Source organism: Nonomuraea typhae, assembly GCF_009760925.1.
GTDB classification, from domain to species: Bacteria; Actinomycetota; Actinomycetes; order Streptosporangiales; family Streptosporangiaceae; genus Nonomuraea; species Nonomuraea typhae.
Genome location: NZ_VRLV01000016.1, coordinates 1 through 53,129, shown reverse-complemented (window position 1 = coordinate 53,129; position 53,129 = coordinate 1). Strand labels below are relative to the sequence as shown.

The window sequence follows — 53,129 nt, the reverse complement described above, 5'->3', positions numbered from 1 at the left end:
AGCCCGAGGATTCGCGACAAGGCCAGCCGTAGCGGCGGGTAGGGCATGCACTTGCCGCTTTCGATCTTGGAGATGTGGCTCTGCGAGACCTGCACGCCTTCGGCGGCGATGGCTTCGGCCAGGTCAGCCTGGGTCCATCCGCGCTTCAGCCGTTGTTCTCGGATAGGTGTTGCGCGCTTGGGCATGACTTGAAGATAACCGTACATACCTAAGGTTGCAAGAGGTTACGACAAGCTAGGTAAGGCTGACATGGCAACTTGACTACAGACTCCACATACAGGTTTCTTGCATCCTCAGTTATGCTGCGCTGGATACACCAAAGGGAGAGAGCCGAGATGCAGCCGCACGCGCAGCTCGACGAGGCCATGAATCAGCGACGCCTCGAACTACGCCTCACCTGGAAGCAGGTGGCCGAACGCGCAAGAGTCTCCACCGAGTCCCTCTCTGCGATCAGGCGCGGCCGATACCGGCCTGCGGAGCTCACAGCACGAGGGATCGAAGATGCCCTTCAATGGGAGTGGGGAAAGGTCTACGAGATCCTTGGCGAAAGCCCGCAAGCCGCAGAGGATCCACCGGCGACAGAGCCGGACACCGAGGAGCGTTCGGCTGCCACGCCGGCACTAGAGGCGATCCTTGCTGCCATCCAGCAGGACCTTGCCAACCTTCGAGGCGAAGTGCGCCAGCTTAGGGAGGAGGTTGCAGCCGATAAGGACGCGGAGCCCGACAACGGGCACAACGACCTCAAAACGGGCTAATGGCGCCATTGCGGCATAACAGTTTTAACCAAATGCAAAGAGTCACGAATGGATCACAGACGTCATAAAGCTCTGGACTGACCAGCGTTGACAGACGTCCTATGTAACCCCGACACCCCAGGCGAGGGAGACCCAGCAAGGTCCAGCTCCGTACCACTAGGAGGTGGCCGTGGTGGCATCCCCCACTAATGGCACAACCGAAACCACCCTCATCAACCGTGTACGACGGACAGCGCTCAGTCTCGTACACCGAGTCAAGCGCGACGAAGAACTCGTGGCCGAGATCCACGAGCACTACGAACAGCGCAACAAGGACGACGCAGCAAGAATCGTGGGGGCTGCGTCGCCCGGCCCTGATCCAACCGGGTACAGGGAGAGCGCACCCGATGAGTTCCGCGAGGTGCTCCGGCGCACCAAGGGGGAACAGCACCACCTGCCCGTCCACGTGGACGGCAACGTCATCCAGCTTGTCCTCAACTCACGCGGCACGGATGACCCTGCCAATGAGGACGATCTGTGGCGATGGGTGGTCAGGCGCGTCAGGCAGAGCATCAAGCCGGGGGAAGCAGCATGAGCGATGACGAAAACAAAGACAGCGACAACATCGACCGATTCCCCGACCACGAAGACATGCCCGAAGAGATCGCAGCCATCGGCATCCCCGAAGGCGACAAAGGCGAGCTCCACATCATCATCAACAAGAAGGAAGGACACCGGCGAAGCGCCTACCGTTTCCTGCGGCCGGGCGTCCTCATCCCCGCAATCCTCAGCGCCGCAGTTGAGCCGATCGTTCGTCGCATCCGAGAGCATCAGATGGCCGCCGCCGTTGCCGGGACCGCCGTCGCGTCCACGGCCGCGGTAATCGGTATCGGCGCCGTGCTCGAACGCCACGGCGAGCCTCTGGCCCTGCCGACCCCGCCCGCCCTCGCCATCACGATGCCACCCCAGACCGTCACTGCCACCATCTCCACACCGACCAGGACACGGATCACGACTAGGCCAGCCCGCACGCGGCCCCTTGCGCTCGTGCCCGTGCAGTCTTCACAGCCGCCAGCGCAGGAATCTTCGGCGCCGGCGACGAGCAGGACGTTAGCCCCGACTCGCTCGAACCTGCCTCCGACTCGCGACTCGTCCCCCACCGAGCCGCGCGTCGAGAGCGACGGCAGACCCAATCCGCCGCCGTCTCCTCCACCCAGCGCCTCAGCACTGAGTCCAGCGCCGGACCCAACCCGTCCGTCGGCATCGAGCCCCGCGGCGGCGGTGGATGCGCCAGACTGCGCAATCCAGGTAGACCTCAACCCTCTGCTGGAGGTCTGCCTGCTCTCCTGATCCCCCCGACACCGAGGACGTCCCATGGGCTGGTCCGAGAAACGAGGCAATTTCTGGCGTGCCCGCTGGCGCGATCCCAGCGGGAAGACGCAAGGCATGTCCGGCTTTCTGACCGAGAAAGCTGCTGACAAGTACTGGCAGGACATGGAGTCCGACGTCCGGAACAACCGATACGTGGACCCCAAGGCCGGAATGATCCTCTTCGAGGAGTACGCGAACCTCTGGTACGCATCCCTCGACCTTGAACCAACCACCATGACGAACTACCGCTACTACCTGGAGCACCACATCCTGCCGTTCTTCTCGGGGCGAAGCCTTGCGGCAATAGCCCAATCCCGCGAGGAGATCGACGGGTGGGAGCGGGACCTGATGCGGGTGGACGGTTACGCCGCCCGCACCGCCAGAGACGCCCGGGTGACGCTGGCCACGTGCCTCGGTGCGGCGATCCCGCACCGGATCCAGTTCAACCCAGCTGTCAAGGAGAAGGCGCGGGGCAGGCGCGGGCTTCGACGCGTGGAGCAGATCCGGGCACAGCAGAAGACTAAGGATGTTCTTACACCGCTTGAGGTCGTCCTCTTCGGTGAGCGCGTGGCGGCGCTCACCGGCCAGGATGACGACCTAGTCCGGGAGTTGCTGTACGCCTTTAGCGCGGTGCGTTGGGGAGAGGCGCTTGCCCTCGGACCCAGATATCTTACCGAGGACGGCCGCTTGAACATCGAGGAGAAGCTGTACGAGCTGAGCGGCCACTTCTACCGGGGCATCCCCAAGGACGGCTCGATACGGAAAATCGACCTACCGCCGCTGCTCCTCGGCCTTCTCGCTGAGCTTAAGCCTCGCCGATGTACATGCAAGAAGCGGCTACCAAGGCCAGGCGACCCCGCCTGGTGTCAGGGCGGCGAGTACCTCTTTCTTGGGCCCTACAACGGGCACCCTCGACGTTCGAACTTTGGCCGGGCGGCTATCCGCCCGGCCGCCGACGGCTGGTTCCCGGAGGAGGGCGGCAAGAATCCACGGCCCAGGATGCCCGTGATGGTGGACCTGTCCCAAGGGTGGCCCGGGGTACCGGTTGTCCCCTGGCCCGCCGTAGAGGATGGGCTGCCATGGGTGCCCCCTCGCCTTGCGGAACGCAGCCGAGGCCGTAAGACTCTGCCGGCTGACACGCCGCTCGCCGTCTGGCTGCCCTTCCGCAAGATCGAAGAGGAGTCCAAAGGCACCAAGGTATCGACCCACCTACTCCGGCACACGGCCTCGACATGGAATGCCGAGGACAGGATCCCGGACATCATGCGAGACGAGCGTATGGGGCACAGGAGCGCCGACGAGGGCCGGGCCCAGGCAGAGATGCGTGATCATTACACGCACGCCACCGAGCTCATGCGGGCTGATGTCGTCCAGACCCTGCAGCAGCGCCTGGAGACGGCGCTGATGCAACGAGCAGAATTGGAGCGGCTCTGGGCGGAGGAAGGCATCCCGCGACGCTCCACCGTCCCTCTCATGAACAAACTCCTGGAGCCGTTCCGGGCGGCGACTCTCACCTCGGTTTCGACGCCGTTGATTCCGCGGCTCGGTGGCAGGCGATCCCTGAGGCGCGCAAGCGGAAGGGCTAGCAATGCGGGGTAAGCCGATCTTTACTTCTGGCGGTGCCGCACACCCATTCCAAGATCGCGGCTCCCATTTTGCTCCCAGAATCAGACATTCCAGACAGCGAAAGAGGCCGCCTCCCGACCGGGAAACGGCCTCCGACCTGCTGGTGGGCGATACTGGGATCGAACCAGTGACCTCTTCGGTGTGAACGAAGCGCTCTCCCGCTGAGCTAATCGCCCGCCCGTCGGCCCCTCGCGGTGCCGACGGGGAAAACCATACCGCACTTCCCGACCACCTGGCGAAGCGATAGCGTCGGCCACGCGGATTCGGGGGAAACGCGGTGGTTGCCCGTCGTCGTGGTGGCTCGTTGGCATACCATCGTCGTGTTCCGGAAGGCGGTGATCGTGATCTTTCGCCCGATAGATGCCGAGGGCGCGCCGAGATGGGCTCTACAGCTCGCAAAACCCTCGCAAACATAGCCCGGTTGGTACCGTTTAGCCTGGTAGATGCCTAAATGTCCTGCTGTGATGTGCGTTACAGAAGGCCTCAGGAGCGGAATCTTTCCTACAGGTTTCTTCGTTCCGCGTCATAGCTCAGGACGAAGTCCGTCAGAGCAGTAAGCCCCGAAGAGGGGACCCTACGACGAAAAAGGTTTGGCTGACGATGAACAGCACCACCGTCTCTGCCGAGCTTGGCCTTCGGCTTGTGGTCCCCGACCGTACGACCGTCCCCCTGCTCGCCGGACTGAGCTACACAGCCGACGATCCGTATGCCATCCGCATGGCCTTCCACGTAGGGAACGACGAACCGGTCGAGTGGATCTTCGCCCGCGAACTCCTGACCGTAGGCATCGTGAGGCGTGTCGGCGACGGCGACGTGCAGGTCTGGCCTGCCCGCGCCGACGGCGAGCGCACGCTCCACATCAGCCTGACGTCACCGTTCGGGCAGGCGCTCTTCGAAGTCCCGCTGGCACCTCTCACCGAGTTCCTGCACCGCACCTACGAGAAGGTGCCCGCAGGCCGGGAGACCGATTTCATGGACCTCGACGCCGAGCTCACCAACATGCTCTGGCCGTCCTGACCTCCACCCTGCACACCGACTCCGCCCTCGACACCGACACCTTCGCCACCGGCGCCGCACTCCCCCACCTCGCGGTCTCGCCGCCTTCTCTGAGCGCCCGCCCCGCCGCAGCTCCGGGCCCGGGTCGCAACCTCTCCCTGTCGCTTGTACGGCTCGCGCCGTTCGCACGACGCGGGCCGTACCAGCGTGACCGGAAGTCGCCGGCGTGACAGGATGACAAGCGCCGTGCACCTTTTCGACCTGGACCTCAGCGAACCGGCCACCCGCCAGCACGTGGTGCGATGCCGGGCATGCCGCCACGTCCTGCGCAATCCCGAGTCCCGCTGGGCGAGAATTGGCCCAGAATGTGCGGAACGCTTGGGTTTGACCAGACGGAAGCCGGTGCGCATCCGGGCGGCCGCCAATCGGTGGGCGTGCGACGGCCAGCTCGATCTCCTCGCTCAGAGGCAGGACAACCAGTCCCGATAGCTCGAGTTGTACGAGCACGAGTCGACCAGCCTGCCGCTGCGGTTCCTGACGTAGGCGGTGTCCTTGTCGTTGTTCCACACGTAGGCACGGCGGCCCCAGTACACCGTGCCGGCGCCCGAGTCCCCCTGGCCGGTGCGCAGGGTCAGCGTCCTGCCGGGCCGGAGCGTCTGGCCGGGCTCGAAGGTGTAGCGGTAGCCGGTCTTGTCGGCGATGCTCCAGCCTTCCAGGTCGACGGCGGCCCGTGTGGTGTTCCTGATCACGACGTACTCGCCGTTGAGCGAGGCGTTGCCGCGCCGGTCCGTTCCCGGCGAGTCGTAGAAGATCTTCGCGAGCTGGATCGCCGGGGCGGCCGCCTGGGCGGGCGCCGCGATGACGCCCAGGGTCAGGGCGCAGGCGAGTAACAGGGCGTTGGAACGATTCAATGAAGGCCCCTCCACAAGAGTTGGGACTTAGGAGACGCCCTGGGCCCGAGAGGAGTTGGCCCCCGAAACTGGCCGGATGCGGTCACGGACGCAGGCGGGCCACCGAGGGGTCGAGGGTGCCGCCGAGCAGCTGAACGGTCCGGCGCAGCTCGGCCTCGAAGATGTGCAGGACCCGGTCCACGCCCGCCTCGCCGCCGGCCATCAGCCCGTACAGGTAGGCGCGGCCGACGAAGCAGGCCCGCGCCCCCAGGGCGACCGCGGCCGCGACGTCGGCTCCGCTGCGGACGCCGCCGTCGAGGTAGACCTCTGTCCGGTCGCCGACCTCGGCCACCACCTCGGGAAGCAGTTCCAGGGGCGTGGTCGCGCGGTCGAGCTGGCGCCCTCCGTGGTTGGAGACCACGATGCCGTCGACGCCGGCCTCCACCAGCTTCACCGCGTCGTCCACCCGCTGCACGCCCTTGACGAGCAGCCGGCCGTTCCAGATCGAGCGCATCCACTCCAGGTCGGAGAAGGTCACGCCGGGGTCGAACATGCGGCCCGTGATGCCGGCCAGATCGCTGCCGCCCATGGAGGCGAAGGTCAGCGGCTCGCTGGTCAGGAAGTCGAACCACCAGGCGGGATGCCGGGCCGCCTGAAGGGCGCTGCGCCAGCGCAGCCTGGGCGGCAGCGTCATGCCGTGCCGTACGTCCCTCAGCCGCGCGCCCGCGACGGGCACGTCCACGGTGACGACCAGCACCTCCATCCCGGCGTCGCGGGCCATCTCGAGGGCGGCGCGGCTGCGGTCGCGCTCGCGGGCCACGTAGAGCTGGAACCAGTTCCAGCCGCCGGGCGCCGCGCGCGTCAGGTCGGCCGCGGTCGTGGTCCCCATGGTGGACAGCGTGTACGGCAGGCCCGCCCGCGCCGCGGCCCGCGCGACGGCCTTTTCCCCGTCACGGTGCATCATCCGGGTGAACCCGGTCGGCCCGAGGATGAGCGGCATGGCGATCTCCCTGCCCAGCACGCTGGTGGCCAGGGAGATGTCGCCGACGTCGCACAGGACCCGAGGCAGGAACTCCACCCGCCGGAACGCCCTGACCGACCGTTCCAGCGCCACCTCGTTCTCCGCCGCGCCGTCCACGTAGTCGAAGACCAGCCGCGGCGCCCGCCGCCTGGCCAGGCGCCGGATGTCGCGGAGATCGGCCGCCCCGGCCAGCCGATCCTCCCTGGTCAGAGGCGGCATGACCGCTTTGAGATCGCGCCAGCGGGGAATCCGGCGTTCATCACCCATCCGCCCATTAGACAACATATTCCCCCGCGATACCGTGGTTTCATGATCGGGGATCTGATCGACTCCTCACCGGCCGCGCACGCGCTGCGGGCCGAGCTGGTGGCCCGCTGGTCGGAGCCGCACCGCCACTACCACACGCTGGATCATTTGCACGCGGTCCTCGCCGCCGTCGACGACCTCGCTGACCTGGCCGAAGACGCGGCCGCGGTACGGCTGGCGGCGTGGTTCCACGACGCCGTGTACGACGGCCGGCCGGGCTGGGACGAGGAGCGCAGCGCCCAGCTCGCCCAGCGCCGGCTGCCGGGGGCCGGGGTGGCGGCGGCGCGGGTCGGCGAGGTGGCCCGGCTGGTCCGGCTCACCGCCGCCCACGACACTCTGCGCGACGACGACGCCAACGGCGCCGTCCTGTGCGACGCCGACCTGGCCGTGCTGGGGCGTCCGGGGTACGCGGCGTACGCGGCCGCAGTTCGCAGGGAGTACGCGCACGTGCCCGACGACCTGTTCGCGCAGGGCCGGGCGGCGGTGTTGCGGCGGCTGCTGGCCGTACCCCGGCTCTATCGCACCGAACGCGCCCGTGAGCTGTGGGAGGAGCGCGCCCGCAGGAACATGACCGCCGAGCTGGGTTCGCTTGCCTAGCTCTCTGTGACACGATCGGCACGTGAGCGAAGGATTAGGCGCCGACGCGCAGGTCCAGCATCTGAGGGCGGAGATCGAGCGGATCATCGCCGAAGCGCAGGCGCAGGCCGGCCAGGCGCGCTGGTGGAGCAGTTTCTGGCGGGTCGCCCATATCGTCCTCGGCCTGCCCGCGGTGGTCCTGGCCACGTTGTCGGGCGCGACCGGGCTCTCGTCGGCCGACGCGCGCATTCCGGCGGCCGTGCTCGCGCTGGCCGCGGCGGCGCTGACCGCGGGGGCGGGGTTCCTGCGCAGCGACGCCCGCGCTTCCGCCTCGCGGGCGCGCAAGAACGCCTGGTGGCAGCTCGAGGCCGAGGCCCGCATGGTCCTCGCCCGCGATGGGTACGGCCAGGCCGCGCCGCTCGTCGAAGGGCTGCGTCACCTTCTCGACCAGCGCAAGGCGGCCCTTGACGCCGGGGGCGACGACGCCAGTCCGGCGGAGGAGAATCAGACGGCGTAGTTGCGCAGAACGCCCAGGGCCGCGGCGGCGTGCGGGCCGGTGGCCTTCAGCGTGGAGTCGGCCGGAGCCAGGCGGCGGGCGCCCACCAGGCAGAACTCGGCGGCCGGGCCGGTGATGTGAGAAGGGGCGGCCGGGTCGCCATACCTCCATATGTCGCCATCCGGGCTGGTGAGCCGGCAGAAGACGGGCTCCGGGGTCAGGCCGACGACCGTGAACGCGTACGGCAGGGTGCGGTGGCCCAGCCAGGCGATGTGCCGCAGGCGGCCGGTGGCCGGGTAGTCGATGGCCAGCGGGGTCACGATGTCGTAGGCGTGGGCCCAGTGCTCGGCCAGGCGGGTGGTGGCCAGGGTGCTCGGGGAGAGGGTCCCGGCGACCCAGCTCAGCCGCCGGTCCTTCGGGTGGCCGGCCAGGGCGCCGGGGGTGGCGGTGGCCGCTTCGCGCCAGCGGGCCAGCAGGTCGTCCGGGGCGATGGCGCGCTCGGCGGCGACGAAGGTGGCCGCAAGGGAGTCGACGTCGTCGGTCCGGTCCGGGGTGAAGGTCGTGTTGTGACCGGCGAGGGAGGCGAGGACCAGTTCCTCGGTCTGGGCCAGGTGGAGGACGACGTCCAGGACGGTCCAGCCCTCGGCGGCCGAGGGAAGCGACCATTGGGCGGGGGTGAGCGCGGCCAGGACGGCGTCCAGTTGCCGGTATTCGGCGGCCAGATCGCCGAAGATGTCCGTCATGATCCCACGGTACCGAATTTTGTTCGGTCAGGCGGCGGGATGCTCCTTGAGCTCGGCCAGATCGACGCCGTGCTGCTGAAGTTCGTCCACGTTGGCGACGTAGCCGCGGAAAAACGTTTTGCCCTCGACGCGTCGCGACACGCGCAGCAGCGGCTTGTCGTCGACGACGACCGCCTCCACCTGCATACCGTCAGGTGTGCGCCAGATTGCCATGGCACAACCCTAGAGGCAGGAGTCTAAAGAGCAGGTAATACGGACATGTCAGCTTTGGGCCTGGCGCATCCGGGCGATCTCGATGCTCTGCCCGGAGTAGACGTCCCTCGCCATCATCCGCATCCGCTGGTCGGTGCCCTCACGCAGCGCGGCGGCGGCCATCGTCAGCGCCCCTTCGTGGTGCCGGATCATGAGGCGCAGGAACATCCGGTCGAACGCGCCGCCGCGGGCCGCGCGCAGCGCGTTCATCTCGGCCGGGCCGGCCATCCCGTTGGCGGGCCGCGTGTGGTCGTGTGACTGCGGTACGGCGCGGCCGAGGTCGCTCAGCCAGCCCGACATGATGCGGATCTCCGGTTCCTGGGTCAGCGCGATCTGGCCGGCGACCCGGCGGACGGCCGGGTTCGAAGTTCGCTCGGCGACCAGCCCGGCCATCTCCAGGGCCTGGCGGTGGTGCGGGATCATGCCCTCGGCGAACCGGACGTCGGCCGCGGACGGCTGCTGCTCGGGCTGCGGCAGGCGTTCGCCGGGCGTCGCCGTACGGCCGGGGGATCCGGGGGCGCGCGGGACCAGCACGGGCGCGTCGGAGCCCACGGGGGTGGGGGCGCCGTCCGCGGCGGAGCACGCGGCCAGGGCAAATGTCAGCACAACTGTGATGGGAAGAAGACGCGTCCGGAACTGTGCTGACATAGCTTCCATACTGGGCCAAGAAACGCAAAGGAGAGCGCGCGTGATCTCAGCGAAGCTACGGACGGCCGTTGCGGGTGCGGCCCTGATGCTGGCGGCGGCCTGCGCCGGGACACCGGTGGCGAGCCCGGCCCCCAGCGCCTCCACCGCGCAGACGGACCAGCCGGCGTCGGCTTCGGCTTCGGCTTCGCCGAGCGGCGGCGCGTCCTCGGCGGGCAGCGAGGACGTCAAGACCAGCGGCAACGTGAAGCTGGTGGCCAACGTGCCGCGGGCCGCGCCGCTGGATGGCCCGATGAGCTGGAACTCCGACCTGGCCTTTCAGGGGAAATACGCCTACGTCGGGAACTTCGCCGGGTTCACGATCTACGACATCAGCGACCCGGCGCGGCCGCAGACGGTCAGCCAGGTGTCCTGCCCGGCGCAGCAGAACGACGTCTCCGTCTACGGCGACCTGCTGATCCTCTCGATCGACGAGCCGCGCAGCGGGGAGACCTGCGACTCGCGCAGCGCCGGGCCGGACCGGGACGGCGCGTGGGAGGGCCTGCGCATCTTCGACATCAGCGACAAGAAGAACCCCGCCTACGTCTCGGCGGTGCGCACGGACTGCGGCTCGCACACGCACACGATGGTCCCGGGCAAGGACAAGGAGAAGCTCTACGTCTACGTCTCCTCCCCCGGCCCCGAACCGGACTCGAAGACGTGCCCGCCGCCCCACGAACTCATCCAGATCGTAGAAATCCCGCTTAAGGAACCTAAGTCCGCAAAAATCGTCGCGAAGCCGAATATTTTCCCTGATGGGCAGGGCGACGGCGCCTTCGCCACCGGCTGCCACGACATCACCGCCTACCCCGAAAAGAACCTCGCCGCCGCGGCCTGCTTCGGCGACGGCGTCCTGCTCGACATCGCCGACCCGGTCAAGCCCAAGGTGCTCCAGCAGGTCCGCGACACCGAAAACTTCCAGATCTGGCACTCGGCGACGTTCAACAACGACGCCACCAAGGTCGTCTTCGCCGACGAGCTCGGCGGGGGCGGCATGCCGACCTGCGACAGCAAGACGCCGAAGACCAAGGGCGCCAACGCCATCTACGACATCGCCGGCGGCAAGCTGGAGCGCCGCGGTTACTTCAAGATGCCGCGCGAGCAGACCGCCGGGGAGAACTGCGTCGCCCACAACGGCTCCCTGCTGCCCATCAAGGGCAAGGACGTGATGGTCCAGGCGTGGTACCAGGGCGGCGTGTCCATCTGGGACTTCACCGACTCCGCCAAGCCCCGCGAGATCGGCTTCTTCGAACGCGGGCCGGCAGGGGGCCAGAACGCCATCGCCGGATCCTGGTCGGCCTACTACTACAACGGCTACATCTACTCCAGCGACATCCTCAAGGGCCTGGACGTCATCCAGATCGACGACCCGCTGACCGACCCGGCCAAACAGGTCACCATGGACGACTTCAATGTCCAGACCCAGAAGTCGTACTAACCCGGTCTGGCGATCTCCTCCACGCGCCATTTCGCGTAGCGGATCTCGTACGTGTGCGAGAGGAGATCGCCGCCGCCGGGCAGCCGCACGTTCCAGGCCAGGTCCAGGGAGCGGGGGCGGTCCCGCTGGTCCAGCTTCAGCGTCCACGACAGCGTGGTCTTCTCCAGCTGCTCCCGCGTGGTCTCCCCGTTCTCGAAGACCCTCCACAGGCGTTCCGGGGCGTCGGTCGTGGTCAGGGAGCCGGTGTAGGTACGGCCGGCCGACTTGAGCTGGCCGGTGGCGCGGGCCAGGCCGATCAGGTTCCGGATCGAGGCCATCTCATGCGCCATGTCGGCATAAATCATGATGGGCGTGGCCTGGTAGTCGGTGACCGGTTTGCCGTTGACGAAGTCTTCGCCGTCGAGCGTCACGACGCGCGCCGACAGCTTGGGCACCGGGTGTTCGGCGGTCACCCGCATGTCGGCGCGGCTCTCGGAGGTCTGGGCGGCATAGGAGACGCGGCCGTCGGCCACGGTGTGCCAGGTGCCCTGGGCGAGGCGGCCGTCGAAGGTGAAGTCGGCCAGCGGAGCCAGCGCGACCGCGGTCTGGACCGCGTCCGCCAGTTGCCCCGGTGCGGGCGGCCCGCTGAGAGGAGTCCCAGTGCCTGCCTGGGGCGTCGTGCCCTGGGGAGTGGTGCCCTGCGTGCCCGGGGTGGGCCCGTCGCCCACCGGCTTCTCCCCCGTGCCCTGGCCGCCGCGCCACAACACCACACCGGCCGTCACGGCCGCCGCCGCGACGGCACCGCCCGCCGCCAGCAGTGCCCGCCGTGACACCCCCTTCCGCGGTACGGCACCGCCCCCGGAACCCGGAGCGGTGGTCACGGGGGAACCGGGCGGGCCGGTAACCGCAGAGGGCCGGCGGCTGAAGGGGGTGCCACCCGGCATGGCCGTGGGCGCAGTTGGGGCGCCACCCGGCGGGGGCGGGGCGCCGCCGGGCGTGGCCTGATGCGCGGCTGGGCCACTGCCCGGCGGGGCCGGGCCACTGCCCGGCGCGGCCGGATGTGCGGCTGCGGTGCCCTGGCGTAAGGCGGCCTCCTGCCAGGCGGCGTCCGGCGGTTGGCCGCCGGGTGCTCCGCCTCGGCCGGGTGGCGCGGTGGCGGGTTCGCCCAGGAGTTCCAGGAGGAGGTCGCGGGCCGTCGGCCGGGTGGCCGGGTCCTTGGCCAGGCAGCGGGTGACCGTACCGCGCAAAGGTTCGGGCAGGTCGCCCAGGTCGGGCGGGGCGTGCAGGATGCGGTAGGCGATGGCCGCGAAGGTGTCCATGCCGAAGGGCGGGCGGCCGGTGGCGGCGAAGACCATGGTCGCGCCCCAGGCGAAGACGTCCGCGGCGGGACCAGTCTCGCCTCCGGTGAACTGCTCCGGGGCCATATAGGGCGGGGTGCCCGAGGTGCCCTGGGTCTGGGAGATGTCCACGAGGCGGGCGATGCCGAAGTCGATCACGCGGGGCCCGTCCGGCCCCATGAGGACGTTGGCCGGTTTGAAGTCGCGGTGCACGACTCCGGCCCGGTGGATGGCGGTCAGGGCGGTGGCGGTGCCGATGGCCAGGCGGGTCAGCGCCGGCCCGCGCAGCGGCGCGGCCCTGGTCAGCGGGGGCCCGTCGATGTATTCGCCGGCCACATAGGGAGGATCGTGGTCAAGGTCGGCGAACAGCACGCGAGCCGTACAGAACTCGTCGACCTGACGGGCTGCGGCGAGCTCGCGTTCGAAGGCACGGTCCACGTGGGGCACGACCTTGACCGCGGCGAGCTCGCCGCGGTCGTCCCGCCCCAGGTAGACGATGCCTTGCCCGCCTCGCCCCAGTTCGCGGAGGATGCGGTAGGGGCCAATCTGCACGATGCCTCACATGATCGGTATGCGAGGCACGAGACTAGCTTACGGGTCGAGGTCTGCGGCAGAGCGCTCGGCGAAGACCCGCATGGCCTTGGCGGTGATGGGGCCGGGCGCGACGGGCAGCTCGGTCTCGTCGACCAGCGCGATCGGCTGAACGTCACGCGTGGTCGAGGTGAGGAACGCCTCCTCGGCCTCGTAGAACGCCTGCAGGGGCACGTCGACCTCCTCGGCCCCGCACCATTCGATGACCAGCGCGCGGGTGACGCCGGCGAGGGGGCCGGCGGCGAGCGTGGGGGTGATCAGGCGGCCGTCGCGGACGATGAAAACGTTCGAACCCGTGCCCTCGCACAGGTTGCCGGCGAGGTTGCCGAAGACGGCCTCGCCGCCGCCGCGCGCCTTGGCGTAGGCGAGGGCCTTGGCGTTGTCGCCGTAGGAGGTGGACTTGACGCCGGACAGGGCGCCGCGTTCGTTGCGCGGCCAGGGGACGACGGTGACGGCCGCGGTGGCGGGGAAGGGCGGCTGCTCGTCGACGATGACGACCGAGGTGGTGCCCTTGTTGCCGCGGTCGGAGCCGAGCGGGCCGGGGCCGCTGGTGTAGGTGACGCGGATCCGGCCGAGCGCCCACGCGGGGGCGGCGGCGAGGAGCTTGCCGATGCCGTCGGCGATGGCGTCGGTGTCGGGCTCGGGCAGGTCCATGCGCCGGGCCGACAGCCGGAGACGGTCGAGGTGCCGGGTCAATGCGAACGATTCACCATTGACGATCTTGATGGTCTCGAAGACGCCGTCACCGACCATGAGGCCGTGGTCGAACACCGAGACGCTGGCCTGAGCGGGATCGAGGATCTCCCCGTTGACCCAGACAGGGACTGTCATCTATCTCCTCCAAAGCGGGATGCGAGTGCGATGAGCCTGGATGCTTTCAGCTCGGTTTCCAGCCATTCGCGCCGGGGATCGCTGCCCCAGGTGATGCCGGCCCCGGTTCCGAACCTGATCTCCTGACCGGTGATCCAGAAGGTGCGGATGCCCACGGCCAGCGCCGCCGTGCCGCGGTCGGCGTCGACCCAGCCCACCGCCCCACAGTAGGGCCCGCGGGGCTCGGGTTCGAGCTCATTGATGATGCGCATGGCCGAGGATTTCGGGGCACCGGTGATCGAGCCGGGCGGGAAGGTGGCGGCGAACACCTCCGGCCAGCCCGCCCCGGGCTCCAGCCTCGCCCGGACGGTCGAGTACAAGTGCACCGATCCCGGATACCGCTCCGCCACACACAACTCCGGCACCTGCACCGACCCGACGGCGGCCACGCGGCCCAGGTCGTTGCGGACCAGATCGACGATCATGACGTTCTCAGAGTAGTCCTTCTCCAGCAGGTCGTCCTCGGTGGCCCCGGTCCCCTTGATGGGCCGGGACTCGACGACGGCGCCGTCGCGGGACAGATACAGCTCCGGAGAGGCCGACACCACGCTGCGCCCCGGCAGGCTGATCACCGCGGCGTACTGGGCCGGGTTCCCCTCGGCCAGCCGATGCGCCAGGGCGAGCGGGTCGGCGTCCGGGGGCAGCGGGGCGGTGAGGATCCGGGTGAGGTTGGCCTGGTAGACCTCGCCCTGGCGGATGTACGCGCGGATGGCCTCGACCCCGCGCTCGTAGGCGTCGCGATCGAGGGACGTGCGCCACTGCCCGTGCCTGGGCCCGTGCCACGCCTTGCGCGCCGGGGGGAGGGGGGCAGGGCGAACCCGGTCGAAGCGGGCGCAGCTCACCTTGCCCTCGTAGTCGACCACGACCGCCCACCAGCCCTCGCCGTCCAGGGCGGCGAGGTCGGTGGTCAGGTCGCGCAGCTCGGTGGCCAGCTGCCCGCCGACATAGGCGAAGCTGTCGTGCACGCGGCTATTGTCCCAGCCCCTGCGAAACCCGCGCACGCCGCCCACCCCGGCCCTCGGCCCACACGCAGGAGATCGCCCGTCAGAAGGCCGCGTCAGGCCGCCCGCCGGACCCGGGCCCGCAACGCCCATACGTGTCATGGCCCGGCCGCGCGGGGCCGGAGGTGTTCCACGAACGCGAGCGCGGCAGGGAGGGGGACGTCGGGCAGCGCCGCGTAGTAGCGGCGGGTGGGTCCTGTGCTGGTGAGGGGCCGCAACACCACGCCCTGGGGTACGGCTCGCGCCGCCAGCTCAGGCACCAGCGTCACCCCGAGCCCGGCGGCCACGAACCCGAACTTGCCCGACCACTCGGCCACCCGCAGCCCGTCACGCGGCACGAACCCGGCGGCGGCCGCGGCGGCCAGCAGCAGGGTCGGCTGCCCGCGCGGCGCCGCCTCGATCCAGGTCTCCTCACGCAGGTCGGCCAGTTCCACGGCGGCGTTCCCGGCCAGCGGGTGCCCACTGGGCAACGCGACCAGCAACCGATCCTCACCCAGCGGCACCAGCCTCCGCTCACCCCCCTGAGCGGGCCCGATCCGGTCACCCCCCGCCTGGACTTGGGACCGGCCGCCCGCCGGCGCCGCGAGCCGCTGCTCACCACCCTGAGCGGGCCCGATCCGGTCACCTCTCGGCAGGACCCGGGGCCGGTCGACGCCCGGCGCCGCTACCGGCTGCTCCGCATCCTGAGCGGGCCCGATCCGGTCACCCCCCGCCTGGACTTGGGACCGGCCGCCTCCCAGCGCCGCGAGCCGCTGCTCACCCCCCTGAGCGGGCCCGATCCGGTCACCCCCCGCCTGGACTTGGAACCGGCCGACCTCCGACCCACCCGGCTGCGTGTCCTCCCCAAGCGTGACCAGCGGCCGGCCCGAGCGCCGCGTGACCGGGGCCTGGACCTCTTGCGGCAAGCCCGGCGCCCGACGCCCCTCCGGGGAACCCGGCGCACGATCCGCCTCGGGCGAGCCCCACGTCCGATCCCCCTCGGGCGAACCCCCTGTCCGATTCGCCTCCGGTGGGACCGGTTGCGGGCCGGCTTCCGGCGTGGCCGGTGGCCGGTCGTTCGCCGGTGGTACGGCCGGCCGGCCGCCGGGGAGGCCGGCCGGGTAGTCGCTGATCACGGCCACGTCCAGTTCGCCTGCCTCCAGGCGTTCGACCAGCCGTGGGCTGAGGCCTTCGGCCAGGCGGACGGTCACCCCGGGATACACCTCGGTAAAACGTTTCAACGCGGCTGGCACCAGTGTGACGTTGGCGGTGGCGAACGCGCCGATCCGCAACCGGCCGCCGCCTCCCGTGTGGATGGCGGCGAGTTCCTCCCGGGCCTGGTCCAGGCGTTCCAGGATGGCGAGGGCGTGGCGGTGCAGGGCGTGGCCGGCGGGCGTGAGCCGTACACCTCGGGCCAGGCGCTCGAACAGCGGGCCGCCCGCGGCGCGTTCCATCGCGGCGATGCGGCGCGAGACCGCCGACTGGGTGTAGCCGAGCAGCTCGGCGGCGGCGGTGAACGACCCGGAACGGGCCACCTCGTCGAGCAGGCGCAAGTCATTCGTCTCAAGCATGACTGGTATGCAATCTAGTCGTTGGTGGAATGCCTTGCCTATCCCTATAACTGGGGGCATGACGATTTATCCCGGTGAGATTGCTTTTCTCGGACAAGGGCGCATGGGTGTCCCCATGGCCAAGCGGCTCGTGGCGGCCGGGCACGCGGTGACGACGTGGCGGCGCGGGAATGGCGTGCCGGTGGCGGAGGCCGTGGCCGACGCGGGCGTCGTGATCACGATGCTGCGTGACGGCCGGGCGGTGCTCGACGTGCTGAAAGAGGCGCTGCCCGGGCTGCGTCCGGACGCGATCGTGATCGACATGTCCACGATCGGGCCCGAGGCGGTCGCCCGCGTGCGTGCCCTGCTGCCGGATTCCGTGGAGTTCGTGGACGCGCCGGTGCTCGGCAGCGTCGGCCCCGCCGCCGACGGCACGCTGACCGTGCTGGCCAGCGGCCCCGTGGACCGCTGCCGTGACCTGCTGTCCGTCTTCGGCACCGTGCGCGAGTACGGCGCGCTGGGGACGGCCGCCGCCCTGAAGCTCGCCGTCATGAGCACGATCGTGCCCGTGCAGGTGCTGGTCGCGGAGTCTCTGGCGTACGGCGAGGCCCACGGCGTCTCCCGTGCGGACGTTCTGGACGTCCTGGCCGGGACCCCTCTCGGCGGTATGGCCGAGCGCCTGCGGGCACCGGCCGAGGAGACCCGGTACGCGCTCGGGCTGGCCGCCAAGGACCTGGGCCTGGCCGCCTGGCAGGGCGCCACCCTCGCCACCGCCGCCCGCCTCCGCCTCCAGGACGCCGAGGCAGCCGGGTACGGAGACCGCGACCTGACGGCCATCGCCCACCACGTCGCGGCGGGGAACAGCGGGGGTGCGGCTGCGGGCGCACCTCGGGTGGACCAGCCGGAGCAGGGGACTCCGGCCGGGAACAGCGCGGCCTCGCCGGAGGAAGGGGGCCTGGCCGGGAACAGGGTGGACCAGCCAGGTCAGGGCGCTCCGAGGGAGGAGCGCGCGGACCGGCCCGGGCAGGGGAGCGTGGCCGGGGAGCGGGCGGGGCGGGTGACGCCGGTCAATCCGCCGACCGTACCGGCCACGAACGGGATGTACTCCCACGCCGTCCGGGCCGGGGACACGCTCTACATCTCCGGCCAGGCCGCCTTCGACGACAACGGCCAGGTGGTGGCGCCCGGCGACATGCGCGCCCAGGCCGAGCACGTCTTCCGGTGCCTGGAACGCATCCTGGCCGACCAGGGCGCGAGCTTCGCCGACGTCGCCTTCATCCGCTCCTACCTGACGGACATGTCACAGGCACGCGCCTACCGGGACGTGCGCCGCCGCCACATCACGGGCACGCCGCCGGCCAGCACGACGGTGGAGGTGTCCCGGCTGTTCATGCCGGGGCTCGTGCTGGAGGTGGACGCCATCGTCTCCCTCCACCGCTGAGCGCCTCCGGACCGCCGCCTCCGGACCGCCGCCTCCGGACCGCCGTCTCGGGGCCGCCCCCTCCGGACTGCCGCTGCCTCCAGGTCAGCTCCGGAGGCAGCGGCGGGTGGCCAAGAAAGCGCTCGTCGCGGCGGCCCGCCCCGCACGCTGGACGACCGTCTCCCTGGACAGAGCCCGGCCACGTGCGGCGGGTGGAGGTGGCTGCGGCCACGCCGTAACAAACAGGCGCCGTAACAGACAAGCGCCGAAACAAACAGGCGTCGTGACAGACGCGCGCCGTCATGCAACGAGCGCCGGAGTGCAAGAAGCGCCGCAGCAAGCCCGCGGCGAACGGAGCGCTACGCCAGCGGCCCCGTGACCGACTCGGCGGCGGCGAGGAGGGCGCCGTCGGCGACCAGCCGGACGGTGGACTCGATCTCCGGCGCCAGGAACCGGTCGGGCCCCGGCCCCGGCACGGCCTCGCGCAGCGCCGTCACCACCGCGCCCGTCGCGGGGGCGGGCGTCAGCGGGGCGCGCAGGTCGAGGGCGCGGGCGGCGGTCAGGATCTCGATGGCCAGCACCCTGGTCAGCCCGTCCACCGCGCGGCGCAGTTTGCGGGCCGCCGACCAGCCCATGGACACGTGGTCCTCCTGCATGGCCGAGCTCGGGATCGAGTCCACGCTGGCCGGCGCGGCCAGGCGCTTCATCTCCGAGACGATGGCCGCCTGGGTGTACTGGGCGATCATGTGGCCGGAGTCCACGCCGGGGTCGTCGGCCAGGAAGGCGGGCAGGCCGTGGTTGCGGGCGACGTCCAGGAAGCGGTCGGTGCGGCGTTCTGACATGGAGGCGACGTCAGCGGCGACGATGGCGAGGAAGTCGAGCGCGTAGGCCACGGGGGCGCCGTGGAAGTTGCCGTTGGACTCGACGCGGCCGTCGTCGAGGACGGCGGGGTTGTCGACGGCGCTGGCCAGTTCCCAGGTGGCGACGTTCGCGGCGTGGGTGATGGTGTCGCGGGCGGCGCCGGCGACCTGGGGGGCGCAGCGCAGGGAGTAGGCGTCCTGGACGCGGGTGCAGTTCTCGGGGTCGCGGTGGCTGGCCATGACGCCGGAGCCGGTCAGGATGCGGACCATGTTCGCGGCGGCCTGTGCCTGGCCGGGGTGGGGGCGCAGGGCCTGGAGTTCGGGGGCGAAGACGCGGTCGGTGCCGAGCAGCGCCTCGACGCTCATGGCGGCGCTGAGGTCGGCGGTCTTGAGGAGCCGGGTGAGGTCGTCGATGGCGAGGATGAGCATGCCGAGCATGCCGTCGGTGCCGTTGATGAGGGCCAGGCCCTCCTTGGCGGCGAGTTCGACGGGTTCGATGCCGGCCTGCTTCAACGCCTCCGCCGCCTGGGTGACATTTCCGGATTTATCCCGAACCACCCCCTCACCCATCAACGTCAGGGCCACGTGCGCCAGCGGCGCCAGGTCGCCGGAACAGCCCAGCGAGCCGTACTCGTGCACCACCGGCGTGATCCCCGAGCTGAGCAGCGCAGCCAGCGTCTTCGCGGTCGTCGGCCGGATGCCCGTGTGCCCGGTGGCCAGGGTGTGCAGGCGCAGCAGCATGAGTGCGCGCACCACCTCGGTCTCGACCTCCGGCCCGCTGCCCGCGGCGTGGGAGCGGACCAGCGAGCGCTGCAGTTGCGCCCGCAGGGCGGGGTCGATGTGGCGGGTGGCCAGTGCGCCGAACCCGGTCGACACGCCGTAGGCGGGGGTCGGGCTCTCGGCCAGCTCGTCCACCCGCTGGCGGGCCGCCGAGATCGCGGCGATCGCGTCGTCGGTCAGGCGTACGGCGGCGCCGTCGCGGGCCACTCGGATGACGTCATCGAAGCTCAGCGGCTCCGGGCCGACGTTCACGACTACGTTGTCGCGCATGCTGCCACTCTCTCGGGTTGGCGGATCAGGTAACCGGCGTATGCGATGTTAGCTCCTTACCCCGGAAAAGCTCCCTTCTGCCCTCATCGGTGACGGTTACCGCGCGAGGGATGTTTCCCCGGACAATCCACCCACGCTCGAACAACGCCTCGGTGAGCGCGGCTCCGAGCGCCCCGCCCAGGTGCGCCCGCCGCTCGGTCCAGTCGAGGCAGTCGGGCGCGAACCGCCTGCGTGTCTTCCGCACCCCTGCCACGTCCACCCCGAGCAGCCCCAGCGCCCGCTCCCCCGCGGGCGTGACCTCGCCGCCGTCCAGGTGCCCGTCGGCGCGCAGCCGGTCCAGCAGCGCCACCCCCGCCCGCCCGGCCAGGTGGTCGTAGCAGGTCCGCGCCTCCTCCAGCAGCCGCGCCTGCCGCGACTGCCGCAGAGACCGTACGGCGGGCCGGGCGCTCACCCGGGCCAGCACTTCCAGCACCTCGGCCACCTCGTGCCCGGCCAGCCGGTAGTACCGGTGACGCCCCTGGCTGACCACCTCCACGAGGCGCCCCTCCAGCAGCTTGGCCAGGTGTGAGCTGGCGGTGGCCGCGCTCACCCCGGCCAGCCTGGCCAGTTCCCCGGCCGCCAGGGCACGGCCGCCGAGCAGCGCGTTGAGCATGGCGGCCCGGGTCGGATCGGCAAGGAGCGCGGCGACGGGTGCGATGTCCGCGTCGCGGGTGAGGTGTTCTGCGACCATGCCCCGACGCTAACCCACCGACGTTTCGACGAGGATCTAAGCATCGTGCTTGACCGCGCACAGCAGGCGGTTGTTGCCCCGCTGCCACAGGGTGCCGACCTCGGCGAAGCCGGCCGCGCGCAGGGCGAAGACGTGGGTGGACAGGTACTCGGACTCCTCGCCGGTATGGGTGGCGCCCTGGTCGTGGCGGGCGGTGTTGAGCTCGGCCAGGTCGGGGTCGGCGACGACGGCCTGCCACCATTCCCGCCAGTCCTCGGGCCGGCCGGCGGCGAACCTGCGGCCGGTCTCCGTCTCGTGGATGGCGTGTTCGAGGCGGGCCAGCGCGGGGGTGGCGTCGTCGGTGTTGAGGTGGTCGCCGTTGAGCAGGGCGCCGCCGGGCCGCAGGGCCTGGTGGACCTCGGTGTACAGGCCGGTCAGTTCGCTGCCGGTGATCCAGTGCAGGGCGGTGGTGCTCACGGCGGCGTCGGCGGGGCGCTCCAGGCCGAGGTCGCGGCTCCAGCCGGGCGTGCGCAGGTCACGCGAGACGAACGTGAGGCCGGGGTAGGCGGCCCGGCCCAGGCCCAGCAGGAGCGGGTCGGCGTCAATGGAGATCACGGTGGCCTTGGGCAGGCGCTCCAGCAGGCGGGCGGAGAGCGAGCCGGGCCCGCAGCCCAGGTCGAGCACGAGCGGGTCGGGGCGGCCGAGCGCCTCCACCGCGTCGATCAGGGCGGTGAAGCGCTCCTCCCGGTCGGGCAGGTATCCGGCCTGCTGCAGGTCCCAGCGGTCGATCCATGCGCGGGCGGCGTCATAGGTGAGCACAACCGACTCCTTGTAACTGTCATTTAGACTTTGGATAGTCACAAGCTAGCCCGAAAGGTTGTAACCGGTCAAGTGAACTTCAACAGTCACACAGACAGTGTCACGCGGGTGACCGTGGGCTTCGTCAACGCGCTGACGCCCGGCATGCGCCGCGGCAAGCCCTTCACCCCGGACGAGCCGCTGGACGAGGCGGCCACCACGGCCGCCCGCGAGGTCTACCCCCGCCACCCCGGCTTCACCGCGCCCGACGCCGCCGAGCTCGCCGAGGTCGCCGGACGGCTGCGCGTGGTCTTCGACGCGATGGACGACGGCGCGGTCGACGCCGCCGCGGCCCAGGTCAACCGGCTGATCGACGACCACAACGCCCGCCCGCGCCTCGACCGCCACGACGGCGAACCCTGGCACCTGCACTTCCACGGCCCCGGCGGCACCATGGCCGGCGACTGGGGCGCGAGCTGCGCCACGGCGCTGGCGATCGTGCTGGGCAGCGAGTTCAGCGACCGGCTCGGCGTGTGCACGGCGCCGTCCTGCGACCGCGTCTACGTGGACGTCTCACGCAACGGCACCCGGCGCTTCTGCTCGACCGCCTGCCAGAACCGGGTCAAGACCGCCGCATTCCGGGCAAGGGCCAGAAACTGAGTTTGGGGAGACGGTGAAGATTCGCTAGAGTTCTCCCGTCGCCGCGTAAAGCGGCGGACGCGGAAGTGGCTCAGTGGTAGAGCATCACCTTGCCAAGGTGAGGGTCGCGGGTTCAAGTCCCGTCTTCCGCTCGGAGCTTCCCTTTCGGTGGAGTGGCTGAATGGCGAGGCAGCGGCCTGCAAAGCCGTCTACACGGGTTCGATTCCCGTCTCCACCTCGAAGGTTCGCGGACGATTAGCTCAGCGGGAGAGCGCTTCCCTGACACGGAAGAGGTCACTGGTTCAATCCCAGTATCGTCCACCGCCGAGGCCGTCTCCCCTCCCGGGGAGGCGGCCTTCACGCGTCACCGCCCGCCGAGCGCCTTCTCCAGCTGCGCCTTCGTCATCTTCGAGCGGCCTTTGACATTGCGCCGCCTGGCCTCGGCGTAGAGCTGGTCGCGGGTGCGTCCGCCCGCGCCGGAGTGGGAGCGCAGCCCGCCCCGCCGTCCGGACGAGATGTCCTGGGTCGAGGTACGGCTGGCCGTCTTCGACTCACCGGACCGCGCACGTTCCTTGTTGACCGTGCGGGCGGCGATCTCCGTGGCCCGCTTCTCACCCACCCCCCGCTTCTTGGCGCTGTCCTTGATGTGCTCGTACTGGCGTTCCCGCTTGGGACTCGATCCCCGAGGCATGGCACGGATCCTTTCCGTTGGATGTCGTCCCAGGTCACCCTGCCCGCGTTCGCCCGAGTATCACCTCGTTCAGCGTTTGACGTGCGGATAGACCTTCACGGCCAGCCTCCGGGCCGCCGCGCAGACCGCGGGCGCCTTGGCCCATTTCGGCCCGTAGTTGCTCAGCACGACCCGGACGTAGCCGTAGGAGGTGGTCCAGGAGATGCTGCAGTTCAGCTTGTGGGTCTCGCCCGGAATGCGGAAGATCCGCTCCTTGAAGGGCCTGCCGTTGATCTTGATGGGGCGGTTCGTCCGCTCCTTCGGCTGCTTGGTGGGGTAGACGAAGGTGTCGGCGAAGGAGTACGGGAGGTCGTTCTCATTCTCCGGCCACCACGAGCAGCGCCGCCGGGCACCGTCATCGTCGGTCCGGGTGCCGCCGCCGTCCAGCTGGAAGGCCGCGGCCACGTCCTCCGGGATCATGTCGCACGGGTCGGGCAGGCTGGAGAGGTCGGCCGACGGGCTGGGCGTGGGCGTGGCGGTCGAGGAGGGCTCGGGGCTCGAGCTCTCGCCGGATCCGGCGGTGGCGGGCGGCTCGGTGGTGGCGCCGGGTAGCGCGGCCAGTGAGGCGCCGCCGGCGGCCACGCGCCACACGACGACCCCCAGCAGGCCGAGCACCACCAGGGCGGCGACGCCCACGCCGAGAAGTACCTTCACCTGACCGGTGGGCTTCGCCGCGGCGGCCGGAGGCATCACGGCCACTCCCGGCGGGTACGGCCCGCCCACAGCGGGATGCGGCATCCCCCCGGGCCCACCCGGCGCATGCAGGGGCGCGGTCCCAGCCGCATGCAGGGGCGCGGTCCCAGGCACGTACAGGGGCGCGGTCCCGGGTGCCTCCACCTGCTCCTCGGGGACGTCCACCGCGGTGGCGCCCGCCGCCAGGACGGCCTCCGGGGAGGAACCGGCCGCAGCGGGGTCGAGTCCCAGCAGGGCCAGCAGCACCTGCGCCGCGCCCGGCCGCCGGGCAGGGTCCTTGGCCAGGCAGGCGGCGACCAGCCCGCCCAGCGGTTCCGGCAGCACGCTCACGTCGGGTTCGGCGCGCAGCACCCGGTGCATCACGGCGGGCGCGGTGTCGTCCCCGAACGGCGCCCGCCCCGTGGCGGCGAACAGCACCGTCGCGCCCCAGGCGAACATGTCGGTCCACGGCCCGAGCCCCTCCCCCAGGTACTGCTCGGGCGCCATGTAGGCGGGCGTCCCCACCACGTGGCTGGTCAGCGTGGCGGTCCCGTCGAGGGCCTTGGCGATCCCGAAGTCGATGACCCGCGGCCCGTCCCCGCTCATCAGCACGTTGCCGGGCTTGAAGTCCCGGTGCACGACCTTCGCCTGGTGGATGGCGGCCAGCGCCGTGGCGGTGCCGATCGCCAGCCGGTGCAGCGCGGCGCCGGAACGCGGCCCTTCGGCCCGGACGAGCTGCTGCAACGACGGCCCGGGGACGAACTCGCTCACGATGTACGGCCGGCCGCCGGCGACGTCGGCCTCGAGCACTCGGGCGGTGCAGAAGTCGGCGACCCTCTCCGCGAAGCCGAGCTCACGCACGAACCGCTCGCGGGCGCCGTCATCGGCGGCGACGGGGGCGCGCAGCACCTTGACCGCGACCTGCTCCCCGCCGGGCCCGGACCCGAGGTACACGACTCCCTGGCCGCCCTCTCCCAGGCGGCCCGTGAGGGTGTGACGGCCGATCCGCTCGGGGTCACCCGGCTGCAACGGTTGGAGCATGGTGCCCTATTTGACCACAAGTCAGGCCGGCCACGGACCTCGGGCGCCGCCCGGCGAGCGGAGTTTTCCTCTACCACACCCACCGGCCCGGAAATGCTTCGTTGACACAATACTCGACCATTGATAGGAATGCCATGTCATATCATCCCTATTGACGGGGACCTTCGTGGCCGAAATCACGTTAAGGCAACAGCCCTATATTCCGGGGTTCACGGTCGGCGAATATCTGGATTTAGTTGACCAGCACTTTCCCGAGGTCGGCACCCGCCTCTGGTTCGGCAGAAAAGGCAGTCACACCGAGCTCGCCAGGCTGGCCGGGCTCCGCAACGAGTTCGAGACCGACCATCACTCCGGGCGCGGCGACTCCTATCGCCAGGCGCAGCGAAATCCCACCATCAGGATGCGGGGAATTCGCACGTTGTTCACCCTCGCCTCGGGCTGCGCCGACCTGAGCCGCATTCCGTCCGGCTGGCGCGCCCTCGACCTGCTCGGCGGCGACGGGCTGCTGGCCCGGGTGTTCACCGGCATCGCGCCGCAGGCGCGCGGCGCGGTGATCACCAGCGACATGGCCGGGCACATGGTCGTCGGGGCGCTGCGGGCCGGGCACGCGGCGGTCAGGCAGGAGGCGCGGTTCCTGTTCATGCACGACGAGAGCGTGGACGCCGCGCTTCTGGCGTACGGCACGCACCACATCGCGCCCGGCGACCGGCTCGCGGTCTGCCGGGAGGCGGCTCGCGTGCTGCGCCCCGGCGGCCGGCTGGTGCTGCACGACTTCGAGGCCGACTCGCCGGGCAGCATGTGGTTCTCCGACGTCGTGCACCGCTATTCCAAGGCCGGGCACCCGTACCGTCATTTCACCGCGGCCGAAATGACGCGTTTACTCAAACTCGGCGGCCTGTCGGCCATCGCGATTCACCGTATATACGACCCGCTCGTCACCCGTGGTGAATCCCTGGAAGCGGCGGGTGCGGAGATGGCCGACCATCTGTATGACATGTACGGGCTCACCGAGCTGGCCCAGCCGCACGCCGCGCGTGCCGATATACGGCAGATGATATGGAAACTTGCGGAAAACTATTTTCTGCATCGGGAAAGCGATGCGCCCGACGACGCGGACCCAGAATGGCAGCGGGAGCCGGTCATTTACCAGGACGGTTCCGAGTGGGTCGCGCTGGTGCCGCGGGTGGCGCTCGTGGCGGTGGGCGAGAAGCGCTAGAAACAGGGGAGACCATGTGCGGAATCGCGGCGGAGATAACCTGCGGCGGCGCTCCGGTGGCGGTCGGCAGAGTGAAGTCCATGCTGGCGGCGATCGCCCATCGGGGTGACCCGGAGCACTACGGCGGGATGATCACCCCGCCCGGTGCGGCGATGGGCAGCAACCGGCTGGCCATCGTCGGCCGCGAGAGTGGCATCCAGCCGATGGCCGACTGGGCCGGGACCCTGTGGACGGTGTTCAACGGCGAGATCTACAACCACCGGGAGCTCCGCGGCGAACTGGAGGAACTCGGCTACGGCTTCCGCACGGCCTCCGACACCGAGGTGCTCGTCCACGGTTATCGCGCGTGGGGCGCCGAGCTGCCGCTCCATCTGGACGGCATGTTCGCGTTCGTGATCTACGACGCGACCCGCCGGGCCTTCCTGGCCGCGCGCGACCGGTTCGGGGTCAAGCCGCTGTACTGGGCCGGTGACGAGGCCGGCCTGCTGTTCGCCTCGGAGATCAAGTCGTTCCTGCCGCTGGGGGTGACGCCCGAGGTGTTCCCGCCGGGCCACGGGATGGACGAGGCGGGGCTGTGGCGCTACGACGAGCGGGACGCCTGCCAGCTGCCCGCGGAGGAGGACGCGCTGGTCACGCGTTTCCGCGACATCCTGGACAACGCCGTGCGCAAGCGCGTACAGACGGACCTGCCCATCGGCGTGATCTACAGCGGCGGCCTGGACAGTGCGGCCATCCTCGGGCTGGCGCTCCGGCACCACCCCAACGTCATGGCGATCACCGTCGGCTTCCCCGGCGCGCCCGACCTGGCGTTCGCCGAGCGCTCCTGCCGCGACCTGGGCGTGCGCCAGGTGACCCGGATTCTGGGGTACGGCGAGCTGGTCGGCAACATGACGGCCGTGGTGCGTCAGCTCGAGACCTTCGAGGTCATCGACGTCATGGACGCCTGCGTGATGGCACCCGCCTTCGAGGTCGCGCGGAAGCTCGGCATCAAGGTGGTCCTGGTGGGCGATGCCAGTGACGAGTTGCTCGCCGGGTACGAGCTGTTCCGCGACCACCCGGATCCCGTGGCGATGATGCGCTACCGGGTGATGAACCTGCACCGCACCGACCTCCAGCGGGTGGACCGTACCTCGATGGCGCACACGGTCGAGGCCAGGGTGCCCTTCCTCGACCGGGAGGTGGTGGACTTCGCCTGGCAGCTGCCCATGGAGTACAAGCTGCGTGACGGCACCGAGAAGTGGATCCTGCGCAAGGCGGTCAGCGGGATCATCCCCGACTACCTCGCCTGGCGGCCCAAGATCAGGATGCCGCAGGGCACCGGCCTGTTGTTCCAGCTCATCGAGTACGCCCGCCGCCACCGGCCGGAGCTGGCCGAGGAGCTCCTGACCCGGCTGGGCCTGGACCAGCCGGAGGCGGCGTACTTCCTGCACGCCTACCTGGAGTCCGGCTATCCCCTGCCGCCCGCCCGCTATCGCAAGCTCGGGTGGGACTTCGGGTCCAACGGATACTTCGTCTTCCACTCGTAGGGACGGCCGATGAGGAAAGCACCGCTCCTGCTCGTCTACGCACGCGGCGGCCCGCCGCTGGCCGACGTGCTGCCCAGACTGGCGGCCGTGGCCGAGACGCATCTGCTGAAGCTGGCCTCTCCCCCGCCGGCGGGCGCGACAGCCGTCGCCCAGCACTGTGTCTCGGTCACGGACGCCTCCGCGGAGAGCCTCAGCGGGCCGGCGCTCATCGAGCGCATCGTCGGCGCCGCCACCGGGCTGGGGGCTCGCGGGGTGCTGACGTTCTCGGAGTTCGCGCTGATCGCCACCGCGCTGGCGGCCGAGCGGCTGGGCCTGCCGGGACCGGGGCGCGGGGTGGTGCGGGCGCGCAGCAAGCGGCTGATGCGCCGCAAATGGGCCTCCTCGGGCGTGCCGGTGCCGCGTTTCCAGGCGGTGGACTCGCTGGAGGACCTCGACCTGGCCTGGGAGCGGCTGTCGCCGCCGTTTCTGCTCAAGACGGCCTGGGGCGCGGGCTCGATCGGCCAGGTTCTCATCCACCGGCGCGAGGACATCCCGGCCGCCTTCCACCGGGCCCGCGCCGCCGCCGCGCGGGCCAGGGGCGCGCAACTGGCCGAGTTGTACGCCGACGGCGCGGACGAGCTCATCGCGGAGGACGTCATCCCGGCCAGCCGCTCGTCCTGGCACGAGGACGCGCAGTACGCCGACTACCTGAGCGTCGAGGGCCTGGTCGTCGACGGGACCTATCACCCGGTCTGCATCACCGAGCGGCTGCCGACGCTGCCTCCCTTCGTCGAGCGCGGCAACCTGGCGCCCAGCGTCCTGCCCGAGCCGCTGCAACGCGAGATCGAGGAGGTCTCGGCGCGGGCGGTGAACGCGCTCGGGCTGAGCACCTGCGGCACCCACACCGAGCTGAAGCTGCTGGCCGACCGGCACCTCTGCCTGCTGGAGACGGCCGCCAGCCTGGGCGGGCGCCTGCTCACGCGCCAGGTGGCCGCGATCCACGGCGTCGACCTCGTGGCGGCGCTGGCGAAGGCCGTGCTCGGGCTCGACCCGGGGCTGCCCCCGCGGATGATCACCGGGCCGGGCGGGCGCGCGGCCGGGTCGGTCAACATGATCGCCGCCGACTCGCGGGGCGTCCCGTGGACGAGCGCGCCCGTCTTCGACCCCGAACGGCTCGACCTGGGCGCGCTGGTCTCTCCGGGCACCCGGGCCGAGATCGTGCCCGACTTCACCGCCCTGGGACGCGGGGAGCGGATGGTCCCCTTCGACCCGCCGAGCGGCTCGCTCAACCTCGCCGGGGTGCTCTACCTCGAGGCGGGCGACACCAAGACGCTCGTGCACGACGCGTACACGATCCTCGACCGCCTCGAAACCGCCATGAGCACGGCCGCGCTCAGATGATCAGGAGGAACCGGGCCGCGTCCAGCACCCAGACCAGTCCCCATACCACGACAACCCATAGATGACCGGACCCACGCCCGGATCTCCCCCAGGCCCCCACGACGTCCACTATCCCCTTCTACGGCCCCCTAGAGCGATTTATCCCCCAGTCTGCCGCGACGAAAGACGATACGCCCGGGTTCATCGAGAAGTCGCGGTTCTCAGCTTCGGTTAACGCCGGATTCACCCGCCGGCTCTACCGTTCGGCCATGAATTGGAAGTACCGAGCGAACGCCACGCTTGAGGGCCTCACCGGGTACACCCTCTCCCGTGCCACGCGGGTCCCGCGTCCCGTGCCGCCGCCGAAGCCGCACCCCGCGCTCGTCCGGCTGGAGGACGACGAGATACGCGCCCCGGCCGACCCGGAGCACGACCGTCTGCTGCGCGCCCCGGTCTTCCTGTTCTCCTCGGTGCGCTCGGGCTCGACGCTGCTGCGCGTGCTGCTCAACAGCCACTCGCTGATCCACTCCCCGATCGAGACGCACTTCCGCCGGGTGACGGTCGGCTTCCCCACCGATCCGGTACGGCAGGCGGTCGCGGCCCTGGGCCACACCCACGGCGACGTCGAGCACCTGCTCTGGGACCGCCTGCTCCACCGGGAGCTGGCCCGCAGCGGCAAGCCGATCCTGGTGGAGAAGACGCCGAGCAACGTCTTCGCCTGGCGGCGCATCGCCACGTGCTGGCCGGACGCCCGTTTCCTGTTCCTGCTGCGCCACCCGCTGTCGATCGCGCAGTCGTGGCACGAGGCCGACCCGGTCAACCGGCCGATGGACGAGGCGGTCAGCCGTACCTTCAACTACATGATCTACCTGCAGGAGGCGCGCGAGCACCTGGCCGGGCTGACCGTCACCTACGAGGACCTCGTGGCCGACGCGGGCGGGGTCCTGCGCCGGGTCTGCGCCTTTCTGCAGGTGGGGTGGGAGCCGGCCATGCTGGAGTACGGCGGGCGCGACCACGGCGGCTTCGTCAAGGGCATCGGCGACTGGCGCGACAAGATCCGCACCGGGACCGTGGTCGAGGGGCGGCCGCTGCCCGACCCCGAGGAGGTGCCGGACCAGCTGAAGGAGATCGCCCGGCAGTGGCGCTACCTGTGAGTTCGCCCGCGGTTCACCGGTCGTTGGGCGGGCGTTCCGCCCAAGCCTCCAAGGTGTCCGTCATGATCTCCGGGCCCTCCCGCCGCACCCTGCTCACCGGCGCCCTCGCCGGTCTGCCGCTCCTGCCCGCCACGGCCGCCCCGGCGTCCGCGCACGCCGCGAGGCCGCCGAAGCGGCCGAACGTCGTGGTGATCCTCGCCGACGACCTCGGCTGGGGCGAGGTGGGGTTCCAGGGGCAGCGGGCGATCGCCACGCCCAACCTGGACCGGCTGGCGGCCGAGGGGGTGCGCTTCGAGCAGGCGTACTCGGGGGCGCCGCTGTGCGCGCCGTCGCGCTGCGCGCTGCTGACCGGCCTGCACGCCGGGCACGGCACGGTCCGCGAGAACCCGGAGGGCGGCCCGCAACGCTCGCTCACCGAGGCCGACCTGACCTTCGGCGGCCTGCTGCAGCTGGCCGGATACGAGACGGCCTGCATCGGCAAGTGGGGGTTCGGGCCGGAGCTGCCCGGCCAGCCCTCGCACCCGAACGAGCGGGGCTTCGGCGAGTTCTTCGGCTTCATCGGCCACCGGGCCGCGCACCGCTACTACCCGGAGCGGCTGTGGCACAACGGCGAGATCGTCCCCTTCCACGGGAAGGCGTACGCGCCCGACCTGTTCCGCGAGCATGCCGTCCGCTTCATCCGCAAGGAACGCGACCGGCCGTTCCTGCTGTACTACCCGACCACGCTGCCGCACTCCCCCAGCGTGGTGCCCGGAGGCGCCGGGCCGTACCGCGACCGGCCGTGGAGCGGGCCGAACCAGCGGCACGCGGCGCAGGTGAGCAGGCTGGACTCCGACGTGGCCGCGCTGGTGCGGGCGCTGCGCGACAGCGGGCAGGCGGGCAACACGCTGGTGGTGTTCACCGGCGACAACGGGCCGCACAGCGAGAAGGGCGTCACGCCGGAGCTGTTCGACAGCAACGGCCCCTTCCGCGGCGACAAGCGCGAGCTGTACGAGGGCGGCATCCGGGTGCCCATGCTGGCCTGGCACGCCGGCATCGCGCCGAGGGTGGAGCGGCGGCCGGTGGCGTTCTGGGACGTGCTGCCCACGCTGGCCGAGCTGGCCGGGATGCCCGTCCCCGGAGGGCTGGACGGGCTGTCGTTACGGCCCGCGCTCACCGGCGGGCGGGCGCCGCTGCGCCGGCACCTGATCTGGAACCGGCCGCGCAAGGTCCAGGCGATCCGGCGCGGGCGGTGGAAGGCGATCAGGTTCGCGCCGAAGATCGCCGGGGCGGGGCCGGAGGGGCGGGTGGAGTTGTACGACCTGCGCGACGATCCGGGCGAGCGCCGGGACCTGGCCGCCGCCCGGCCTGAGCTGACCGCGGGCCTGCTGGCCGAGCTCGACGCCGCGATCGGGCCCGACCCGCGCACGCCGTACCGGCCCGGCTGAATCACGGCCCGGCCGAGTCAGGGCGCGCGGAGAGCGCGTGGTGAGGCGCCGAACTCGCGGCGGCACGCCTTGTTGAACGCCTGCAGGTCGGGGATGCCCACGGCGGCGGCCACCGCCGGGATCGGCAGGGTGGTCGCGGTCAGCAGGTGGCGGGCCTGCTCCAGGCGCCGGCGGCGGATGTGGGCGACGACCGTGCGCCCGGTCTCGGCGCGGAAGAGCCGGGTCAGGTGGTTGTGGGAGATCCCGGCGGCCCGCGCGACCTCCGGGACGGTCAGCGGCCGGGCCAGGTTGGCCTCGATGTGGGCGACGGCCAGGCCGACGGCGGCGTGCGGGCCGGCGGACTCGGCCAGGCGGGCCACGCGCCACAACGCCGTCCACACCGCGGCGGCGGCCATCGGCGGCGTGCTCCGCGCGGCGGTGATCGCCTGGCGCAGCAGGTCGCGCAGCAGCGGAGTGTCGGCGCCGGCGTCCTGCATCAGGGGCACGGTGACGGGCTCGCCACCGGCGGGCAGGCGCAGGTGCGCGTACAGGTGCTCGGAGCGGCCCTCGTAGAAGAACTGCACCGTCTCGTCCGGCGGGATCAGGCTGACGTGACCGGGCCGGATGTCGTGGGTGAGGCCGCCGACGGTCAGGCGGGCGGCGTAGCCGTACACGTGCAGCTGCCACAGCCCGCGCAGGCGGAAGATGTCGCGGCGACGGCCGACCCCGTGCACGCCGACCCCGGCCGCCGCCACCTCGGGCGGGGCGCCGAGGTGCGGGGTCACCCGGTCCATGGTGAAAAACTACCAGTAATGGTGAATCACGCCCACGCATCAGCAGGGGCGGCGAATCTACCGTTGCCGCATGGAAACCACACTTCTCACCTCGGTGGAGGTCGCGGGGTTCGTCGCGCGGGGGTTCGTGCGGCTCGACGCCGTGGTGCCGCGCGAGCTCAACGAGGAGGCGCCGCGGGCGCTGGCGGCGGGCATCCCGCCCGTCGCGTACGGCACGCCGCTGCCGCTGGCCTTCCCCGCGGGCTCCTTCGCCCGCCGGCTGACCGAGGTGCCGCGCGTGGCCGGGGCGCTGCGCAGCCTTCTCGGCCCGGACCCCGTGGTCGACCACCACCACGTGCACGTGCGCGAGCCCGGGGGCGGCAGCGCCCAGCCGCTGCACGGCGACGCCATCATCGACACCCGCGCCGACGCCTTCGACGTGCAGCTCATGTACTACCCGCACGAGGTCACCGCGGACATGGGCGGCACCCTGCTCGTGCCCGGCAGCCACCTGCGGCGCACCAACGAGAGCGACACCGGCCGCTACCAGAACCTGCGCGGGCAGATCAGGCTGACCTGCCCGGCCGGCACGGTGCTGCTGCTGCACCACGGCATCTGGCACGGCGGGCGGCGCAACGACAGCTCCCGGCGCCGCTACATGTTCAAGATCCGCTTCAACCCGGCCGTGCCGCAGGTGCGCCTGTGGGACACCGCCGACCTGGACGACCCGGCGGTCGCCGAGGAGCTGTCGGCCCGTTTCCCCTGGTACGAGCCGGCCACCGGGCGGCTGGAGATCTACAACCGGATCGGGCTGTGGCGCGCGATGACCGGCGACGACACCTTCGACGTCGACCACTGGGCCACCAGGGTCGCCAACCGCCCCGGGAGGAGCGCGTGAAGCAGCAGGTCCTGGTCCTCTACCTGGCCACCTCGGCGTTGGACTCGCCCGTCGTCGGCTGGGCCCGCTACGACGGCACCGGCCGGACCCGGCCCACCACCGGCGACGGCGACGAGCCGCCCTACGACAGCGGGGTCGCCGCCCTGCGGGACGGCTGGCGGCTCTTCCAGGCCGCCCAGCTCATCCCGCCCTACCCGGGTCACGAGTACGGCACGTCGTTCCTCAAGCACGAGTTCTTCTTCGAGAAGCTAGCGGATTAGCCTCGCGTCCCACGGCACGTACTTGAAGTTGGTGTTCTCACGGTCGCCGTCCGCCGGGGTGTTCTGGCCGTCGTGCACGACGAGCAGGCCGTTTGCGAACCTGCCCAGCGGCTCGCCGACGACCATGGCGCCGTCGCTGTGCTCGGTGGCGTCGACGCCCCGGCCGGCGCCGACCCTGAACGAGGTGACGAACGCGTTGCGGCCCTCGCGGCGGTAGGCGGCGAAGGTGTTGTCACCCTGGCTGGAGGCCAGCAGGTAGCCGTGGCCGCCCTTGCCGTACCAGATGGTCAGCCCCTCGGCGTCGGCCGCCAGGTGCTCGCCGCCGTATCCGCGATCCTCGCCGGGCACGCACTCCTCGGTCTCCGGGTCGTAGCTGTCCTGCCTGCCGTACTCCTTGACCTTGTCGACGAGGACCGGCTCGCCGGACAGGTCGGCGCGCAGCCGCCAGATGCCGACGTCCTCCTGGGCCGCGTACAGCACGTCCCGGTCGCGGTCCACGACCATGCCCTCGACCTGCGCCAGCTCACCGGGCTCCCCGCACGGCCGCCACGTGGAGCCGTCGGGCAGCTCGAACGCGCGCGGCAGATCGACGGTGCGCACCAGCCGGTAGCCCACCTTGCCGCGCCGCTCGCTCAGCCTGGCCAGCCCGATCCGGGTCTGATGGCGGCGGCTGACCAGCGCGTAGTCGCCGCCGCCGTCCTGCCACGTGGCCAGGCCGTAGGCGGTGCGGGCCTCGTTGACCTGGTCCTGGTCCTTGTTGAAGACGTACGGCACGGCCGGGTCGGTCACGTCGGCGAGCTTCAGGCCGACCGGGTCGATGGCGTAGAAGCGGAGCTGGTCGCGGCCCCGGTCGGAGACGACGGCCAGGTCCCGGTCGTGGAAGCCGTAGACCAGGTCCACGTTGTTGAAGCGGCCGGGCTCGTCGTCCCCGCCGGGCGCGGGCGGGGCGGCGAGGTGCTGGAGCTGCCGGCCGCCGAGGTCGTAGACGTACAGCCCGCCCTCCTTGGCGGTGGCGATCACCAGGCTGCGGGCGGAGTCCTTCTTGTTGACCCAGATGGCCGGGTCGTCGCCGTTGGCGTTGCCGCCGGCCTCGTCGTCGAAGAGGGCGGGCGTCTCGGCGACGGGGGTGAGCGCGGGCAGGTCTCCGGCGAGCGCGGGTGCGGCCGTGACGGCCACCAGCACAAGGGAAAGGAGGAGGGTACGCATGCGCGGAGTGTCGCGCTCGCGCCGGAACGCGGGGTGAACGGCGGGTGAGCGCTCAGAGGACGGCGTCGAGCAGGAGCGAACCGGCACCGAGCAGCGCCACGTCCTGCCCGGCGCGGGCCGGGGCGATCTCCAGCTCGCGGGTGGCCAGCGGCAGGCAGCGCTCGTAGACGGCCGCCCGGATCGAGGCCAGGAGCGGCTCGGCGGCCGACAGGCTGCCGCCGACGGCGATGACGTCCGGGTTGAAGAAGTTGACCAGGACGGTGAGCACCTCGCCGATCAGCCGGCCGGCGGTGCGGACCAGGCTGGTGGCCTCGGGGACGGCGTCGTTGACGAGGTCGACGATGCCGGCGGGGCGCTCGACCAGGATGCCCGCCTCGGCCAGCGCGGCCTGGAGGGCGGCGCCGCTGGCGTACGCCTCCAGGCAGTCGCGGTGGCCGCAGGCGCACACGATCGAGGAGTCGGTGCGCACGCGGACGTGGCTGATGTCGCCGGCCGCGCCCCTTCCCCGGTGCAGGCGGCCGTGGACGATGACGCCGCAGCCGATGCCGGTCCCGGCCTTCAGGACCATGAGGTTGTCGGCGCCCGGCCAGGATCTGGCCTCGCCGACGGCCATGAGGTTGGCGTCGTTCTCCACCAGGACGGGCAGGTCGTAGCGGGCGCCCAGGTACTCGGCGACCGGGAAGTTGTTCCAGCCGGGCATGCGCGAAGGGCCGACGACCCGGCCGGTGGCGGGGTCCACCGGCCCCGGGATGCCCGTGCCCACGCCTCTCAGGGGGACGCCTTCGGGGGCGTGGGCCTCCAGGAGGTCGTCGAAGGCGTCGGCCAGCCAGTCCAGGACCGCTTCCGGCCCAGCTGTTATGTCGGCTTCGCGCTCCTGGATGGTCAGAGGGTTGCCGCTCAGGTCGAGCAGGCCCAGCCGTACGTGATGGGCGCCGAGGTCGGCGACGGTCAGCACGCCCGCGCTCGGGGACAGGCCCAGTTTGCGGGGGCGGCGGCCGCCCCGCGAGGTTCCGGAGCCCTCCTCGATCAGGAGTCCGGCTTCGAGCAGCTCCTCCACGCGCAGCGACACGCTGGAGGCCGCGAGGCCAGACAGCCGCGCCAGATCCGCGCGTGATTCGGCCTGCCCGGTGGCGACGAGCCGCAGGAGATCCCCCTGCGCCCCCGTCACCGGCAGTCGCTCTTTGCCAGACATGTGCAGATGAATACCACGCTTTGCCTTAGTGCGACAACGTGTTGACTTACCCCGAAATCATCCATTACGGTCCGCTCTATCTTCGAAATCGAAGGAAGTTTCTGAATGATTCGGGCTACCGGGCTGAACAAGTGGTTCGGCGAGCACCACGTGTTGCGCGACGTCGATCTGGAGGTCGCGCGGGGCGAGGTCGTCGTGGTCGTCGGCCCCTCGGGGTCGGGCAAGTCCACGTTGTGCCGCTGCCTCAACCGGCTGGAGACCGTGCAGCGGGGCGAGATCCTCATCGACGGGGTGCCCGCCCCGCTGGAGGGCCGTGCGCTGGCCGGGCTGCGGGCCGACGTCGGCATGGTCTTCCAGTCGTTCAACCTGTTCCAGCACATGAGCGTGCTGGACAACATCACCCTCGCCCCGGTCAAGGTGCGCGGCGACAGCCGTACCGACGCGGAGAAGACCGCGCGGGAACTGCTCGACCGGGTGGGCATCGGGGCGCAGGCCGGCAAGTACCCGGCGCAGCTGTCCGGCGGGCAGCAGCAGCGCGCCGCCATCGCCCGCGCCCTGGCCATGCGGCCCAAGGTGATGCTCTTCGACGAGCCCACCTCGGCCCTCGACCCCGAGATGGTCGGCGAGGTGCTCGACGTCATGACCGGCCTGGCCGCCGACGGCATGACCATGGTCGTGGTCACCCACGAGATGGGCTTCGCCCGCCGCGCCGCCGACCGGGTGGTGTTCATGGCCGACGGCCAGATCGTCGAGCAGGGCGCGCCGGCCGCGTTCTTCGACGACCCGCAGACGGACCGGGCCAGGGACTTCCTGGCCAAAGTACTGACTCACTGAAGGATGGTGTCCATGAAGAAGATGGCCGCTGTCGTCGCCATGTCGCTGCTCGGCCTGGCCGCCTGCTCCAGCGGCGGAGGCGGCGCGAACCCCGCCGTGCCGGGAGAGGCCAAGCCCGCGGCGGGCGACCTGCTCGCCAAGGCGCCCGTCGCCGAGGCCGCCGCGCTCCTGCCCGGCTCGACCATGGAGAAGATCAAGAAGCGGGGCGAGCTGCTGGTCGGCGGCTCGCTGGACGCGCCCCTGCTCTCGCAGCAGAACCCGGTCACCGGCGAGGTCGAGGGCTTCGACGCCGCCATGGGCAAGGCGCTGGCCAAGTACATCATCGGCGAGCCCAAGGTGAAGATCGTCAACTCGGCGTCGGAGACCCGCGAGGCGCTGCTGTCCAACGGCACCGTGGACGTGGTCTTCCAGACGTACACGATCACGCCGGAGCGGGCCAAGCAGGTCGCCTTCGCCGGGCCGTACTACGTCTCGGGCCTGTCGATCGCCGTCAAACAGGGCACCACGGGCATCGCCAAGCCCGAGGACCTCAACGGCAAGACGGTCATCGCCGGCGCCAACACCCCGGCCATCCCGGCGATCAAGAAGCTGGCGCCGCAGGCCGAGATCGTCACCTTCGGCAGCGACCCCGAGTGCATGCAGGCGCTCAAGCAGGACCGCGGCGTCGCCTACGTCCAGGACGAGACCCTGCTCGCGGCCAACGCGCAGAAGGACCCGTCGATCCAGGTCGTCGGCAACCCCTTCACCGAGGACCCGTACGGCATCGGCCTCAAGCACGGCGACGACCAGTTCAAGAAGTTCGTCAACGACTGGCTGACGAAGATCCAGTCCGCGGGCGTCTGGCAGCAGGCGTGGAAGGACTCCCTGGGCACCGTCGTCAAGGGTGAGGCGCCCAAGCCGCCGGCGATCGGCTCGGTGCCGGGTTCCTGATGTCCGTCCTCCTGGACCATCTGCCCGAGTTGTGGCAGGGACTCCTCATCACCCTCCAGCTCACCGTCGCGTCGTTCCTCGGCGCGGCGGTGCTCGGGGTCCTGGTCACCGCGCTGCGGGTGAGCCCGGTGCCCGTGCTGCGGGCGCTCGGCACCGTCTACGTCGAGACCTTCCAGAACCTGCCGCTGCTCGTGCTGCTCGTCCTGGTGTTCTTCGGCTTCCCGTACATCGGGATCAAGGGGCCGGCGATCCTCACGGCCATCGTGGTGATCGCGGTGTACGAGGCGGCGTACGTGGCCGAGGCACTGCGGTCCGGGGTCAACTCCGTCTCCAAGGGACAGGGTGAGGCCGCCCGCGCGCTCGGGCTGACGTTCACCCAGTCGCTGCGGCTGGTCATCCTGCCCCAGGCGCTGCGGACCGTCGTCCAGCCGCTCGGCAACGTCACCATCCAGCTCGTCATGGCCACCGCCCTGGCCGGCGCCATCAGCGTGGTGGACCTCACCGAGGAGGCCAAGCGGATCAACCTCGTCGAGGCCCAGCCGATCGCGATCTTCGTGGGCTCCGGCGCCGCCTACGCGGCCATCGCGGGGCTGATCGGCCTGACGGCCGGATGGCTGGAGCGCAGGCTGGTGATCGTGCGATGAGCACCCTGCTGTTCGACGAGCCCGGCCCGCGGGCCAGGCGGCGCATCAAGATCGCCACCGTGCTCGGCGCGCTGGCCGCGCTGGCCCTCGTGGTGCTGGCCGTACGGCAGTTCGCGGCCAACGGGCAGCTCGGCGCCGAGCAGTGGGCGCCGTTCGCGACCTGGCCCATGTGGCGTTACCTGCTCGGCGGCGCGTGGTCGACCGTGCTGGCGGCCGTCGTCTCCGCCGCCCTGGCCATGGCGCTCGGCCTCGTCCTCGCGCTGGGCAGGCTCTCCGCGCGCCGCTGGCTGCGCGCCCCCGCCGCCGCCTACGTCGAGGTCGTGCGGACCATCCCCGCACTGCTGCTCGTCTACGTCGTGCTGTTCGCGCTGCCCAAGTACGGCATGGACCTGCCGCTGTTCTGGAAGCTCGCCGTCCCGCTGACCGTCTCCAACGCCGCCGCGTTCGCCGAGATCTTCCGCGCCGGCATCCTGTCCGTCGAACGCGGCCAGACCGAGGCCGGGCTCGCCGTCGGCCTCACCCGCGGCCAGACCCTGCGGATGATCGTGCTCCCGCAGGCCGCGCGCCGCGTGCTGCCCTCCATCGTCAGCCAGTCCGTCGGCCTGCTGAAGGACACCTCGCTGGGCTTCATCGTCAGCTACGGCGAACTGTTCTACTCCGGCAAGGTGCTCGCCGCCTACAACGGGCTGCTCATCCAGACCTACCTCGTGATCGCGCTCATGTACCTCGTGGTCAACGCCTCCCTGTCCAAGCTCGCCAGAGTGCTGGAGCGAAGGAGTTCCGCCCGTGTCTGAATACGCCGTCCTCGCCGAGGTCGTCCGCTCCGGCTTCGTGGAGAGCCTGCACTACGGCAGCGCCGTCGGCCTCGGCCCCGGCGGCACGCCCGAGGTGCGCCTCGGGCAGCCTGACGCGCCGGTGCTGCCGCGCTCGTCGGCCAAGCCGTTCCAGGCGCTGGCCTGCCTGACCTCGGGCGCCGCCCTGACCGGCCCCCGCCTGGCCATCGCCGCCGGCAGCCACACCGGCGAGGACATGCACGTCACGCTCGTGCGCGACCTGCTTCATGAGCACGGCCTGGCCACCGGCGCCCTGCGCTGCCCGGAGGACTGGCCGGAGGACGAGACCACACGCCACCGCCTCATCCGCGAGGGCGCGGGCAAGACCCCCGAGCGCATGAACTGCTCCGGCAAGCACGCCGCCATGCTCGCCGCCGCCGTGGCCAACGACTGGTCCACGGAGTCGTACCTGGCCGCCGAGCACCCGGTCCAGCGGGCCGTGCGCGCGGCCGTGGAGGACCTGTCCGGTGAGAAGGCCGCCGCCGTGGCGGTGGACGGGTGCGGCGCTCCCCTGTTCGGCATGTCGCTGACCGGCCTGGCCCGCGCGATCCAGGGACTCGTGCTGGGCGCCCCCGGCTCCGCGCCGCGCCAGGTGGCCGACGCCATGCGCGAGCACCCCGAGTACGTGGGCGGCACCGGCCACCAGAACACCGAGCTCATGCGGGCACTGCCCGGCGCGGTGGTCAAGGGCGGCGCGGAAGGCGTGCTCGTGGCGGCCCTGGCCTCCGGGCACACCGCGGCCGTGAAGGTCATCGACGGCAGCCCGCGGGCCACGACCGCCATCGCGCTGACGGTGCTGGAGCGCATGGGCTGCGACGTCTCCTCCGCCGCCGCCTTCGCCCGCGTCCCCGTCCTGGGCGGCGGCCTGGAGGTCGGCGAGATCCGCGCCGTCCGGCTCTAGCCGGTCGGTCTTCTGTCCAGGAGGGCTTCGTAGGCGTCCGGTGACGTGGTCTCGCAGCCCAGCCGGTGCCCGGTCAGCTCCCCGTGGTCGTCGCTGGAGCCGGTGACCACCAGTCCCAGGTCACCGGCGAGCCCGCGCAGCCGGGCGCGGGCGGCGGGGTCGTGGTCGGGGTGGTCGGCCTCCACCCCGGCCAGCCCGGCGGCGGCCAGGTCGGCGATCCACGCGTCCGGCAGGGTGTAGCCGCGCCTGGCCGCCTTCGGGTGGGCCAGCACCGTGACCCCGCCCGCTGCCCGCACCAGCCGCACGGCATGCTCCGGGCCGGTCGCGTACCGCGTCACGTGGGCCCGGCCGCCGGTCCCGATCCACTCGGGGGTGAAGGCGTCGGCCGGCGTGGGGACGACGCCCAGCTCGGCCAGCACCCGGGCGATGTGCGGCCGGCCCACCACCCCGTCGCCGGCCAGGCGGGTGACCATGTCCAGGGTGATCGGGACGCCCAGCTCGGCCAGCTTGGCCACCACCGCCGCGGCCCGTCCGTCGCGGCCCTCCAGCACGCGCCCGCGCTCGCGGGCCAGCTCGGGATCGTCCGGCGCGAACCAGTAGGCCAGCATGTGCACGCTGAGGCCGTCGCGGCGGCAGGACATCTCCATTCCGGGCACCAGCGTCAGCCCGGCCTCCCGGGCGGCGTCCCCGGCCGGGGCGAGACCCTCCGTGGTGTCGTGGTCGGTGAGGGCCAGGATGCCGACACCGGCCGCCCGCGCCCGCCGTACCACCTCATCGGGCGGCTCGGTGCCGTCGGAGGCGGCGCTGTGGCTGTGCAGATCGATGCGCATGATCTGATTCTGGCGCGGGCGGAATAAGGCGGCGGCACGGCGTGCTGAAGTCACCAAAATAGACCGTCAAGATTGGTGACTAAAATGCAGTTCGGCATCTTCAGCGTGGGCGACGTGACCAGGGACCCGGTCAGCGGCCGGACCCCCGCCGAGCAGGAGCGCATCAAGGCGATCACCGAGATCGCGGTGAGGACGGAGGAGGCGGGGCTGGACGTCTTCGCCATCGGCGAGCACCACAACCCGCCGTTCATCCCGTCGTCGCCGACGACCGTGCTGGGCTACATCGCGGCGCTCACCTCCCGGCTGATCCTGTCCACGTCCACGACGTTGATCACCACCAACGACCCGGTGAAGATCGCCGAGGACTACGCGACGCTGCAGCACCTGGCCGACGGCCGGGTGGACCTGATGATGGGCCGCGGGAACACGGGACCGGTCTACCCGTGGTTCGGCCAGGACATCCGCAACGGCATCCCGCTGGCCGTCGAGAACTACGCCCTGCTGCACCGGCTCTGGCGGGAGGAGGTCGTGGACTGGACCGGCACCTTCCGCACGCCTTTGCAGGGCTTCACCTCGACGCCCCGCCCGCTGGACGGGGTGCCGCCGTTCGTCTGGCACGGCTCCATCCGTTCCCCCGAGATCGCCGAACAGGCGGCGTACTACGGTGACGGATTCTTCGCCAACAACATCTTCTGGCCGAAGGAACACTTCCAGCGCCTCATCGGCCTCTATCGCGACCGCTTCGAGCACTACGGCCACGGCAGCCGCGAGCAGGCCGTCGTCGGCCTGGGCGGGCAGGTGCACGTCCGGCCGAGATCACAGGACGCCGTCCGCGAATTCCGCCCCTACTTCGACAACCACCCGGTGATGGGCCACGGCCCCTCTCTGGAGGAGTACATGGCCGAGACGCCGCTGACCGTCGGCAGCCCCCAGGAGGTCATCGACAAGACGCTGGCCTTCCGCGACCATTTCGGCGACTACCAGCGCCAGTTGTTCGTCGTGGACGGCGGCGGCATGCCGTTGCCGAAGGTGCTGGAGCAGATCGACATCCTCGGCGAGCAGATCGTGCCCGTGCTGCGCAAGGAGTTCGCCATCGGCCGCCCGGCGGGCGTACCGGACGCCCCCGTACACGCTCACGCCGCCGGGAATAAGCGGGCGGCCGCCGGCGCTCACGTGTAGAGTTGAAAGTTCAACAATCAAGGCTGGTGATGAAAAGTGCAGTTCGGCATCTTCAGCGTGGGTGACGTGACGGCCGACCCGACCAACGGCCGCACCCCCACCGAGAACGAGCGCATCAAGGCGATGGTGACGATCGCGCTCAAGGCGGAGGAGGCCGGGCTGGACGTGTTCGCGACGGGTGAGCACCACAACCCGCCCTTCGTGCCGTCGTCGCCGACGACCATGCTGGGCTACATCGCGGCTCGCACCTCCCGGCTGATCCTCTCGACCGCGACCACGTTGATCACCACCAACGACCCGGTGAAGATCGCCGAGGACTACGCGATGCTTCAGCACCTGGCCGACGGCCGGGTCGATCTCATGATGGGCCGCGGCAACACCGGACCGGTCTACCCGTGGTTCGGCCAGGACATCCGCAACGGCATCCCGCTGGCCGTCGAGAACTACGCGCTCCTGCACAAGCTGTGGCGCGAGGACGTCGTGGACTGGACCGGCACCTTCCGCACGCCTTTGCAGGGCTTCACCTCGACGCCCCGCCCGCTGGACGGCGTCCCGCCGTTCGTCTGGCACGGCTCCATCCGCTCCCCCGAGATCGCCGAACAGGCGGCGTACTACGGTGACGGATTCTTCGCCAACAACATCTTCTGGCCGAAGGAACACTTCCAGCGCCTCATCGAGCTCTACCGCGAGCGCTACGCCCACTACGGGCACGGCACCCCCGAGCAGGCCGTCGTCGGCCTCGGCGGCCAGGTGTTCATGCGCCCCCGCTCGCAGGACGCCGTCCGCGAGTTCCGCCCCTACTTCGACAACGCCCCCGTCTACGGCCACGGCCCCTCCCTGGAGGACTTCACGGCCGAGACGCCGCTGACCGTCGGCAGCCCCCAGGAGGTCGTCGACAAGACGCTGACCTTCCGCGAGCACTTCGGCGACTACCAGCGTCAGCTCTTCCTGATGGACCACGCCGGGCTGCCGCTGAAGACCGTGCTGGAGCAGATCGACCTCCTCGGCGAGGAGGTCGTGCCCGTGCTGCGCAAGGAGTTCGCCATCGGCCGCCCCGCGAACGTGCCCGACGCCCCCACCCACCTGTCCCGACTTGGAGAGAAGTCATGAAGCTCGCCGCCGTCACGGCCGGACTCACCCAGCCCTCCGCCACCCGCCTGCTGACCGACCGCCTGGTGGAGGCGACCGTCCGGGAGGCCGGCGAGCCCGTTGAGGTCCAGGTCGTCGAGCTCCGCGACCTGGCCACCGACATCGCCCACAATTTCGTGACAGGTTTCGCCGGCAAGGCGCTGCGCGCCGCCCAGGAGACGGTCACCGCCGCCGACGGGCTGATCGCGGTCACCCCGATCTTCACCGCCTCCTACAGCGGGTTGTTCAAGTCCTTCTTCGACGTGCTCGACCCCGAGACCCTGCACGGCAAGCCGACGCTGATCGCCGCCACGGGCGGCACGCCCCGGCACTCGCTGGCGCTGGAGCACGCCCTGCGCCCGATGTTCGCCTACCTGCACGCGATCGTGGCCCCCACGTCCGTGTACGCGGCGGCCGAGGACTGGGGCAACGACGAGGGCCTGGCCGAGCGCGTCGGCCGGGCGGGCGCCGAACTGGCCGGGCTCATGCGTCACCGGGCCCCGGCCAAGGAGGAACGCCTCGTCCCCTTCGCCGAGCACCTGGCCGCCCTGTCGCGCGACGCCTGACCCCCGCACGGAGCAGGTGAGGTGCCGCCCCCGGAGGCGCGGGCGGCACCGTTCCACCGGCCCGAAATCGCGTTGCGACGGCCGGGCGCGACCGGCCATCCTGTCCGCATGCCCGGTTGCCCGGAATGCGGTGCGCCCTCGGACCGTTGCGAGCGGTTCTTCCACGAGCTGATCATCCTCGACTACTCCGGCCGATCGCCGTGGGCCCCGCTTCACGCCGTCTCCGTGTCCTGCTACTTCTTCCAGCACCCCTCCCTGGTCGCCGGGCAGGAGTTCTATTGGGCGCTGCTGCACCTCTACCTCCGCGACGGGCAGGACGCCCTCATCGCCCATACGGTGCGGGCGCGCAGGCGCAACTCCCACCGGTACGGCGGGCGTGCCCCGACGGTCGAGGACTTTCCGGGGGCTCCGCCGTACCCCGGGCCCGCCGTGGCGCCGACGACGTTCGCCACCACGATCGAGGACGTGGCGGCGGACGGCACCTTCCCCGCCGGCGGATTCGCGGACCGGGCCAGGGCCTGGGCGGAGGCCACCGTGGCCGCCTGGGGTTTCTGAGCAGGCCCAGCCGGACCTGCCGCCGCACGTCCCGCAGCCGGCCGGCGGGGGTTCCGCCCGAGGGCGCCGGCCGTGGTCAGGCGCGCAGGCAGGCGGTCAGCCGGCGCTGGGCGGCGGTGCCCACGCCCCTGCCGCGGTGGGCGGGTAGCACGGACAGGGCGATGGACCAGCACCAGGAGGTCTCCCGGGGACCCCAGATGCGGATGAACCACTTCACGTACCCGGCCACCTCGCCGTCGGCCACGATGGTCAGCCGGCCGCCCTCCGGGGTGAGGAGGCCGGTCTCGGCGAGGTTCCGGCGGGCGGCGCGGCGGTCGCGGTGGCCGAACCACTGGTGGTCACCGGCGCCCTCCCTGCCGGCGGTTCCGGCGTCGACGACGTCCAGGTCGGATTCGGTGACCGGCCTCAGCACCACGTCCATGTCAGATCTCCCATACGAACGGCACGGCCGTACAGGATGTCAGGTGTCGGAGGGTTTGACGATTTTCAGCACGGTGCGGGCCTGGTGGTCGGCGCCGAGCTGGTTCGGGTGGAACGGGATGGCGGGGCCCAGCGGGTCGGTGGACAGCGGGAGCAGGCCCTCCACCCACTTCACGCCGGGGCGCCGGCAGACGTCGTGGCCGCGGCTGGTGGTGTAGGTGTCCACGAGGCGGACGCCGCTCGCGCGGGCGACGCGGGCCAGCATGGCGTTGAGCTCGCGGAGCTTGGCGGACAGCCAGTCCATGTCGAGGTCGGTGACCTGGACGTACGGGTAGCAGCCGCCGGTCTCGGGCAGTCCGGCCAGGTAGTCGACCAGGAGGATTTCGGCCCGGGGCGCGCGCCGCTTGATGCCCGCGATGGCCGCGGCCACCTTGGGCGCGCTTGCTTGGATATTTCGGGACATGTGGTCGACCCCGTCCTTCACCCAGCGCTTCTTGCACGGCGCCCCGAACGGAGCCGGGAGCGTGGCGCCCGGCAGCAGCGTGAGCGTGGGCAGCAGGGCGATGCACTGGGCGACCGCCGCGGCCAGGCCGGCGTCGTTGCCGCCGATGCCCAGCGTGACCAGGTCGGTCATGGGCGTCAGCCGGTCGAACTGCGGGGCGTTGACGCCGTCGATCAGGCCCCTGATCCGGTTGACGTCCTGCGCGCGGGTCATGTGGTCCGTGGTCGCGCCGCCGCAGGTGGCATCGCGGAAGACCCGCGCGCCGATCGCCGCGGCGACCTGCTTGGGGTAGTTCTTCGAGCTCTGCGCGCAGCCGCTGGGCACGTGCTTGGTGGTCAGGTAGAGGATCGAGACGTCGGCGCTCCAGGAGTCACCCAGCGCGACGTACTCGCGGACACCGTTGGCAGGCGCGGTCAGCAGGCCCGCGGTGAGGAGCAGGGGTAGCAGCACCCGCCCATTGTGCCGTCACCCAGTGTGCACGCGCGGCTACTATCCGGTGATCAGCGTGGCGAACCGCCCGACCACCGTCCGCCAGATCGGGGTGGACACCGGCTCGTCGGCGACCGCGCGGGCATACACCTCGTCGGGGTCGAAGCCATCCACCTCCCACTGCCTGATCCGCTCCGGCAGCACCTCGGGGTGGAACTGCACGCCCCACGCCCGCTCCCCCACCCGGAACGCCTGATAAGGGCAGCGCTCGGTCGAGGCCAGCCAGACGGCGCCGGGCGGCAGCGCGGTCACCGCGTCCACGTGGTGCTCGACCGCCGGCACCACCTCCGGCAGCCCGTGGAAGAGCGGGTCGGCCGCCGCCTCCGCCCGGATCGTCACGGGCGTGCTGCCGTTCTCCGGCGCGCCCGCGTCCGGCGTCACCACCCCGCCGGCCACGTGCGCGAGCAACTGGCCGCCCAGGCAGATGCCGAAGTACGGCACCGCCCGCTCGATCGCCTGCACCGCCAGCTTCCGCGTCTGCGCCAGCCAGGGCGCGCGGGCGTCGTCGTCCGGCATGAAGCCGCCGCCCATCACGACCATCGCGTCGTGTTCCAGCGTGTACGGCGGCGCCGCGCCCTCGGCGCAGTTGACCACCTCCACCCCCAGCCCCGCCTCGGCCAGCCAGTCGCCGAAGCGGCCGGGGTCCCCGGAGCGGGTGTTCTGCACGATGAGGACCTCAGGCATCACTGGCCTCCGCCAACCAATCGAGAATCCGCCCGTCCACGTCCTCGGGACGGGTGAGCTTGAAGAAGTGCGCGTAACGCCCGCCGCTCATGGGGATGCTCCGCGCGAGCAGCGGATGGGTGACCTCCCGGGCCATCGTGATCTCCACCTGCAGGCTGCGCGCCTTGGGGCGGATCTCGGCGAACTTCCGCTCCGCCTTGAGGAAGACGCCGACGCCGACGGCGTCCTCGTGCACGGGGCCGAGGGGTTCGACCAGCCGATCGTAGATCTCCCGGTATGCCTCCGGCCAGGGGGCGAAGACCTCTTCCACCGTGCGGCCGGGCACGCAGACGTGCGACTGGCGGGCCCGGGCGAACTCGCGGTCGCAGCGGGGGCAGAGCCAGCGGGTCATTCGCGGTGCATGGGCCGTGTGGTGTCCTCGCCGCCCTGGGGCTGCTGCGGCTCGAACAGCGAGCCGGGCTCCTCGGACGGGCGCTCGAAGGCGCGGGTCTCACCCTGCGGGCGGTAGGCGGGCGGCGCGTCGGCGCCGAACGGACGCTGGAACGCCTCCTGTCCCGGCGGGCGCTGGAAGGCGTCCGGCCCGGATGGGTGCTGGAGCGGCTGCGGCTGGTAGGCGGGCGGGGCTCCCTGGCCGGGCGGGGGCGGGTAGCCACCCGGCGGGTACGGCGCCGCCGTACCGGACGGGCGTCTGGACGCGCGCCAGCGCGAAGGGAAGCACGAGGCCACGAGCATGCCCACGCCGAGCAGGAGCGCGATGCCGGTGTACACCATCGTGTAGAGGCCGCGGTTGAGCGGGTTGGGCACGAAGTCGGGCAGCAGCCGGAGGCCGAGCGTGATCTCGAGGGGCGCCAGCAGGCCGAGGGCGGTGAAGAGCAGCCCGCCGATGAGCGTGGCGACCGGTGAGATGCGGGAGCTGAACAGGAACGCCGCCAGCACGCCCGTGAGCGCCATGACGGCGGCGGCGCCCCAGGGCGGGGTGAAGGTCTGGGCGGCGTAGTTGAACTGGTCCACGCCGTAAGAGAAGCCGATCGCGAGCAACGGCGTCAGCAGGAGCCCCGCCAGGACGCCGAGTCCGTGCCGTGCACCGTTGGACATCTGTGATCCCCCGTTCCGGTTAGTGCCATAACCTACCTCGTTGCCCGGGATCGGTCACGGGCTCGTATAGGTGTCGTAGCCGAGTTTGGCGGCCACCGCGAGGCCGCAGGCGGCGGCCAGAAAGCGCAGGCTGTGACCGGGCAGCCGCCGGGCGATCTTGGGGCCGACCCAGCCGCCGAGCAGGAATCCGGCGGCCAGCGGGGCCACCGCCGGCCAGTCGACCGGGCCGAACAGCGCGAAGGCGACGGCCGCGACGGCGTTGGCCAGGCCGGTCAGCACGTTCTTCATCGCGTTGACCTTGGCCGCCGTGTGGTCGAGGACGGCGGAGAGTACGGCGAACATCAGGATGCCGCCGGCCGCGCCGAAGTAGCCGACGTAGATCGCCACGCCGAACATCGCCAGCCTGGCCACGGTCCCGTGCTCGTGCAGCCCGCCGCCGCCGGGCGGCCGGATGAGCAGGAGGGAGGCGGCGGCGATGAGCCAGGGCATGATGAGCTCGAAGGTCCGCGCCGGGGTGACGAGCAGGAGCGCTGCTCCGGCGGCGCCGCCGGAGGCGGTCACCCAGCCCAGCCGCAGCACCCTGGCGCCCTCGCCCTCGAGCTCGGGCCGCGAGCCGGCGGCCGCGCCGATGCCGGCGAACAGCAGGGCGATCGTGTTGGTGACGTTGGCGGTCAGCGGCGGCAGGCCGAAGGCGAGCAGCGCCGGATAGGAGACGACCGAGGCGAGGCTGACCACGGTGCTGATGATCCCGGCGGCGATCCCCACGCCGGCCAGACCCAGCACCCATTCGATCACCCCGACATGCTAGGAGGTGCCGTCCGGCTCGCCGTCGCCGGGGTCGGGCACCCGGATGTCGGCGAACCACACGCCGTCCCTGAGCACCTTCTCCCCGACGGCGTACGGCAGGGGCCGCCGGAAGATCGGGCCGCCGACCACGACCGTGTGGTATTCGCCCTTCTCCCCCGCCAGGTCCACGCCCGCCCGGCCGAAGCGGCGGATCATGTCGCGGTCGATGACCTCGCCGAGCAGGCCGGGCGGCAGGAGGCCGTCCCTGACGGCGACCAGGACGGCCTGGAATCCGGCGTCCACGACTTCTTCCATGAGCCCGGCCCGCTCCCGTCCCCAGAGGGGCAATTCGGCGTCTGCTCCCGCCCGGGAGGATGTTGATATAACCCATTCGCGATGGGATTCGATATCCATATCGCCAAAAATCCCGAGGTCTACGCCATCCGTCACGGCGTCCGCCACGGCCGCCTGAAATATCCGCTCATAATCGGCCCACGTCGCAGAAGCGAACCGGATCGGGAGGCCCATGGCCGCGGCCTGCCGTACCAGGAGGTCACGGCTGAGCCCGTGGGACCGCGACCGCTCTCCCGTTTCGGTCATCATGGTGATCAGACGTTCGGGAATTCCACCGGACCGGATGGCGTGGTGCAGGGCGAGCGCGGAGTCCTTGCCCCCGCTCCACGACGTGAAGAATCGGCGTCCGGTAAGCGCGGATTTCATGGCCGCCATCGTAATTCCCGGGCCGTGGTGCGATAGTGACGGGGTGTCCAGTGATCCTTTGGCGAGGTCCATCGGGCGGCGGCTGGTCTTACGCAGCGGCCTGCTCACGGCGGGGGTGCTCGCCGGGATAGCCGTGGCGAAACCGGCCACGGGTTCGGTGTCCGTGACGATGCGTGAAGGGCGGAAAGCCGTGCCGGCCAATCGAGCGGTTCCCCCGGTGGTGCGCTCGGCGCAGGAGCTCATCGACCGCGGGATCCCCTTCCCCGAGCCGCCCCGCGCGGCGACGGCGCTGCCGATCACGTCCAACGGCACCACCTACGAGATGGCCCAGCAGCTCACCTGGCTCGACCGCGACCACTTCGCCGTCGGGCGCTGGGACGGCTCGATGAGCGTCTTCCGGTTCACCGACTCCGACGTCTCCGGCCCGCTCATCAACGAGGCCGTGGCCAGTCCCGCCTTCCAGGGCGTGCGGATGCTGGCCGCCCTGCCCGGGCAGTCGTTCGCCAGCTCCAACGACGACCGCTCCATCGCCCTGTGGGTGGCCGGCAAGAAGGGCTGGGCGGATCTGCGCTCGACCGGCACCTTCGACTACAACCCCGCGCTCGGAGTGGCCACCGGCGCCCGCGGAACCCCGCACGGACTGGTCGTGGGGCACACGACCGGGCACCTGTCGATCTGGAAGCACACGCCGTGGGACCGGCGGCTGCGCTTCGTGCGCGCCGTCGACGTGCGCAACCCCCGCCCGGTCAACCCCTGGGGGCTGCACGACATCCACTCCATCGCCGCGGCCGCCGGGACGGGCTCGCTCTCGCGCGTGGTGGCGGGGTCGGAGGACGGCTACGTGTCGATCGTCGAGGTCCCCTCCGGCAGGATCCTCTCGCAGGCGGTCTTCAATCCGCGGGCCCAGCGGGGCATCAACAGCCTGTCGGTCAGCGGTGACAGCCTCCTGGTGGCCAACTGCTCCGTCGGACCCCAGGACCACAACCTCTGGTACTACTCCATCGACCCCGGCACCTGGCAGATCACCCTCGTCGACAAGGCCAACCTCATCGTCGACGCCACCCGGCCGCAGGCGTTCAACTTCGCGGTGACCTGGGGCGCCTACGCCGGAGGGCCCTGCTGGTTCGCCTCGACGGAGGAAGGCGCGCTCTGGATGGGCACCGCCGACACGGGGCTCGGCGTCCTCGGCTACCAGGCCGTCACCAGCCCGCTCGGCTCGACCCTCGGGTACGCCACGGCGCCGGGACGGCTCGTCATGGTCGCCTACGACCTCTACGAATACACCACGGGTGGCTGAGTCCGACAAGTCAGCGTGACAGCAGCAAGATGGGGTGCAACCCTCAATGCATGGAGGAATTGATCACGGCGCTGACCGAGGGAAAGAGCGGTCTCATCGCGGTCGTGCCGGAGATCGACGGCCTGGAGGGCGCGGGCACCACCACGGCCGCGCAGGCCGCCTGCGCCGACCCCCGGGTGCGCGCCCGCTTCCCCCGCGGCATCGCCTGGCTCACCGTGGGCGCCGACCCGCGCCACACGCTCGGTGACCACCTGGTCGAACGCGCCCTGGAGGTCGGCGGCGACACCGGCCCGGAAGACTGGATCGAGGTCCTGCTGGGCAGCGACGACCTGGCCGCGCAACCCGGCGAGGGCCTGGTCGTGCTGGACGGCGTGCGCGTCCCGCACGCGTCGATGCTCGCCGTCGTCATCGCCCACCGGGCCAGCGTCCTGGTCACCGCGCGCACGGCCCGCGGCCTGCCCGGCGGGGCCACCGTGATCACCCTTCCGGTACGGCGCTGGCCGCTGCTCGACCGGCTGGCCGGCTCGCTCAGGACCCGGCCGGCCCGCGAGCCCGACCTGCGCGACCCGGCCGCCCGCGAGAGCGCGGTGCACGAGGTGCTGGAGACCGGGCTGATCCGCGCCGAACTGCCCGAGAGCGTCGCCCGGCTGCTCGAACTCGGCGTCTTCGCCGCCGACCGGAACATCCCGACCGGCCTGGCCCGCCTGCTGTGGTCGCGCACGGCCGGGCTGTCGCCGATCGAGGCGGACCTGACGCTGACCGGGCTCAGCGCGCTCGGCCTGCTCACCGAGGCCCCCGACCGCGACGTGCTCCTGGTGACCGACGCCGTCCGCGGCTACCTGCGCGCCGCCCTCGGCCCCGGCGGGCTCGAGCGGGTCCACCGGGAACTCGTGACCGCCATCGACCAGAGCGCCGACGTGGCCGCCTCGGCCGAGGACGTCGCCTACGTGCTCGCCCGCCTGCCCGGGCACCTGCGCGAGGCCGGGATGGACCTGGCCGGCCTGGTCTGCGACGGCGGCTGGATCGCCACCAAGCTGCAGGCGTCCGGCGTGGCCGCGGTCGAGCGGGACCTGGAGCTGGCCGGCACACCCCTGGCGGCGCGGCTGCGCCGTACGCTGGCGCAGAACGCGCTCGTGCTGGGCAGGCACGAATACACCGCGCCCGCCGCCCCCACCTCGGCGGCCACGCTCGCCGGGCGCCTGCACACGATCCCCGGGACCGCCCGGGAGATCACCGAACTGCTGCGCGGCTCGGGCTCGCCGTGGCTGGAATGCCTGTGGGCGCCCCCCGACCTGCCGCCGCCCGCCCTGCGCCGGGCGATGGGCGCGCGGGGCGAGGAGAGGTACGGCGTGGCCATCAGCCCCGGCGGCGACTGGCTGGTGACGGCCGACGAGATCTGCACCGCGACCGTGTGGAACCTCGACGGGACGGTCCGGACGGTGCTCACGGGCCACGAGGACGACGTCACCTGCGTGGCCATCGCGCCGGACGGCTCCTGGCTGGCCACCGGCAGCGACGACGGCACCGTGCGCTTATGGGCGGCGGACGGCACGCCGCGGCAGGTGCTGGAGGCCCACGAGGAGCCGGTGCGGCACGTGGTGATCGCGCCGGACGGCTCCTGGCTGGTCTCGTGCGGCGAGGACCTGGTGGCCTGGTCGCCGGACGGGCGGCTGCGGTGGCGGGCGGCCACCGAGATCGAGGACGGCCACCGGCCGGTCATCGGGCCGGACGGCGCCTGGCTCACCTACCGGGACCGGACCTGGGCCTGTGACGGCAGCCCGGGGGTGGCCATGCCCGTGCCCGTGTCCGCGCCGGATCCGGCGGCCGCGTTGCGGGCGGCCGGGCACTTCGACCGGCTGGATGTGACCGGCCTGGCCCTGGCTCCCGGCGGCGCCTGGGTGGCGAGCGTCGGCCTCGACGGCGTCATCCGGCTGTGGGACGCCGAGCCCGGCCTGCCCGCCCACGACGAGCACCTGCGGCGCCGGCCGATGCGGGCGGTCGCCGCCCTGGCCGACGGCAGCGGCCTGATCACGGCCGACGCTCCCCGGGGGCTGACGCTGTGGGACGAAAACGGCAGCGCCCGCCGTACGCTCCACGACCGGGCGGCGTTCACGGCGGTGGCCGGCTCCGCGGACGGCGCCCTGCACGTCGCCGCCGACGACGAGGGCCTGTTGTGGCTGATGGACGGCGAGGGCGGCATCCTGCGGCGGATCCGGCTGGCCGCGCCCGGCCGGGCGGTGGCGGTGGCGCCCGACGGCTCGTGGGCGGCGGTGGCCGCGGGGGACGCGGTGCAGTTCTGGCGCGCGGACGGGCGGATGCTGGCGCAGGCGGCGATGACGATGCCGCGGCACCTGGCGGTGGCGCCCGGCGGCGAGTGGGTGGCGGTGGGCGGGGCCACGGTGCAGGTGTTCGACCTGTCCGGCAAGCGGATCGTGCCGGTGCTGGCCGCCGGCTCGCCGGTGTGCGGGCTGGCCGTGGCGCCGGGCGGCACGTGGATCGCCGCCGCGACCACCTGCGGCACGATCCGCCGCTGGGACCGCACCGGCATGCTCGTGGACGAGTTCGAGGAGCAGAGTGCCGCCGTCGCCGTCGCGGCCGGGCCGTTCGGCAGGTGGCTGGCCACGGCGACGGAGGATCGCGCGGTGCGGATCTGGGACGTGCGGGAGCGGCGCTGCATCGCCGCCCTCCACCTCGACGCCGAGCTGACCGGCTGCGCGTGGACGCCGGGCGGCACCCGCCTGTATGCGACGGGCGCCGCCGGTCTGTACGGCCTGCGGTTGCACCTGCCGCGCTAGAGGAGGTCGGCGGCGCGTTCCCGCATCTCGACCTTGCGGATCTTGCCGGTGACCGTCATCGGGAAGGCGTCGACGACGTGGACGTAGCGGGGGATCTTGTAGTGGGCCAGCTTGCCCGCGCAGAACGCGCGCAGCGCCGTGTCCGTGAGCGGGTCGGCGCCCTCCTTCATGATGATCCAGGCCATGAGTTCCTCGCCGTACTTCTCGTCCGGGACGCCGATCACCTGCACGTCGGCGATGTCGGGGTGGCGGTAGAGGAACTCCTCGATCTCGCGCGGGTAGACGTTCTCGCCGCCGCGGATGACCATGTCCTTGATCCGGCCGACGATGCTGACGTAGCCGTGCTCGTCCATGCTGGCCAGGTCGCCGGTGTGCATCCACCCGGCCGCGTCGATGGCCTCGGCGCTCTTATCCGGTTCGTCCCAGTAGCCGAGCATGACCGAATAGCCGCGCGTGCACAGCTCGCCCGGCTCGCCACGCGGCACCGTCAGCCCGCTGTCCGGGTGCACCACCTTGACCTCCACGTGCGGCATCACCCGCCCGACCGTCTCCGTGCGGCGCTCCAGGCCGTCGCCGGGCCTGGTCATGGTGG

At 71.4% G+C, this 53,129-nt stretch carries 56 protein-coding genes and 4 tRNA genes (1 of these 60 running past the window's edge); 32 read left to right on the top strand and 28 right to left on the bottom strand.

What is annotated here, in order from left to right; genetic code table 11:
- A protein-coding gene (locus tag FVE25_RS42070; protein ID WP_157253104.1) for a helix-turn-helix transcriptional regulator crosses the window boundary here: on the bottom strand, nucleotides 1-185 show its 5' portion. 37 nt of this gene lie to the left of the window's left edge; only the first 185 of its 222 coding nucleotides appear in the window; its start codon is at nucleotides 183-185; its stop codon lies beyond the left edge, outside the window.
- Nucleotides 186-335: 150 nt separating this feature from the next.
- Here FVE25_RS42070 and FVE25_RS42065 point away from each other — a divergent pair, with 150 nt between their 5' ends.
- The 4 genes from FVE25_RS42065 to FVE25_RS42050 all read left to right on the top strand — a co-directional run bounded on the left by FVE25_RS42065 (nucleotide 336) and on the right by FVE25_RS42050 (nucleotide 3,704).
- The gene (locus FVE25_RS42065; RefSeq protein WP_157253103.1) at nucleotides 336-755 is read left to right on the top strand and encodes a helix-turn-helix domain-containing protein; all 420 of its coding nucleotides are present in this window, start codon (nucleotides 336-338) and stop codon (nucleotides 753-755) included.
- A 274-nt stretch (nucleotides 756-1,029) separates the two neighbouring features.
- A complete protein-coding gene (locus FVE25_RS42060) occupies nucleotides 1,030-1,329 on the top strand; it encodes a hypothetical protein (RefSeq protein ID WP_157253102.1) in 300 nt (99 codons plus the stop codon).
- Complete coding sequence (locus FVE25_RS42055) at nucleotides 1,326-2,084, top strand: hypothetical protein (RefSeq protein ID WP_157253101.1); 759 nt, start codon at nucleotides 1,326-1,328, stop codon at nucleotides 2,082-2,084. Before FVE25_RS42060 ends, FVE25_RS42055 begins: the two co-directional genes overlap by 4 nt.
- Nucleotides 2,085-2,180: 96 nt before the next feature.
- Nucleotides 2,181-3,704 carry a tyrosine-type recombinase/integrase gene (locus FVE25_RS42050; protein ID WP_157253100.1) on the top strand — a complete coding sequence of 508 codons (1,524 nt, stop codon included), beginning with the start codon at nucleotides 2,181-2,183 and terminating at the stop codon, nucleotides 3,702-3,704.
- 128 nt (nucleotides 3,705-3,832) lie between these two features.
- Here FVE25_RS42050 and FVE25_RS42045 read toward each other — a convergent pair.
- Nucleotides 3,833-3,907: transfer RNA gene (locus tag FVE25_RS42045), tRNA-Val, on the bottom strand.
- Nucleotides 3,908-4,331: 424 nt separating this feature from the next.
- Here FVE25_RS42045 and FVE25_RS42040 point away from each other — a divergent pair.
- Both FVE25_RS42040 and FVE25_RS57170 read left to right on the top strand, forming a co-directional pair.
- Nucleotides 4,332-4,748 carry an SsgA family sporulation/cell division regulator gene (locus tag FVE25_RS42040; RefSeq protein ID WP_020547189.1) on the top strand — a complete coding sequence of 139 codons (417 nt, stop codon included), beginning with the start codon at nucleotides 4,332-4,334 and terminating at the stop codon, nucleotides 4,746-4,748.
- Nucleotides 4,749-4,961: 213 nt separating this feature from the next.
- Entirely contained in the window at nucleotides 4,962-5,216 is a 255-nt protein-coding gene (locus FVE25_RS57170) for a DUF6011 domain-containing protein (protein WP_425489524.1), read from the top strand.
- On the opposite strand, the gene FVE25_RS42035 is transcribed toward FVE25_RS57170, so the two are convergent.
- Nucleotides 5,189-5,638 (bottom strand): lamin tail domain-containing protein, encoded by a 450-nt coding sequence (locus tag FVE25_RS42035; RefSeq protein ID WP_157253099.1) that lies wholly within the window; start codon nucleotides 5,636-5,638, stop codon nucleotides 5,189-5,191. The two genes, FVE25_RS57170 and FVE25_RS42035, sit on opposite strands and share 28 nt — an antisense overlap.
- An 82-nt stretch (nucleotides 5,639-5,720) precedes the next feature.
- Complete coding sequence (locus tag FVE25_RS42030; RefSeq protein WP_157253098.1) at nucleotides 5,721-6,905, bottom strand: alpha-hydroxy acid oxidase; 1,185 nt, start codon at nucleotides 6,903-6,905, stop codon at nucleotides 5,721-5,723.
- A 42-nt stretch (nucleotides 6,906-6,947) separates the two neighbouring features.
- Between FVE25_RS42030 and FVE25_RS42025 the strand changes: the two genes are divergently transcribed.
- Nucleotides 6,948-7,541: an HD domain-containing protein gene (locus tag FVE25_RS42025; protein ID WP_157253097.1), complete on the top strand. Its 594-nt coding sequence runs from the start codon at nucleotides 6,948-6,950 to the stop codon at nucleotides 7,539-7,541.
- Nucleotides 7,542-7,563: 22 nt separating this feature from the next.
- On the top strand, nucleotides 7,564-8,037 hold the full coding sequence (locus tag FVE25_RS42020; protein ID WP_157253096.1) for a hypothetical protein: 474 nt from the start codon (nucleotides 7,564-7,566) through the stop codon (nucleotides 8,035-8,037).
- Here FVE25_RS42020 and FVE25_RS42015 read toward each other — a convergent pair.
- Genes FVE25_RS42015 through FVE25_RS42005 form a run of 3 tightly spaced genes read right to left on the bottom strand, consistent with a single transcriptional unit; the run spans nucleotide 8,025 to nucleotide 9,617 of the window.
- Nucleotides 8,025-8,759 (bottom strand): maleylpyruvate isomerase family mycothiol-dependent enzyme, encoded by a 735-nt coding sequence (locus FVE25_RS42015; protein ID WP_157253095.1) that lies wholly within the window; start codon nucleotides 8,757-8,759, stop codon nucleotides 8,025-8,027. The genes FVE25_RS42020 and FVE25_RS42015 overlap by 13 nt on opposite strands.
- A 27-nt stretch (nucleotides 8,760-8,786) precedes the next feature.
- Nucleotides 8,787-8,972: a hypothetical protein gene (locus tag FVE25_RS42010; protein ID WP_157253094.1), complete on the bottom strand. Its 186-nt coding sequence runs from the start codon at nucleotides 8,970-8,972 to the stop codon at nucleotides 8,787-8,789.
- Nucleotides 8,973-9,020: 48 nt separating this feature from the next.
- Nucleotides 9,021-9,617 (bottom strand): DUF305 domain-containing protein, encoded by a 597-nt coding sequence (locus FVE25_RS42005; protein ID WP_246268303.1) that lies wholly within the window; start codon nucleotides 9,615-9,617, stop codon nucleotides 9,021-9,023.
- An 82-nt stretch (nucleotides 9,618-9,699) separates the two neighbouring features.
- Between FVE25_RS42005 and FVE25_RS42000 the strand changes: the two genes are divergently transcribed.
- A complete protein-coding gene (locus tag FVE25_RS42000; protein WP_246268301.1) occupies nucleotides 9,700-11,133 on the top strand; it encodes an LVIVD repeat-containing protein in 1,434 nt (477 codons plus the stop codon).
- Here FVE25_RS42000 and FVE25_RS41995 read toward each other — a convergent pair.
- From FVE25_RS41995 to FVE25_RS55730, 4 genes are all read right to left on the bottom strand, one after another.
- Nucleotides 11,130-13,001 (bottom strand): serine/threonine-protein kinase, encoded by a 1,872-nt coding sequence (locus tag FVE25_RS41995; RefSeq protein WP_157253092.1) that lies wholly within the window; start codon nucleotides 12,999-13,001, stop codon nucleotides 11,130-11,132. The genes FVE25_RS42000 and FVE25_RS41995 overlap by 4 nt on opposite strands.
- Before the next feature lie 39 nt (nucleotides 13,002-13,040).
- Entirely contained in the window at nucleotides 13,041-13,871 is an 831-nt protein-coding gene (locus tag FVE25_RS41990; RefSeq protein ID WP_157253091.1) for an aminotransferase class IV, read from the bottom strand.
- Nucleotides 13,868-14,875 carry a chorismate-binding protein gene (locus tag FVE25_RS41985; RefSeq protein ID WP_219825899.1) on the bottom strand — a complete coding sequence of 336 codons (1,008 nt, stop codon included), beginning with the start codon at nucleotides 14,873-14,875 and terminating at the stop codon, nucleotides 13,868-13,870. The genes FVE25_RS41990 and FVE25_RS41985 overlap by 4 nt, the downstream gene beginning before the upstream one ends.
- A gap of 134 nt (nucleotides 14,876-15,009) precedes the next feature.
- A complete protein-coding gene (locus FVE25_RS55730; protein ID WP_246268300.1) occupies nucleotides 15,010-16,461 on the bottom strand; it encodes a LysR family transcriptional regulator in 1,452 nt (483 codons plus the stop codon).
- Nucleotides 16,462-16,519: 58 nt separating this feature from the next.
- Here FVE25_RS55730 and FVE25_RS41970 point away from each other — a divergent pair, with 58 nt between their 5' ends.
- On the top strand, nucleotides 16,520-17,881 hold the full coding sequence (locus tag FVE25_RS41970; protein WP_157253089.1) for a Rid family hydrolase: 1,362 nt from the start codon (nucleotides 16,520-16,522) through the stop codon (nucleotides 17,879-17,881).
- A 338-nt stretch (nucleotides 17,882-18,219) separates the two neighbouring features.
- Here FVE25_RS41970 and hutH read toward each other — a convergent pair whose 3' ends face one another.
- From hutH to FVE25_RS41955, 3 genes are read right to left on the bottom strand one after another with little or no spacing between them, the layout of a single operon-like run.
- Nucleotides 18,220-19,770 (bottom strand): histidine ammonia-lyase, encoded by a 1,551-nt coding sequence (gene hutH, locus FVE25_RS41965; RefSeq protein ID WP_157253088.1) that lies wholly within the window; start codon nucleotides 19,768-19,770, stop codon nucleotides 18,220-18,222.
- 25 nt (nucleotides 19,771-19,795) lie between these two features.
- Entirely contained in the window at nucleotides 19,796-20,500 is a 705-nt protein-coding gene (locus tag FVE25_RS41960; RefSeq protein ID WP_157253087.1) for an ArsR/SmtB family transcription factor, read from the bottom strand.
- 36 nt (nucleotides 20,501-20,536) lie between these two features.
- Nucleotides 20,537-21,298 carry a class I SAM-dependent methyltransferase gene (locus FVE25_RS41955; RefSeq protein WP_157253086.1) on the bottom strand — a complete coding sequence of 254 codons (762 nt, stop codon included), beginning with the start codon at nucleotides 21,296-21,298 and terminating at the stop codon, nucleotides 20,537-20,539.
- Between the two features lie 108 nt (nucleotides 21,299-21,406).
- On the opposite strand from FVE25_RS41955, the gene FVE25_RS41950 reads away from it, so the two are divergent.
- The 4 genes from FVE25_RS41950 to FVE25_RS41935 all read left to right on the top strand — a co-directional run bounded on the left by FVE25_RS41950 (nucleotide 21,407) and on the right by FVE25_RS41935 (nucleotide 22,237).
- Nucleotides 21,407-21,937, top strand: coding sequence for a CGNR zinc finger domain-containing protein (locus tag FVE25_RS41950; RefSeq protein WP_246268292.1), 531 nt, complete (start codon nucleotides 21,407-21,409; stop codon nucleotides 21,935-21,937).
- A gap of 59 nt (nucleotides 21,938-21,996) precedes the next feature.
- Nucleotides 21,997-22,068 (top strand) — tRNA-Gly (locus tag FVE25_RS41945).
- A 15-nt stretch (nucleotides 22,069-22,083) separates the two neighbouring features.
- Nucleotides 22,084-22,154 (top strand) — tRNA-Cys (locus FVE25_RS41940).
- An 11-nt stretch (nucleotides 22,155-22,165) separates the two neighbouring features.
- Nucleotides 22,166-22,237 (top strand) — tRNA-Val (locus FVE25_RS41935).
- A 43-nt stretch (nucleotides 22,238-22,280) separates the two neighbouring features.
- On the opposite strand, the gene FVE25_RS41930 is transcribed toward FVE25_RS41935, so the two are convergent.
- Both FVE25_RS41930 and FVE25_RS41925 read right to left on the bottom strand, forming a co-directional pair.
- Complete coding sequence (locus tag FVE25_RS41930; protein WP_157253084.1) at nucleotides 22,281-22,607, bottom strand: plasmid stabilization protein; 327 nt, start codon at nucleotides 22,605-22,607, stop codon at nucleotides 22,281-22,283.
- 69 nt (nucleotides 22,608-22,676) lie between these two features.
- A complete protein-coding gene (locus FVE25_RS41925) occupies nucleotides 22,677-24,359 on the bottom strand; it encodes a serine/threonine-protein kinase (RefSeq protein WP_157253083.1) in 1,683 nt (560 codons plus the stop codon).
- A 166-nt stretch (nucleotides 24,360-24,525) separates the two neighbouring features.
- On the opposite strand from FVE25_RS41925, the gene FVE25_RS41920 reads away from it, so the two are divergent.
- The 5 genes from FVE25_RS41920 to FVE25_RS41900 all read left to right on the top strand — a co-directional run bounded on the left by FVE25_RS41920 (nucleotide 24,526) and on the right by FVE25_RS41900 (nucleotide 31,041).
- Nucleotides 24,526-25,575, top strand: a complete 1,050-nt coding sequence (locus tag FVE25_RS41920; protein WP_157253082.1) for a class I SAM-dependent methyltransferase — start codon at nucleotides 24,526-24,528, stop codon at nucleotides 25,573-25,575.
- Between the two features lie 80 nt (nucleotides 25,576-25,655).
- Nucleotides 25,656-27,101, top strand: coding sequence for an asparagine synthetase B family protein (locus FVE25_RS41915; RefSeq protein ID WP_181019889.1), 1,446 nt, complete (start codon nucleotides 25,656-25,658; stop codon nucleotides 27,099-27,101).
- 9 nt (nucleotides 27,102-27,110) lie between these two features.
- Nucleotides 27,111-28,481 (top strand): ATP-grasp domain-containing protein, encoded by a 1,371-nt coding sequence (locus FVE25_RS41910; protein ID WP_157253080.1) that lies wholly within the window; start codon nucleotides 27,111-27,113, stop codon nucleotides 28,479-28,481.
- Between the two features lie 248 nt (nucleotides 28,482-28,729).
- Nucleotides 28,730-29,614 carry a sulfotransferase gene (locus FVE25_RS41905; protein ID WP_157253079.1) on the top strand — a complete coding sequence of 295 codons (885 nt, stop codon included), beginning with the start codon at nucleotides 28,730-28,732 and terminating at the stop codon, nucleotides 29,612-29,614.
- Between the two features lie 62 nt (nucleotides 29,615-29,676).
- Nucleotides 29,677-31,041 (top strand): arylsulfatase, encoded by a 1,365-nt coding sequence (locus FVE25_RS41900; protein ID WP_157253078.1) that lies wholly within the window; start codon nucleotides 29,677-29,679, stop codon nucleotides 31,039-31,041.
- A 17-nt stretch (nucleotides 31,042-31,058) separates the two neighbouring features.
- Here the strand turns inward: FVE25_RS41900 and FVE25_RS41895 are convergent, their stop codons facing one another.
- Nucleotides 31,059-31,814, bottom strand: coding sequence for a helix-turn-helix domain-containing protein (locus tag FVE25_RS41895; RefSeq protein ID WP_157253077.1), 756 nt, complete (start codon nucleotides 31,812-31,814; stop codon nucleotides 31,059-31,061).
- A gap of 70 nt (nucleotides 31,815-31,884) precedes the next feature.
- On the opposite strand from FVE25_RS41895, the gene FVE25_RS41890 reads away from it, so the two are divergent.
- The gene (locus FVE25_RS41890) at nucleotides 31,885-32,691 is read left to right on the top strand and encodes a phytanoyl-CoA dioxygenase family protein (protein ID WP_157253076.1); all 807 of its coding nucleotides are present in this window, start codon (nucleotides 31,885-31,887) and stop codon (nucleotides 32,689-32,691) included.
- Nucleotides 32,688-32,951, top strand: coding sequence for a hypothetical protein (locus FVE25_RS41885; RefSeq protein WP_157253075.1), 264 nt, complete (start codon nucleotides 32,688-32,690; stop codon nucleotides 32,949-32,951). The genes FVE25_RS41890 and FVE25_RS41885 overlap by 4 nt, the downstream gene beginning before the upstream one ends.
- Here FVE25_RS41885 and FVE25_RS41880 read toward each other — a convergent pair.
- Both FVE25_RS41880 and FVE25_RS41875 read right to left on the bottom strand, forming a co-directional pair.
- Nucleotides 32,940-34,157, bottom strand: coding sequence for a phytase (locus FVE25_RS41880; RefSeq protein WP_157253074.1), 1,218 nt, complete (start codon nucleotides 34,155-34,157; stop codon nucleotides 32,940-32,942). The genes FVE25_RS41885 and FVE25_RS41880 overlap by 12 nt on opposite strands.
- A gap of 52 nt (nucleotides 34,158-34,209) precedes the next feature.
- Complete coding sequence (locus tag FVE25_RS41875; RefSeq protein WP_246268289.1) at nucleotides 34,210-35,349, bottom strand: ROK family transcriptional regulator; 1,140 nt, start codon at nucleotides 35,347-35,349, stop codon at nucleotides 34,210-34,212.
- Nucleotides 35,350-35,454: 105 nt separating this feature from the next.
- On the opposite strand from FVE25_RS41875, the gene FVE25_RS41870 reads away from it, so the two are divergent.
- From FVE25_RS41870 to FVE25_RS41850, 5 genes are read left to right on the top strand one after another with little or no spacing between them, the layout of a single operon-like run.
- The gene (locus FVE25_RS41870) at nucleotides 35,455-36,183 is read left to right on the top strand and encodes an amino acid ABC transporter ATP-binding protein (protein WP_157253073.1); all 729 of its coding nucleotides are present in this window, start codon (nucleotides 35,455-35,457) and stop codon (nucleotides 36,181-36,183) included.
- Nucleotides 36,184-36,195: 12 nt separating this feature from the next.
- Nucleotides 36,196-37,113, top strand: coding sequence for a glutamate ABC transporter substrate-binding protein (locus FVE25_RS41865; protein WP_246268287.1), 918 nt, complete (start codon nucleotides 36,196-36,198; stop codon nucleotides 37,111-37,113).
- On the top strand, nucleotides 37,113-37,757 hold the full coding sequence (locus FVE25_RS41860; RefSeq protein ID WP_157253071.1) for an amino acid ABC transporter permease: 645 nt from the start codon (nucleotides 37,113-37,115) through the stop codon (nucleotides 37,755-37,757). The genes FVE25_RS41865 and FVE25_RS41860 overlap by 1 nt, the downstream gene beginning before the upstream one ends.
- On the top strand, nucleotides 37,754-38,551 hold the full coding sequence (locus tag FVE25_RS41855) for an amino acid ABC transporter permease (RefSeq protein ID WP_157253070.1): 798 nt from the start codon (nucleotides 37,754-37,756) through the stop codon (nucleotides 38,549-38,551). The genes FVE25_RS41860 and FVE25_RS41855 overlap by 4 nt, the downstream gene beginning before the upstream one ends.
- Nucleotides 38,544-39,491: an asparaginase gene (locus tag FVE25_RS41850; protein ID WP_157253069.1), complete on the top strand. Its 948-nt coding sequence runs from the start codon at nucleotides 38,544-38,546 to the stop codon at nucleotides 39,489-39,491. The genes FVE25_RS41855 and FVE25_RS41850 overlap by 8 nt, the downstream gene beginning before the upstream one ends.
- Here FVE25_RS41850 and FVE25_RS41845 read toward each other — a convergent pair.
- Nucleotides 39,488-40,321: a PHP domain-containing protein gene (locus FVE25_RS41845; RefSeq protein ID WP_157253068.1), complete on the bottom strand. Its 834-nt coding sequence runs from the start codon at nucleotides 40,319-40,321 to the stop codon at nucleotides 39,488-39,490. The two genes, FVE25_RS41850 and FVE25_RS41845, sit on opposite strands and share 4 nt — an antisense overlap.
- An 84-nt stretch (nucleotides 40,322-40,405) precedes the next feature.
- Between FVE25_RS41845 and FVE25_RS41840 the strand changes: the two genes are divergently transcribed.
- From FVE25_RS41840 to FVE25_RS41825, 4 genes are all read left to right on the top strand, one after another.
- Nucleotides 40,406-41,500, top strand: coding sequence for an LLM class flavin-dependent oxidoreductase (locus FVE25_RS41840; RefSeq protein WP_157253067.1), 1,095 nt, complete (start codon nucleotides 40,406-40,408; stop codon nucleotides 41,498-41,500).
- A 36-nt stretch (nucleotides 41,501-41,536) separates the two neighbouring features.
- Nucleotides 41,537-42,610 (top strand): LLM class flavin-dependent oxidoreductase, encoded by a 1,074-nt coding sequence (locus FVE25_RS41835; protein WP_157253066.1) that lies wholly within the window; start codon nucleotides 41,537-41,539, stop codon nucleotides 42,608-42,610.
- A complete protein-coding gene (locus FVE25_RS41830) occupies nucleotides 42,607-43,194 on the top strand; it encodes an FMN reductase (RefSeq protein ID WP_157253065.1) in 588 nt (195 codons plus the stop codon). The genes FVE25_RS41835 and FVE25_RS41830 overlap by 4 nt, the downstream gene beginning before the upstream one ends.
- A gap of 108 nt (nucleotides 43,195-43,302) precedes the next feature.
- Nucleotides 43,303-43,749, top strand: a complete 447-nt coding sequence (locus FVE25_RS41825; RefSeq protein WP_157253064.1) for a DUF5946 family protein — start codon at nucleotides 43,303-43,305, stop codon at nucleotides 43,747-43,749.
- Nucleotides 43,750-43,825: 76 nt separating this feature from the next.
- On the opposite strand, the gene FVE25_RS41820 is transcribed toward FVE25_RS41825, so the two are convergent.
- From FVE25_RS41820 to FVE25_RS41790, 7 genes are read right to left on the bottom strand one after another with little or no spacing between them, the layout of a single operon-like run.
- Entirely contained in the window at nucleotides 43,826-44,170 is a 345-nt protein-coding gene (locus FVE25_RS41820; RefSeq protein WP_157253063.1) for a GNAT family N-acetyltransferase, read from the bottom strand.
- Between the two features lie 39 nt (nucleotides 44,171-44,209).
- On the bottom strand, nucleotides 44,210-45,121 hold the full coding sequence (locus tag FVE25_RS41815; RefSeq protein ID WP_157253062.1) for an SGNH/GDSL hydrolase family protein: 912 nt from the start codon (nucleotides 45,119-45,121) through the stop codon (nucleotides 44,210-44,212).
- A 39-nt stretch (nucleotides 45,122-45,160) separates the two neighbouring features.
- Entirely contained in the window at nucleotides 45,161-45,844 is a 684-nt protein-coding gene (locus FVE25_RS41810; RefSeq protein ID WP_157253061.1) for a type 1 glutamine amidotransferase, read from the bottom strand.
- Entirely contained in the window at nucleotides 45,837-46,235 is a 399-nt protein-coding gene (locus tag FVE25_RS41805) for a DUF5655 domain-containing protein (protein ID WP_157253060.1), read from the bottom strand. The genes FVE25_RS41810 and FVE25_RS41805 overlap by 8 nt, the downstream gene beginning before the upstream one ends.
- Entirely contained in the window at nucleotides 46,232-46,939 is a 708-nt protein-coding gene (locus tag FVE25_RS41800) for an MntP/YtaF family protein (RefSeq protein ID WP_157253059.1), read from the bottom strand. Before FVE25_RS41800 ends, FVE25_RS41805 begins: the two co-directional genes overlap by 4 nt.
- 54 nt (nucleotides 46,940-46,993) lie before the next feature.
- Nucleotides 46,994-47,734 (bottom strand): sulfite exporter TauE/SafE family protein, encoded by a 741-nt coding sequence (locus tag FVE25_RS41795; protein WP_246268285.1) that lies wholly within the window; start codon nucleotides 47,732-47,734, stop codon nucleotides 46,994-46,996.
- Nucleotides 47,735-47,743: 9 nt separating this feature from the next.
- Nucleotides 47,744-48,445 (bottom strand): Dph6-related ATP pyrophosphatase, encoded by a 702-nt coding sequence (locus tag FVE25_RS41790; protein ID WP_157253058.1) that lies wholly within the window; start codon nucleotides 48,443-48,445, stop codon nucleotides 47,744-47,746.
- 58 nt (nucleotides 48,446-48,503) lie between these two features.
- On the opposite strand from FVE25_RS41790, the gene FVE25_RS41785 reads away from it, so the two are divergent.
- Together FVE25_RS41785 and FVE25_RS41780 are read left to right on the top strand one after the other, a co-directional pair.
- Entirely contained in the window at nucleotides 48,504-49,742 is a 1,239-nt protein-coding gene (locus tag FVE25_RS41785; protein WP_157253057.1) for a hypothetical protein, read from the top strand.
- 50 nt (nucleotides 49,743-49,792) lie between these two features.
- A complete protein-coding gene (locus FVE25_RS41780; protein WP_157253056.1) occupies nucleotides 49,793-52,537 on the top strand; it encodes a hypothetical protein in 2,745 nt (914 codons plus the stop codon).
- On the opposite strand, the gene FVE25_RS41775 is transcribed toward FVE25_RS41780, so the two are convergent.
- On the bottom strand, nucleotides 52,534-53,129 hold a 596-nt coding region (locus tag FVE25_RS41775), incomplete at its 5' end, for an AMP-binding enzyme (protein ID WP_157253055.1). The genes FVE25_RS41780 and FVE25_RS41775 overlap by 4 nt on opposite strands.

Excerpts from the sequence above, each read along its gene's own strand:
- FVE25_RS42030 (WP_157253098.1), bottom strand. The coding sequence starts at position 6,905 with ATGGGTGATGAACGCCGGATTCCCCGCTGGCGCGATCTCAAAGCGGTC.
- FVE25_RS42065 (WP_157253103.1), top strand. The coding sequence starts at position 336 with ATGCAGCCGCACGCGCAGCTCGACGAGGCCATGAATCAGCGACGCCTC.
- FVE25_RS41840 (WP_157253067.1), top strand. The coding sequence starts at position 40,406 with ATGCAGTTCGGCATCTTCAGCGTGGGCGACGTGACCAGGGACCCGGTC.
- FVE25_RS41830 (WP_157253065.1), top strand. The coding sequence starts at position 42,607 with ATGAAGCTCGCCGCCGTCACGGCCGGACTCACCCAGCCCTCCGCCACC.
- FVE25_RS41860 (WP_157253071.1), top strand. The coding sequence starts at position 37,113 with ATGTCCGTCCTCCTGGACCATCTGCCCGAGTTGTGGCAGGGACTCCTC.
- FVE25_RS41905 (WP_157253079.1), top strand. The coding sequence starts at position 28,730 with ATGAATTGGAAGTACCGAGCGAACGCCACGCTTGAGGGCCTCACCGGG.
- FVE25_RS41990 (WP_157253091.1), bottom strand. The coding sequence starts at position 13,871 with ATGACAGTCCCTGTCTGGGTCAACGGGGAGATCCTCGATCCCGCTCAG.
- FVE25_RS41810 (WP_157253061.1), bottom strand. The coding sequence starts at position 45,844 with ATGCCTGAGGTCCTCATCGTGCAGAACACCCGCTCCGGGGACCCCGGC.
- FVE25_RS42040 (WP_020547189.1), top strand. The coding sequence starts at position 4,332 with ATGAACAGCACCACCGTCTCTGCCGAGCTTGGCCTTCGGCTTGTGGTC.
- FVE25_RS41820 (WP_157253063.1), bottom strand. The coding sequence starts at position 44,170 with ATGGACGTGGTGCTGAGGCCGGTCACCGAATCCGACCTGGACGTCGTC.
- FVE25_RS55730 (WP_246268300.1), bottom strand. The coding sequence starts at position 16,461 with ATGCTTGAGACGAATGACTTGCGCCTGCTCGACGAGGTGGCCCGTTCC.
- FVE25_RS41870 (WP_157253073.1), top strand. The coding sequence starts at position 35,455 with ATGATTCGGGCTACCGGGCTGAACAAGTGGTTCGGCGAGCACCACGTG.
- FVE25_RS41880 (WP_157253074.1), bottom strand. The coding sequence starts at position 34,157 with ATGCGTACCCTCCTCCTTTCCCTTGTGCTGGTGGCCGTCACGGCCGCA.
- FVE25_RS41865 (WP_246268287.1), top strand. The coding sequence starts at position 36,196 with ATGAAGAAGATGGCCGCTGTCGTCGCCATGTCGCTGCTCGGCCTGGCC.
- FVE25_RS41925 (WP_157253083.1), bottom strand. The coding sequence starts at position 24,359 with ATGCTCCAACCGTTGCAGCCGGGTGACCCCGAGCGGATCGGCCGTCAC.
- FVE25_RS41780 (WP_157253056.1), top strand. The coding sequence starts at position 49,793 with ATGGAGGAATTGATCACGGCGCTGACCGAGGGAAAGAGCGGTCTCATC.
- FVE25_RS42010 (WP_157253094.1), bottom strand. The coding sequence starts at position 8,972 with ATGGCAATCTGGCGCACACCTGACGGTATGCAGGTGGAGGCGGTCGTC.
- FVE25_RS41960 (WP_157253087.1), bottom strand. The coding sequence starts at position 20,500 with ATGGTCGCAGAACACCTCACCCGCGACGCGGACATCGCACCCGTCGCC.
- FVE25_RS41805 (WP_157253060.1), bottom strand. The coding sequence starts at position 46,235 with ATGACCCGCTGGCTCTGCCCCCGCTGCGACCGCGAGTTCGCCCGGGCC.
- FVE25_RS41910 (WP_157253080.1), top strand. The coding sequence starts at position 27,111 with ATGAGGAAAGCACCGCTCCTGCTCGTCTACGCACGCGGCGGCCCGCCG.
- FVE25_RS41875 (WP_246268289.1), bottom strand. The coding sequence starts at position 35,349 with ATGTCTGGCAAAGAGCGACTGCCGGTGACGGGGGCGCAGGGGGATCTC.
- FVE25_RS41915 (WP_181019889.1), top strand. The coding sequence starts at position 25,656 with ATGCTGGCGGCGATCGCCCATCGGGGTGACCCGGAGCACTACGGCGGG.
- FVE25_RS41890 (WP_157253076.1), top strand. The coding sequence starts at position 31,885 with ATGGAAACCACACTTCTCACCTCGGTGGAGGTCGCGGGGTTCGTCGCG.
- FVE25_RS41825 (WP_157253064.1), top strand. The coding sequence starts at position 43,303 with ATGCCCGGTTGCCCGGAATGCGGTGCGCCCTCGGACCGTTGCGAGCGG.
- FVE25_RS41855 (WP_157253070.1), top strand. The coding sequence starts at position 37,754 with ATGAGCACCCTGCTGTTCGACGAGCCCGGCCCGCGGGCCAGGCGGCGC.
- FVE25_RS41800 (WP_157253059.1), bottom strand. The coding sequence starts at position 46,939 with ATGTCCAACGGTGCACGGCACGGACTCGGCGTCCTGGCGGGGCTCCTG.
- FVE25_RS57170 (WP_425489524.1), top strand. The coding sequence starts at position 4,962 with ATGACAAGCGCCGTGCACCTTTTCGACCTGGACCTCAGCGAACCGGCC.
- hutH (WP_157253088.1), bottom strand. The coding sequence starts at position 19,770 with ATGCGCGACAACGTAGTCGTGAACGTCGGCCCGGAGCCGCTGAGCTTC.
- FVE25_RS41895 (WP_157253077.1), bottom strand. The coding sequence starts at position 31,814 with ATGGACCGGGTGACCCCGCACCTCGGCGCCCCGCCCGAGGTGGCGGCG.
- FVE25_RS42015 (WP_157253095.1), bottom strand. The coding sequence starts at position 8,759 with ATGACGGACATCTTCGGCGATCTGGCCGCCGAATACCGGCAACTGGAC.
- FVE25_RS41900 (WP_157253078.1), top strand. The coding sequence starts at position 29,677 with ATGATCTCCGGGCCCTCCCGCCGCACCCTGCTCACCGGCGCCCTCGCC.
- FVE25_RS42055 (WP_157253101.1), top strand. The coding sequence starts at position 1,326 with ATGAGCGATGACGAAAACAAAGACAGCGACAACATCGACCGATTCCCC.
- FVE25_RS41790 (WP_157253058.1), bottom strand. The coding sequence starts at position 48,445 with ATGAAATCCGCGCTTACCGGACGCCGATTCTTCACGTCGTGGAGCGGG.
- FVE25_RS41930 (WP_157253084.1), bottom strand. The coding sequence starts at position 22,607 with ATGCCTCGGGGATCGAGTCCCAAGCGGGAACGCCAGTACGAGCACATC.
- FVE25_RS42050 (WP_157253100.1), top strand. The coding sequence starts at position 2,181 with ATGTCCGGCTTTCTGACCGAGAAAGCTGCTGACAAGTACTGGCAGGAC.
- FVE25_RS41970 (WP_157253089.1), top strand. The coding sequence starts at position 16,520 with ATGACGATTTATCCCGGTGAGATTGCTTTTCTCGGACAAGGGCGCATG.
- FVE25_RS42025 (WP_157253097.1), top strand. The coding sequence starts at position 6,948 with ATGATCGGGGATCTGATCGACTCCTCACCGGCCGCGCACGCGCTGCGG.
- FVE25_RS41845 (WP_157253068.1), bottom strand. The coding sequence starts at position 40,321 with ATGCGCATCGATCTGCACAGCCACAGCGCCGCCTCCGACGGCACCGAG.